Here is a 57,671-nt window from a genome sequence, read left to right on the forward strand (position 1 = left end):
ATTATTGTTTGTAATTCTTTGTAATTCAGCACTATAAAGTTACAACAATTTTCGCTAATCACCAAATTTACAAACACTTACAATTCGTCGAACTCACGTTATTTAGGCATCACACAGGCAAGTTTGAGTAGGATTCGGGCACAAATAAAATGACGTTTCAACCAACTGAGGATAGCAAGCGGTTTTGGTCTGCCCCAAACACAAACTTGCTATTTTTCCGTTGGTATTGTTTATAATCCCATGCCCTTACCTCTCCTAAGCGGTTCAACCGTCCTTTTAACGGATGAGAACAGCCTGCCAAACTGCTCCTTGAACCACTCTCCAATCACTTGCCCGTTGATGGCAAGTGCAAGCTTGGACTTGTCTTTCGGGTCTTTTACCACTTGGAAGCCTGCTTCCTCGGTCGTGAACTTCCGCCTGTGCTCTTCCGAATAGAGCTCGCCCTCGTAGAACAGCGGTTTGCCGCTGATGAGCGTGGCAGTCTGCCTTTCGTTGAAGCCGACTTTAAGGCAGAACTTCTCCATATACACCAGCTCTTGAAACAGCGGAAACCATTTCTTGGCTTTTTGGATAATGGATTTTAGGAATGACACTTCCTCTTGGTGTGCCGCTTTCTTGTCCGCCATTTCCCTGCGGTACTTGGCTTGCAGTTCCACCAATTGGCGGCTGTGTTCCTCCTGCTGCCGCTCCATCTGCTTTTGCAATAATTCGATACTCTCGTCACGGGCGGCAACCTCGCCTTGCAAGGTTCGGTTGTCGGCTTCCAACTCTTTCAGTCTGCCGCTACCCAAAAGAGAACCTACTTTTGCCACGAGTGCCGCTTTCGCCTCGGTCTTGGCGGCTTCCAGCTTCTCCGACTTGATTTCTTTTTTGACTTCGTCAAGTTCCTGCTTTGCCTGTTGGCGTTCGGTCTGCAACTGCTGCACGTTGGCTTCAAGCTCTCCCGTCTGCCGTTTCAGGTCACGGTAGTATTGGGCGGTGGTTGTGTGCCGTGCTTCCGAACCTCGTATGCCACGCTGCAATCCGTACTTCGCCATCGCTGCGGCGTAGCTGTCGTGGTAAGCGACAAGCCTTTCACGGGTCAGGAGGTCATCGGCACACAAACGCACGGCGTTGGCTTTCTTGCGGTAGGTGCGTTTGCTGTCCGCTTGTTTCTTCTTGGCTTTCCTGCGCTCTCCCGTCACTATCGGTACGACCGTTGCATGGATGTGCGGCGTGTGTTCGTCCATGTGCAGCACTGCCGAAACGGTGTTCTCCCTGCCGAATGTGCGGTGCAGCCATTGCAGGTTGTCATCGCACCATTCACCCAGCCTGCCTTCGTCCTGCACTCTCACCATATCTTCATGCGAACCCGAAAGCACGATGCGGATTGCCCGTACTTGGTCGGGAGTAATTTTTCGTCTGATGCCTGCCGTGTGGATGCGGTGGCTTATCGCTTCGGTGCGGTCTGCCACACCGTCGGGGAACTCCACCAGTTCACGGTTGAGATGGGTGCGTGTGGGGTCGGCGTTCTTGGGCATTGTTTTGCGTTCTATGTGGTCGGATGCGCCCGTGTCAGCCGACCCTTTCGCCTTGTTGATTTGGATGCTTATGTATCCCATGTTTGTTTCTTGTTTTTTTGGTTCTACAAATTGTTTGTCGGTATCCGTCCGCCTGCGGTCGTGCCGCACGGGGCAAACGGGGGTGTCCAGAGGGGTGTAACCCCGTTGGCTCATTGGGGTGTTTTTAGCATTAGCGTCAGCGGTGCGTGAAGAAAACGCCCTAATGAGCTATGGCTTTTCGTTCCCAAAAGCCTGCGGCGGTGTCGGCGATGATGTCGGCGGATGTTGGTCGCCCTTTTCTTTTTGCCAGCCTTGTATGATATTCTGTGCCGTTGTGCCGGCATGATTGCCTGTCGGCACAACAGCATACAGACAGGGATGGTGTTGCCGTTTCCCCTGCGGACTTGATAAGGGCTGAAATTCCGATGATTTGATGATTGGATAGTCTAATATACAGACAGCTAATGCAATAACCTTTCATCAGCGTTTCATCAAACCGCTCGCCAAAAGAAAAGCGATGAGCGGCGTTGTGTTGCCTTTCTCTTTTCATCAGCCCAATCCTTTTGTTGAGCGTTTGATGAGAATGTAAGTCGCTGTCATTCTTTATGTTTATATATGCTTTCATCATTTCATCAAAATATCAGAGTGTTTCCAACTGTTCCTTGCTTACCAGATAGTAGCGTCCAATCCTCCTGACGGGCGAGTAACGGCATTCACGGTTGTAGTCGTATTGGTAGGTGGTGTAGGAAAGCGAATTGGATGCAGGGGTAAGCTTCCAGCATTCCTGCACCACTTTCCGAACCTGCGACTTCTCCACCTTTACTTGCGAGCAGACGAGCAACGGGATAATATCATTGAGGCAAAAAGAAACAGAACTGACGCCCACGCTTGCCATGATGTCGAGCAGGAGTTCCGTCATTTCTATCTCCAAACGGTTGCGGTTGCTTCGGATAATCTTCCGCAGGGCTTCCGTCTCCAGCAGCTTCGGGTTGAACCACATTCGGCTTTCTTTTTCGGTGGATAGCTGCCGGTGTTGCAGGAAATGAAGAAAAGCGGGTATCTCCGCTTTCAGTTTTTGCAGGAAGTCGGTATCATCATTCCGTAGCGGCACAATCTTCCGCACCCAATAGCGTGTTTCACCTGCGTCAATGATAACGGGCAGATGCTCGTTGTTTGAGCACAACACGAACTTGGCGAAGAAGCCTATCTCGTCACGGTCTTTGCCTTTCGCCTCCACCTTGTAGGATAGTGTGGTGCTGAGGTTCTTCAACCGTTCGCTGTCCTCACGGCGGTTGAGCAGCACCTCGTCCACCATGATGAGCAGCTTGCCCGCCCAATCGGAATTGAACTGGCTGCGGAAGTCCTCGTTGGTGTTGAACGTCACGTTGTTCTGGAATACGGCTTTCAGGAAGTTCAGGAACGTGCTTTTGCCCGTATTCCTCTCTTCGGACACGAGCAACAGGATGGGCAGCTTCTGAACGGGATACAGATACAGCAGTTGCAGGTAGTCCATGCCCAACCCGTACTGTTCGCCGAAGATGTGTTCCACCAACGAGCGAATGCAGGGGAAATCGCCCGGCACGGGAACATGGCTTATCGGCTCGTAGAGGTTGAGGAACTTGCCGACTACGGGCTGGTAGCCTACATGGTCGGGTACGGTGCAGAAGCCGTCATACTTCGGGATGCCCGCCATGTAGTCCTTGCCGTAGTCCTGTCGCAGGGTCTCGGCGTTCCATGCGATGCGTCTCCTCACATAGCCGCCGTCAATGCGGGCTGGTTCACAATCTTGTAGAGCGTGGTGCCTACACGGATAAATTCTTCTTTCTTTTCCATGTTTCAAATATAGGTTTTAGTGCCGCCGACACCTTGTCGGCAGGTGGATTAAACATGGTTGCAAAGCTACGGCAGGACGGCTAAAACCTTGATATGTAAAACTATGCAGAACGGCGCAAAAGAAACCGACGGATAAGAAAATGCAGTAAGATGGACAATATCAGTCATCAAAAGGCGAAAAGAAAAAGCCCGAAGAAGCGGAAAATGGTACTTCTTCGGGCAGACTTGGATTGTGTGAGTGCATGGGCGTAGTGACACGCAACCGCACTCGCTAACACTTACACGATATGCTGTTACCTAACGAAAGCCAAAGCATTTGTCTGTCTTTTCGCAAGCACAGCCTTTCCAGCAAGACATTACGCACTCTTGCGGCATTGGATGTGTTGATACGGAAAGCCAGTGCCATTACCATTGGCAGCGCATACACTTCCAAATAATAACCGTTTGGCAGCCTGATGCGCCTTTCCACTTCGCAAGATTGCAACACTCCGCTCCTATACACGGCTCGGACAGCGGCACGGAGTGTCGGGGCGATTACATCAAACAGCGTTACCAACTCCATTTCGCTCATCCACACATTGGCTATATCGGACGGTACGGCAACCCTGCCGCTTCCGTCCATCGTGATTGTTGCCCGTTTCATATCCCTGCCACCTTGATGTTACCGAATGACTTGCTCAACTTGTCGCCCAGCATCGTGAGGTCGTTATCCAGCTTCTCCACGGTTATCTTCGCATAGATTTGGGTCGTTTCGATGTTCGTATGTCCCAAAATGCGGCTTACGCTCTCTATCGGCATACCCTTGCAGAGAGCCAGGGTTGCGAATCCATGACGTGAGCAATGGAAGCTGATGTCCTTATTCACGCCGCATTCCCGTATCATCTTCTTCAACGGTTTGCAGATTGACCAATAGTTCAGATTAGGGAATACCAAGTCGTTTTCTTGGAACGGTCGGTAACGCTCGATTATCTGCAAGGGGATGTCCAGCAGCTTTACTTGGAAAGGTACGCCCGTCTTGTGACGCTTGGAGATAATCCATTTCTCGCCGTTCACCTCCACGATTCGGTCGTTGGTCAGTTCCTTGATGTCCACGAAAGAAAGGGCGGTGAAGCTCGCAAACACGAACAGGTCACGGATGTATGCCAGCTTCGGGTCTGCGAACTCGTGCGTCATTACCGCCTTCAACTCATCCTCCGTCAAAAACTCACGCTCCTTGACATTCGGGCTGATATGGAACTGCGCAAACGGGTTTCTCGGTATCAGACCGTTGAAGTGCGCACACATCACCACACCTTTCAGCCACATGCACTTTTCCCATATCGTGCCGTTGCGCAATCCCGCTTCCGTGGAGAGATAGACCGCAAACTCCTTGATGAAGTCGGGCGTAAGCTCCAGCATCGACATGTCGCTGCGCTTGTAGAACGACTTGATGAACGCCGCCACATAGTTCCTTGCCACTACCCTTGACTGGTAAGTCGCCAGTTTCCTGTCCTTGCCGACACGCTTCTTGAACACCTCGTTCTCACGGTCGAAGGCTTTGAGCAGCGTTTCATACTCGCCGCCTATGCCCTGATAGGCGTTGCGTACCATCTCTGCCGTCACAAACGCCTCACGGTCGGATATGCGCTGGTAGTGCTTGATGATTTGCGCCTTGATGTTGTCAAGCGCAAGGTTCGTTTCCCTTGCCTCCAAACTCTTGCCTTTGGCACGGTTGCCCTTTGCATCCCAAAGTTCTTTTGAGATGCTCCGCTTGCAACTGAACTGCGCCACCGTTCCGTTGATTGTAACCCGTCCCATGATGGGGACAGTTCCATTCTTCTCCTTGCTGCCGTTCGCATAGAACAGCACGCGAAATGTGCTCCTTGTCATACTCGTTCTTTTTTGGTTGCAAAACTATAAATCAACGAGTTAAACCTTGACAAGCAAACCTACGCAGAGCGGCGCAAACGGAACGGTGACTGTTAAATCTGCATTTCTGACGGGTAACGATTAGGAAACCGTTCTCTTTCTCCAATCCGCTTTGAAACGCTATTCAGCCCTTTATCCAACTTCCGCGATTTTCTCCTAACTACTTAATTCACAGATTACATTGCGTTAATCTGCCGAATTTTGGAGGTTTTTCCATAGATTTTCCGTAACTTTATCCTTGGTAATCATTGTTGTTAATTTGTAATTAATTGTTTGTCAGACTTAAATATACAAAATAATTCGGTGATTACCAACTTTTAAAGATACTTTCTTATCCCGAACTCACGTATAAAATGAACGAATGTATAAATCTACTATCAAAAAATGAAAAGCATGAAAGTAAAAAACAAAATTTACCTGCTGGCAAGTTGTACTTTACTTGCCGGAAACATGTGGGCACAGAACATCTGCATTTCTACTCCCCAAACATCACTCGTGCTGAACGCACCGACCGGCGGAGAACTGAAATATCTTTACTATGGAAGCAAACTGAGCGAAACTGATTTGCAAAACATCAACGAAGCAAAGAATTGCGATCATACAGCTTATCCGGTATATGGAATGAACTGCCCAAGTGAAACAGCATTGTCCGTCAGGCATGCAGACGGAAACATGTCAACCCAAATGGAAATTGTCGGTGTCGATACGGATAAAGATGCTCAGAGTACCCTCACCACTGTCCGCCTGAAAGACAAAGTCTATCCTTTTTATATAAATGTATGCTACAAAGCTTACACAAATGTCGACATGATAGAAACCTGGACGGAAATAAGCCACTCCGAAAAAAAGCCGGTTTGCCTGACTCAGTTTGCATCGGCTTACCTGCCTATCCGCCGAGGAAACGTATGGCTTTCGCACCTTTCCGGATCATGGGCCAACGAAGGACAACTTACACAAGAACCTCTTCAACCGGGCATGACAATCATCAAGAACAAAGATGGAGCGCGTAACTCGCATACCTCACATGCCGAAGTGATGTTCTCACTCGATGGAACGCCACAGGAAAATAGAGGTAGGGTTATCGGAGCAGCACTTTGCTACACAGGCAATTATAAATTGAGAATCGATACTGACGACAGCGACTATCATCAGTTCTATGCGGGCATCAACGAAGAGAACTCGTCGTACACACTTTCCAAGAAAGAAATATTCCGTACACCTGCCGTTGCCTTAACCTACACCGACGAAGGTCTGAGCGGAGCGAGCCGCAATTTCCATAAATGGGGAAGAATGTACAAACTGGCTCATGGGAACAAGGTACGCGATATTCTGCTGAATAGCTGGGAAGGAGTATATTTCGACATCAACCAGCAGGGCATGGACCAGATGATGGGCGACATTGCTTCGATGGGTGGTGAACTTTTTGTGATGGACGACGGCTGGTTTGGCGACAAATATCCGCGCAAGAACGACAGTTCTTCACTGGGCGACTGGGTGGTAGACAAGGACAAACTTCCCGAAGGTATCGAGGGGTTGATAAGAGATGCCAAGAAGCACGGCATCAAATTCGGTATCTGGATTGAACCGGAAATGGCGAACACTACCAGCGAACTGTATGAAAAGCATCCGGAATGGATACTGAAAGCTCCGCAGCGTGATCCGGTTCTGGGACGTGGAGGTACGCAGGTGGTACTCGATCTTGCCAATCCGGAGGTACAGGATTTCGTATTCAAGGTAGTAGACGACCTGATGACACAGCATCCCGGCCTCGCTTATATTAAGTGGGATGCCAATATGCCTATCATGAATCACGGCTCCAACTATCTGACAGCCGATAATCAGAGTCACATGTATATTGAATATCACCGGGGATTCGAGAAAGTGTGCCAGCGTATCCGCGCCAAATATCCGGACTTAACCATTCAGGCTTGTGCCAGTGGCGGCGGTCGCGCCAACTACGGTTACCTGCCTTATTTCGATGAATTCTGGGTAAGCGACAATACAGATGCCCTGCAACGTGTATACATGCAGTGGGGAACCTCTTATTTCTTCCCTGCTATCGCCATGGCTTCGCACATCAGTGCGGCACCCAATCACCAGACTTTCCGTACCATTCCACTGAAGTACCGCATCGATGTGGCGATGAGCGGACGACTGGGCATGGAAATCCAGCCTAAAAACATGACCGACGAGGAAAAGGATTTGTGCCGCAAGGCTATCGCCGACTACAAAAAGATTCGTCCTATCGTACAACTGGGAGATATCTATCGCCTGGTTTCTCCTTACGACCATCAAGGAGTAGCTTCATTGATGTACACCAGTCCTGAAAAGGACAAGGCAGTGTTCTACTGGTGGAAGACCGAACATTTCGTCAACCAGCACTTGCCTCGTGTTACAATGGCGGGACTCGATCCTGAAAAGACCTACCGCATTACGGAATTGAACCGGATAGACAGCCAACCACTTGCCTTCGAAGGGAAGACATATAGTGGAGCTTACCTGATGAAAAACGGTCTGGAAATACCTTATAACCATATTGTAGACTATCACAAACAGAACGATTACTCCAGCCGCGTATTATATCTGGAGGAAGTGAAGTAAGTTTCTCCAAAGGTTCCTTGATTATCAATGACAAAGAAACAATATTCCAACAATTATCATGACACTTATAAAGTCTGAAGTTAACAAATAATATTATGACACCTTCTATCTATTCGCCTGCTTCAGAGCGGTATAACTGCAACATGCAATACCGCCGCTGTGGAAAAAGTGGTATTCTTCTACCCGAAATATCCTTGGGACTCTGGCATAATTTTGGCGACGTGAATACTTTTTCAAATTCACAGGCCATGGCACACTATGCTTTCGATCACGGTATCACACATTTCGATTTAGCCAACAATTACGGCCCTTCCTATGGTTCTGCCGAAGAAACCTTCGGGCTCCTTATGAAAAAATCGTTCATGCCTTACCGCGACGAACTTTTCATATCTACCAAAGCCGGACACGATATGTGGCCCGGTCCTTATGGAGAATGGAATTCTCGCAAGAATCTGATGGCCAGCCTCAACCAAAGTCTCAAGCGAATGAATCTGGATTACGTAGATATTTTCTACAGCCATCGTTACGACCCCAATACACCACTTGAAGAAACAATGCAGACTCTCGTAGATATTGTACGCCAAGGAAAAGCACTTTATGTGGGAATATCCAAATATCCCAAGGAAGCTGCTGATAAAGCTTACCGTTATCTCGAAGAGCGCGATGTACATTGTCTGCTTTATCAGGGACGTTACAACCTTTTCAACCGCGAACCTGAGCAAGAAGGTATTTTACAACAGGCTTATCAAAACGGAACAGGCTTCATAGCTTTCTCTCCATTGGCGCAAGGACTACTTACCGACCGGTATCTGAACGGAATTCCCGAAGGATCACGTATGTCGCACAACGGCTCCCTGAAAAAAGAATCATTGACCGAACAGATGCTGCAACGCATCAGATTGCTGAACGAAATAGCCTGTCGCCGCGGACAGACTCTGGCAGAAATGGCCCTGGCATGGTTACTAAAAGACGAATCTGTAACTTCAGTCATCATCGGTTCCAGTTCGGTAGAGCAACTGTCCAACAATCTGAAAGCACTGAACAACACCAGATTCACTACAGAAGAGCTGGAAGAAATAAACCATATCTGCCTGAGGTAAACAACAATTGAACGACATATATACATAGATAAACTTTAAAAGATAAAAAAATGAAAAACTTATCATTCAAAAGATATCTGCCCGGCATTCTGTTATTTACAGGAATCTTTACTGCTTCGGGCCAACAATATCAACTTAATTCACCCAATGGCAAATTGCTTCTCACGGTAAATGCGGAACAAAACCTCAACTGGCAAATAGAGCACGATGGCACTACCGTACTGCAACCTTCGGCTATTGCTCTCGAAGGAAAGGATGAAAAAGGAAAGACTCTTATTCACATGGGGAATGACATTAAAGTAATAAACGAAAGCCGAAAATCAGTCAATACCTCTTTTCAGACTCCATTTTATAAAAAAGCTGAAGTAAAAGACATATACAATCAGTTTATTCTGAAATGTCGCGGAGGTTACAGTATTGAATTCCGCGCTTATGACAATGGAGCTGCCTATCGCCTTATATCAGAGATACGAAAACCTTACCGGGTTACCAGCGAAACAGCCGAATTCAACTTTGATAAAGACTATAAAGCGCTGGTACCTTACGTCAATGACCAGAGAAGCGGAGAACGTTACTGTTTTTCATTCGAATCATTTTATACTCCAGTCCGACTCTCGGAAATGCCAGACGATTCTCTGTCCATTAATCCACTGATGGTGGAACTGGAAAACGGAAAGAAAGCGGTTATCATGGATGCTGGAGTAGAGAATTATCCAGGAATGTTTCTGAGTGTAAATACACAAAATCGACAAGGCGTACAAGCGAAGTTTGCCCCTTACCCTCTAAAAGAAACAATTGGAGGATATAATTGTTTGAATCTTATTCCTACTCGACGTGCTGATTATATCGCCCGAATCGAAAATCACTTCAGTCTGCCTTGGCGCGTGGTACTGGTAACCGACAAAGATACTCAACTCCTTGATAACGATATAGCACAATGTCTGGCACCAGAATGCCGAATCACTGATACTTCATGGATAAAACCGGGAAAATCAGCCTGGGAATGGTGGAACGCATGCAACCTGACTGGAGTAAGTTTTAAATCGGGAATAAATACAGCAACCTACAAGGCTTATATCGACTTTGCTGCAGCCAATCGTCTGGAATACATCATTATCGATGAAGGCTGGAGTGGAAATGAATCGCTTACGCAAGATTTGAATCCCGACATCGACCTGAAAGAGCTGATAGCCTATTCCAATGCCAATAATATAGGTATTATTCTGTGGTCCAGCTGGAGAAATGCTATGAAAGACACTGAGAAGAACTTTGCCTACTACGAAGCAATGGGTATAAAAGGCTTCAAGATTGATTTCTTCGACCGTGACGACCAACCACTTATGAAATCAGTTTATGACATAGCCGCATGTGCCGCTCGCCACAAGTTAGTGCTCGACTTGCACGGATTACGTCCTACCGGAGTACAGCGCGCTTACCCCAATATTCTAAACTTTGAAGGAGTAAAGGGACTGGAAAATGCAAAATGGGAACCAATCATAAACGGCGCACCACTCAACGACTTTCCACGCTACGCAGTGACAGCTCCGTATCTGCGTATGCTTGTGGGGCCAATGGACTATACACCAGGAGCTATGATGAATGCCAGCCGCAGTGAATTCCGTACCAGCAATGACCGCCCCATGAGTATGGGAACGCGCGTACATCAAATGGCTATGTACACTATATTCGAAGCACCACTCCAAATGCTGGCCGACAGCCCAAGCCGCTACATGAAAGAAAAGGAATGTACCGACTTCATAGCACAGGTCCCCACCACATTCGATGAAACCATAGCACTGACAGGAACGATAGGAGAATACATCGTACTGGCTCGACGCAAAGGCAATGTATGGTATGTAGCCGCCATGACTAACTGGACACCGCGAAATTATACACTCGACTTTTCTTTTTTGGGAAAAGGTTCTTATCAGGCCGAGATATTTGCCGATGGCATAAATGCAGACCGTGAGGCTACCGACTACAAGAAAACAGTCCGGACCATCTCAGCATCCGACAAACTGGAAATCCAGATGGCTCCCGGAGGAGGATGGACTGCACGAATCACTGCGAGATAAAAAGCGAAAAAGCCCTAATAAATGGAATGTACCGAAAACAAATAAGGAATTACAGATTCAGAACAAAGCCTGTCCAAATCACTCTAAAGTGTACTTACGCAATAGAAAATTTGGACAGGCTTTATTTTTAAGAAACAATAAATTGTTCTGCCCAATAAAAAAATGGTTCATAAATAAAGAAGTCAGACTCCCTTTCATGAACCATTTTGTCCTTAATTATTAAATAAGATATAACTCAAAATACTCCTTTATTCCCAGTCGTCTGTACGGAACGGATACAAAGGCAATTCACGCAGATTGGCTACATTTCCCGACTGGAAGTCGCGGAAACAATAGCGTACGGCAACCGGCTGTGCTACCTTATCACAGGTAACTTTAATCTGCAAGTTATTGAAAACTTCGGCCTTTGCCGGATAAAAGACCTTATCACTTCCGGCTACTTCGAAACCTTCCATGCCCGACAAGCGGTTAAAGCCTTCTTCTGCATGGTCGAACGACAAGATAACGGCACCGTCTTTTACTTCCATCGACTTATAAACCGGTCCGTAAGCTTCTATGCCCGGCACATGATACGTCTTGCTCAACGCCATATAAGCCAGACGTTTTCCTACATCTGACTTGTTCTTGGGATGAACATTCTTTATTTCATAAGGCTGTACCAGATCGTTTGTCGAAATCATTCCACTGTTCGAAATAATAGACTGTGCTTTGAACTGTGCCTCACGCAAATATGCACATCCGGTAGTTTCCGTAGAATTGAAAGGAGCAATCTCTACATAATAGAACGGCAGTTCACCCAGTCCCCATTCTTTACGCCAAAGTTCCACCATGGTCTTCAAGCGTTCGGCATACGTCTTGTGCTTGCCCACGTTCGATTCTCCCTGATACCACAAGAACCCTTTGATGGTATAATTCTGCAAAGGCTTCAGCATGCCGTTGTACATCAGCGTCGGGCTCAGGTAATGCCACCAGTCGTGTCCGTCTTCCTTACGGATATCACGCTTGAGGTCAATATCGGGATACTGCGAAACAATCTCACGGGGCAACCATCCTTCTACCATCGAACCACCCCAGCTACAATTGATGATACCGATTGGAATATCCAGTACCTGATTCATCATCATGGCAAAATTGAAGGCTGTTGCACTAAAGGCAGGAGCATTTTCCGGATTGCTCACCTTCCAACTTCCCTTACATTCGTCGACAGGCTGCAACTGTCCGTTCTTTTCGACTGTAGCCACACGGATTCCTTTCCACTTCGATGCTGTAGCTATCGTTTCATTGGCTCCGGCTATCGGACAATTCCAGAAACCACGTAGAGGCATTTCCATATTCGATTGTCCGGAACAGAACCAAACCTCCCCTACCAGCACGTTGTTCAGTTTCACTTCCTCCCCATCGGAGATAGAAATCGTATAGGTCTGATAGCTTGCAGTAGGTGTCTGAATCTTAGCTATCCACTTGCCATCGGCCCCGGCTTTCACCTTATAGGCTTCATTATTCCACGACGGACGGATAGTTACTTCGGCATTTGCATCAGCTTTTCCCCACAGACAAGCTTCCGTCTGCTGCTGCAATACCATATTGTCACTCATAATATCGGGTAAAGTGACCTTTGCCCATGCTCCGGCTTGCATCGTCATCAACAAGCAAGCACTTACAATCCATTTCTTCATTTTCATAATATTTTAAAGTCCACTATTCATTACCACTTCATGAGTTTCTTAAGATAAGCAGTCAGCTCGGATGCCATCTTCTGCTGCTGCCGCATAGATGGATGATAACTGGCCCCCATTCCCAATGAGCCCGTCTGCGGTGACATATCAAAACGATATACTTCTTTATCTCCGTCTTTGTTCATTTCGCCGGCAACCGTATCCATTGCTTTCTTTAAATCACTCAGTGCCTGACTGTCCGTCATAGATCCGCTCAACAAAACCAACTTGGCTTTTGGATAAATAGAACGGAGTTTTTTCATAAAACGACGATACCCATCGGTCAGCAAATCCATGTCATAATCATTCAAACTGATATCGTTTGTTCCCAAGTTGATACACACTACATCGGGAGTATACAGAGCATGGTTCCATAGTTCGGTAGAATCTGTAAAAAGTACCTGTTCGTACATGGCAGGCATACAGTCTTTGCTACCCGAACGAGGTCCGGCATAATTACGATATATCCCTATTCCTGAACGAGCCACTACAAGATGTTGTGCTTTCAGTGCCCGTGCTGTACGAGCCGCATAGGTATAAAAATGATTTTCGGTGTCATAAGTAAACGGATCCTTCGGGTTCTCCGATTCTACTCCATACCCGCAAGTGATGGAGTTTCCGATAAATTCAATCCGACGTTCAGGCAACACCGGAGCCTCTCCAAGCTGACATCCGTTGTCCAAATAAAAACCTTTAAATGCAGGTTTCAATTCATATCCCTCTATAGCATACATAATCCGTACGCTATGAAGCCCTTCGGGAAGTCCTTCTGCCAAGGTCTGTATCGAATCGTTCTCTGAAAAATTGATTCGGTACGGCAAATTATCATCAATCTCCACCATGAAAGCTCCACTTCCGGGCTTCACTTTCATCTGCAGAGAAGTCCCTTCAAAATTGGCAAAAATGCTGACTCCCGGATAAGTAAAACGGACTGTATGGGGAATGGTTTTACTGATTCTCCCCATATAAACAATATGTGAATCATCGGAAGAAATAAATTCTTTATCTCCCTGACGAGTTTCTGCAGAAACAGGAAAAGATAATCCGGCTATTATACCAAATACAAATAAACCGGACAGACAGTTCTTATTTTTCATATATCATAGTATTTTTTGCAAATATAGTATATCTACACGAAGAAGGGTTGATACTTTTTTATCAAAAATCAGCGTTTTTACATAAGTTTTTTCCAAAAAAGGTTCTCTTTACTTTAACAAATCATGTAGATAGCCCCCAAATCCACACAATTCGTTCACAAGAAATCTTCCAAAATATTTGATTACGCCAATGATTAATCCTACCTTTGCACGCACATAACGAAAAAGCGTTTTGTAATCCTCATCGGAGGGCAAGAAAAAGCCGGATAAGATGACTGGGTAAAACCAATCAACTTATCCGGCTTTTTTAATTTATCAAATCAGAGTGTTTATCAGAAAAATATGAAAGAGCTTGATCTGACACAAGGAAATGTTTCAAAAGTACTGTTCCAGTTTGCCATACCTTATCTATTGGCCAATGTATTGCAAGCCTTATACGGTGGTGCCGATTTATTTGTCGTAGGACAATTTGACGACGCGGCAAGCGTAGCCGGAGTAGCAATAGGCAGTCAGGTGATGCAAACCATTACAGGTATCATCCTTGGACTGACTACCGGAGTGACTGTTCTCATCGGCATAGCTACCGGAGCACGCAATTACAAAGAATCAGCTTCCATTATAGGTTCGTCGGTATGGTTGTTTGCCATCACAGGAATCCTGCTCACACTATTGATGACTATCCTGCATAATCCCATAGCCCGCATCATGCATACCCCGGCCGAAGCCATGCACGATACAGAAATGTATCTACTAATCTGCTCACTGGGCATCCCTTTTATTATAGGTTATAACGTTGTCTGCGGAATTCTACGCGGACTCGGCGATTCTCGCACACCACTTTATTTCGTAGCATTGGCCTGTATGGTCAATGTTATACTCGACTTTGCTCTGGTAGGAGGTCTGCACATGCGTGCGGCAGGAGCGGCAATTGCCACCATCTCCTCACAAGGAATCAGTTTCCTGACTGCCCTATGGTTCCTGCATCGCCGAGGTTTCAGCTTTCCATTTACCCGACGTGACATCCGCCTGAACGGAAATCTGTCACAACGAGTCGTATTGCTGGGAGCTCCCATCGCCCTGCAAGATGCACTAATCAACATTTCCTTCCTGATTATTACAATCATCGTCAATCAAATGGGTGTCATCGCATCGGCAGCATTAGGAGTAGTCGAAAAAATCATCGTGTTTGCCATGTTGCCTCCCGTAGCCATTTCATCGGCCGTTGCCGCCATGACTGCACAAAATTATGGTGCCGGCCTTATCCATCGTATGAACCAATGCCTGCGTTCAGGTATCGCAATGGCATTAGTCTTCGGTATTTCAGTATGTGCCTACTCACAATTTCTGCCGGAAACTCTTGTAAGAATCTTTACAGACGATGAATCCGTAGTCGCCATGGGAGCAACCTATTTGCGGGGATACAGCATCGACTGTATCATCGTCAGTTTCGTGTTTTGCATAAATTCTTATTTCAGCGGACAAGGCAACTCATGGTTCCCGATGATTCACAGTCTTATAGCTACATTTCTCTTCCGTATACCTCTATCGTGGGCCTTCAGTCATATCGATCCGACAAGCCTTTTCTGGATGGGATATGCCCCGCCACTCTCCACAACGGTATCGTTACTGATATGTTTAGGATATCTCTTGTGGTGGAGGAAAAAATTAAAACAAAAACAATCACCGCTCAAACAATAATACTATTTTTCAATGTTTTAAATGAACAATTAATGCTATCTTGCGTATATATAAATAAGGACCAAAAGAAAAACATTTTATAGTTATGAAAAAATTCAACGCAACTGCTATCATACTTTTCAGTTCTCTGTTCTTCCTGAACTCGTGTAACCAGACAGAGGATGTTTTAATCAGTCAAGACAACTGTTTTTCGTTAACCTGTTTTCAGACGGGATGGACAGAAGATAGCTCCAGAGAACAAACACGTGTCGTGACAGACAGTGAAGGAAAAGGTTCCTTTGTAGAAAATGACTGCATTGAAATTCAAATCAAGTCTGAAGCAAAAACCACCACAACTCAGCTAACTTATGCTGGCGGACAATGGACTCCCAATCTGCAACGCAGTGACTATGGACAAGGAGAACTTTACCTTACGGGCATTTTCCCCATACTTCCACAGTATGAAGGCGATGCATCAGTAAGAAAAATCAGCTTGCCTGTCCAACAGCATGATAAACAGAATTATGCGGCAGCAGATATTTTATTCGGAAGCACCACCGTCGATGCCAGCAGCACTTCTGCCGTCATGCAGTTTCGCCATGCACTGCACCGGATTTTTATAAACTTGAAAGGGTCTGTACCTGATGATCTGAAAATAGAAATACGAAGTCGTACTGAAGGAAAAATTTCTATCGCAAGCGGAAATGTAACTTTAACAGAAGAGGCAGAACCGACTTATACATGGATCACTCCTCAACAAGAAACGTCGAATATCTACACAGCAATTATTCTTCCTCAAGAAGCAGAGGCATATCGTAACGGCGACGGACTTATCCGCCTGACAAGTGAGGGGAAAAGTGTAACATATCCACTCAATTCTGATATCGAAAGTTTCTCTCCCGGCATGCAGACAACTTTCAACCTGACACTAAAGTCTGATGAAACAGGAGGAAGTGCCGACATGGATTTCTGCAACCAAACTTATTGGGTATACGGAATTACATCCCCAGACTTCCACGGCAAGGAAAATATTCAATCGTATACCGTAGACGTAAGCTCTTTTCCTGAAGGAGAATGGATGCGCTACGCTTACGAAAAGCTGGGACTTCCAAATGAAGAAAACTACCTGACCTGGAAGGAGGGCTGTGGATGGTACGATTGCAACAAGACATTCCAGTATATCGGCGACAGAAATATGTGCTGGGCTGCAACAGCTTCCAACCTTATTCACTGGTGGCTGGAGCACAACCGAAAATACATCGAAGCATACGAAGCTAAATATGGAGGGGATCCTTGCCCTATGGGATATCGTAAAATGACAGAAAAAGACCAGAATCATAGCGAAGTCTTTAATTTTTTCAAAGCTTCTTTTCCTAATCAAGGAAGCTGGGATACAGGAGGCGTAAACTGGTTTATCAACGGAAACAAGCAGAACCTGACATATTGCTACAATGAAAATTTTGAAGGATTCTTCTCTAAAGTATTTTCCAAAAATGATGCAGTTGCAACCGAAACCCGTAACTTATCGAAGGAAAATTTTAATTTATGGATGAAAAATGCTTTTCGTACCAACAAGGCTATTGGATTCTCGGCTAACGGTTTTGTCGGTCCTAATGGCAGCCGACATTCAATGACTATCTGGGGAGCCGAATTCGATGCTGAAGGCAACGTAGCATTTTTATATTTCTGTGACAATAACTATGGAGAAGAAGAACCTAATCATGCTTCCATGAGAAGATTTAAGGTAAAATACAAAGAAAATACAACTCAGGGAACGTATCTTACTCCGCTGGATTATAATGACGGTACTCAACCCAAGGCACAAGCCGTGATTGGGTCGCTTACCCTCGTCGATCTACGACTCGATATCTGGAAGGCAGCCTTCCCTGACGTAAAATAGAGGAGAATTGACCGCTATAACAACATATCCGCCATTGATGGTTTCTATTGACCTCAATGGCGGATACTGTTTTTATATAGAACTTCATCGATGAAGTTCATACTTTATAAATTACGATCAAGCAAAAGAGCCAGCGGATAAATATACTTATTATAAATCTTTAGTTTTTCCAAATCTACCCTATTGCCAGCATAAGGATTATTAGCCTCATTATAAAAAAAGATGTCGGTCACATCTCCATTCCGAACAATACGGTCGCCCAACTGAGGTATATCCTCTACATCAAAGTTTTCCAAAGGGAGCATATCTACCCGGCAGGGTATGTCATTACCCAGCAAATTCATGTTATGATTGAAAAGGACAAAACCTCTTCGTTTGAAGTCCAGACGTATACCGTAAGGACGTCCCGTCAAAAAAGCGTCGGCCGCTTTTACCATATAATTTTCCATATTTGCTTTGCTATTCAAAAGGCAGTGCAAAATTAGGACTTTTTCGAATAAACCAAAAACAAGCTAACATATTTTTACGAACAAAGAGACGTTAAAATCTCACACCGCACAAACATTAGATTGTTCATATGCAGTAATGCAGCATCACCTTAAAAATGAGAATAAAAGCTATCGAATATATCTTGACACGAACGTGATATGGCCTCATCACAAACGTGACGATACCAAAGCACGAAGGTGTCAATATCTCATCACGAACGTGTCAAGCTAAAAACAAAACCTACTTCTACTTAAAATCATTTCTATATTTTTCACTACATACCGTTACAATAATCAGACGTCAATTTTTCTGTAACGATTTGGTAACGGAACTTTGTCCGAAGTGGGCTGTTTGATGTCCTTGGATTGGCACTTACAGGACATAAAAAAAGCCCACAATTCATTGAAATTGTGGACTTTGTCGCTTTCAGGCTCTCAGTTGTCCTTGAGCCTCAGCGGTGCGTACGGGACTCGAACCCGTGACCCCATGCGTGACAGGCATGTATTCTAACCAACTGAACTAACGCACCATTAAATTTTTGTTTTTATTGCTTTCTCTCTCGATTGCGGATGCAAAGGTACAACTTTTTTCTTAACTTGCAATAGCCCGCATTCAAATTCTTCATTTTCCATTATTATATTTTTTACATAAAGGTTAAATATCACACACCTTTTTAGAAAGACTTGTTACACACAAAGCTTATTAACGAACTTTCTGTTATAAATAATAGGAAGTTCACAATAATTCGTTACTTTTGCAAAAACTACAAATTAAACAAAAAAGGATGAATGTAGCTATTATAAAATACAATGCCGGCAATATCTTCTCTGTCGACTATGCATTGCGTCGCTTGGGGATAGAGCCCATTATTACTGCAGATAAAGAAATTCTACAAAAAGCAGATAAGATAATCTTCCCAGGCGTAGGAGAAGCCCGAAACACTATGCATTATCTAAAGGAGAACCAACTCGATATTCTCATTAAAGACTTGAAGCAACCCGTATTAGGTATTTGCCTGGGCATGCAGCTTATGTGTAGCCACTCTGAAGAGGGAGATGTAGACTGTTTGGGCATATTCGATGCAGAAGTAAAACGCTTCCATTCTTGGCAGCATGAAGACAAGGTCCCTCACATGGGATGGAATACCATTACTCACCTCCAGAGTAAATTATTCGAAGGCTTAGGCAATGAGGAATTTGTCTACTTTGTGCATAGTTATTACGTTCCTTTAAACGAATGTACCGCAGCCCAGACCGACTATATTCTGCCTTACAGTTCGGCATTGCACAAAGATAATTTTTATGCCACACAATTTCATCCTGAAAAAAGCGGGAAAAACGGAGAAAAAATCCTTTCTAATTTTCTCGATTTATAAACATACCTCAACCGATATTTAGCATATTATGATAGAATTCATTCCAGCCATTGATATTATAGATGGGAAATGTGTACGCCTTTCACAAGGCAAATACGATTCTCAAAAGGTATACAATGAGAATCCTGTGGAAGTTGCCAAGGAATTTGAAGCATACGGAATCAGCCGTTTGCATGTAGTCGATTTGGATGGAGCAGCTTCACATCATGTTGTAAATTATCGTGTACTCGATAGAATAGCCAGTCAGACCTCATTGATAATCGACTTTGGGGGAGGCGTAAAAAGTGATGAAGATTTAGCGATTGCTTTCGAGAACGGAGCCCAGATGGTCACATTGGGAAGCATTGCCGTAAAACAGCCGGAAACACTCTGCCAATGGCTGGACAAATACGGTAATGAAAAAATCATTCTCGGAGCCGACGTAAAAGACAAAAAAATAGCAATCAGCGGATGGAAAGAAGAAAGCTCGCAAGAGTTAATGCCATTTTTGGACTACTATATTAAGAGAGGAATAACTAAAGTTCTCTGTACCGATATCAGTCGGGACGGAATGCTGGAAGGGCCTTCCACCCCACTCTATAAAGACATTATGGCAACTTATCCTGAGTTGCACCTGATAGCAAGTGGAGGCGTAAGCAGTCTTGATGATATTTTGAAGCTTCACGAAGCGGGTATTCCTGCTGTCGTCGTGGGAAAAGCTTTGTACGAAGGTAAAATATCACTCGGAGAACTAAGCCGTTATATTTAAATAAAAGACAATAATATCATGTTAGCAAAACGTATCATTCCATGCCTGGACATTAAAGACGGCCAGACTGTAAAAGGAACGAACTTTGTCAACCTCCGCCAAGCGGGCGATCCGGTGGAGTTAGGCAAAGCATACAGTGAGCAAGGCGCAGACGAACTGGTATATCTGGATATAACCGCCAGCTACGAAGGCCGTAAAACGTTTACGGAATTGGTGAAACGCATCGCTGCTCATATAAACATTCCTTTCACCGTAGGAGGAGGTATCCATGAACTGAATGATGTAGACCGCCTGCTCAATGCCGGAGCTGACAAGGTTTCCATTAACTCTTCGGCCATCCGCAACCCACAACTGATAGACGATATTGCGGCTCACTTCGGTTCGCAAGTATGTGTCGTCGCCATTGATGCCCGACAGACTGCAAACGGATGGAAATGCTATCTGAATGGTGGCAGAAAAGAAACCGACAAAGATCTCTTTGACTGGGCGCACGAAGCAAATGAACGCGGAGCCGGTGAGATATTGTTTACAAGCATGGATCACGATGGCGTGAAAAACGGCTATGCCAATGAAGCTTTGTCACGGCTCAGTGATATGCTGACAATTCCCGTCATCGCCTCGGGAGGTGCAGGATGTAAGGAGCATTTTAAAGATGCTTTCATAAAAGGGAAAGCCGATGCAGCACTGGCAGCCAGTGTTTTTCACTTTGGAGAAATTTCCATTCCCGAATTAAAATCATACCTTTGCAAAGAAGGAATTAATGTCAGACTTTAAAACAACAAATTAAATAATATAATATGGAATTAGATTTTGGTAAGATGAACGGACTTATCCCCGCCATCATTCAAGATAACTACACTCAAAAAGTATTGATGCTGGGCTTCATGAACGAAGAAGCTTACAACAAAACAGTAGAAACAGGTAAAGTAACTTTCTTCAGCCGTACCAAAAATCGTCTGTGGACTAAGGGAGAAGAAAGCGGTAACTTCTTGTATGTTGTTTCCATTGCCTCCGACTGTGACAACGACACGTTACTGATAAAGGCTAATCCAGCTGGTCCGGTATGTCACACCGGAGCTGATACCTGTTGGGGAGAAAAGAACGAACAAGATATCATGTTCCTGAAAGAATTACAAGATTTCATCGACAAGCGTCACGAAGAAATGCCCGAGAAATCATACACTACCAGCTTGTTCAAATCCGGCGTCAATAAAATGGCACAGAAAGTAGGTGAAGAAGCTGTAGAAACCGTAATAGAAGCATGTAACGGTACCGATGAACGCTTGATTTATGAAGGAGCAGATTTACTGTATCACCTTATCGTGCTACTTACATCAAAAGGCTACCGCATTGAAGATCTGGCACGTGAATTAAAAGAGCGTCATAGCGAAAACTGGAAGAAGCATTAATCTATATGGAAGAACAACCACTTATCCTTTATAAAGGAGTAGATATCAATCAGCAAGAATTGGGTGTCCTGAACGATGTAAATTTCGAGCTGAAAAAGGGAGAGTTCGTCTACTTGATAGGTAAAGTAGGAAGTGGAAAATCAACCTTTCTGAAAACCATCTATGGCGAACTTGAGATATGCGGAGGAGAAGCTTACGTCTTAGGATACGACATGCGTACCATCAAACAAAAGGATGTTGCCGGATTACGAAGGAAATTAGGCATTGTCTTTCAGGATTTCCAGCTCCTGACCGACCGTACCGTACACGACAACCTTGATTTTGTACTGAGGGCAACCGGCTGGAAACAAAGACAGGAAAGAGAAAACCGTATCGACGAAGTATTGCACCTGGTAGGTATGGAAAACAAAGGATACAAAATGCCCAACGAACTTTCAGGCGGAGAACAACAACGTATTGTCATCGCACGTGCCATCCTAAACAAGCCGGAAATCATCCTTGCTGATGAGCCGACTGGAAATCTTGACGTAGAAACGGGACGGAATATTGTCAGTCTGCTTCAAGAAATCTGTTCGCAGGGTTCGGCCATCATTATGACGACCCACAACCTGAACCTTCTTACAGAGTTTCCAGGCAAAGTGTATCGCTGCGAACAACACCATCTGCATGAAGCAAATGAATACTAAAAAAGACAAATTGTTACACATTTTATCAACATTACTTGAAAATAACTATAAAATATTCGTATATTTGCGCACAAAAGAAAGAGTATTTTATAGAACAATTAAAATTCGAAACTAGAAAATGAAAGTCTTAAAGTTTGGAGGAACATCAGTAGGCTCTGCACAGAGAATGAAAGATGTTGCCAAATTAATTACTGATGGCGAGCAGAAAATAGTAGTATTGTCTGCAATGTCGGGTACAACCAACACACTGGTTGAAATTTCGGATTATCTATACAAGAAAAATCCCGAAGGAGCAAACGAAGTTATCAATAAGCTGGAAGCTAAGTATAAACAGCATATTGATGAGCTTTTCTCTACTGAAGAGTACAAACAAAAGACTCTGGAGTTCGTAAAATCGGTATTCGACTATATCCGATCTTTCACAAAGGATATATTTACACTGTTCGAAGAAAAAGTAATTTTAGCTCAGGGTGAAATTATTTCGACTAATATGGTGACAAATTACCTTTGCGAACAAGGTGTAAAGGCTGTTCTTATTCCAGCTTTGGAATTTATGCGCACAGACAAAAATAGTGAACCCGATTTGAACTATATCCGCGAAAAGCTGTCAGCACAGCTCGAAGCACATCCAGGACAGGAAATATATATTACACAAGGTTTTATTTGCCGTAACGCTTACGGAGAAATAGACAATTTACAGCGAGGTGGAAGCGATTATACTGCTTCTTTGATCGGTGCAGCCATCAATGCTTCTGAAATTCAGATCTGGACTGACATTGACGGTATGCATGACAATGACCCGCGTGTAGTAGACAAAACTTCTCCTGTTCGTCAACTGCATTTCGAAGAAGCAGCTGAATTAGCATATTTCGGTGCAAAGATTCTGCACCCTACATGTGTACAACCAGCTAAATATGCCAATATTCCTGTACGTCTGCTCAACACCATGGAACCCAGCGCTCCAGGTACACTCATTTCTAATGAGACAGAAAAGGGTAAGATAAAAGCAGTTGCAGCCAAAGATAATATTACTGCTATTAAAATTAAATCGAGCCGCATGCTGCTGGCACACGGTTTCTTGCGCAAAGTATTCGAAATATTCGAAAGCTACCAGACCCCTATCGATATGGTCTGTACTTCGGAAGTAGGCGTTTCCATGTCCATCGACAATACTAAGCACCTGAACGAAATCGTAAACGATCTGAAAAAATACGGTACAGTTACTGTAGACCATGACATGTGTATCGTTTGTGTAGTGGGCGATTTAGAATGGGAAAACATCGGCTTCGAGGCAAGAGCCATTCAGGCAATGAAAGATATACCTGTACGTATGATTTCGTACGGTGGAAGTAATTACAACATCTCTTTCCTGATCAGAGAGTCTGACAAGAAGAGAGCCTTACAAGCTTTAAGCGACGTATTATTCAACAACAATAAATAAATCCTCATAAGAGAAACGGACGATACAATTTACCTTTAAATTATGTCGCCCGTTTTTTTAACTTTATATATATGAAAGGAACATTTCCAATTAATAAATTCCGTGAATTAGAAACTCCATTTTACTACTATGATGCAAACTTACTGCGAGATACGCTGAATGTTATACGCACAGAAGCTGCTAAGTATAATAAATTTTGCGTACACTATGCAATAAAAGCCAATGCAAACCCCAAAGTACTAAGCATTATTCGCGAACATGGCTTGGGAGCTGACTGCGTAAGTGGAGGTGAAATCTCTGCCGCTATCAAAGCTGGATTTCCTGCAAGTAAAATAGTATATGCTGGAGTCGGAAAAACCGATCGTGAAATCAATTTAGGATTAGATTATGATATTTTCTGTTTTAATGTCGAATCTGTCCCTGAATTGGAAGTAATTAATGAACTGGCAGCTGCAAAAGGAAAAATCGCACGTGTAGCTTTCCGTATCAATCCCGATGTAGGCGCACATACACATGCAAATATAACTACAGGATTGGCCGAAAATAAATTTGGTATCAGCATGCAGGACATGGATAAAGTTATTGACCGTGCGCTCGAAATGAATAATGTGAAATTTGTCGGCCTACATTTTCATATTGGTTCCCAAATTTTGGATATGGGCGACTTCGTTGCTTTATGCAACCGCGTCAATGAGCTGCAAGAAAAACTTTATGCCCGTCAGATTATTGTTGAACATATAAACGTAGGCGGTGGATTGGGAATCGATTATGCGCACCCTAACCGTAAACCTATCCCCGATTTTGCAGATTACTTCGCTACATATCACAAACATCTGAAATTGCGTCCTCAACAGACATTACACTTTGAACTGGGACGAGCTGTAGTAGGACAATGCGGAAGCCTCATCACGAAAGTAATTTATGTAAAACAAGGTACCAATAAACAGTTTGCCATTGTCGATGCAGGTATGACCGACTTGATTCGCCCGGCTCTTTATCAGGCATACCATAAAATTGAAAATATCACGTCTGACGAAACGCCAGAAACATATGATGTAGTAGGACCTATTTGTGAATCTTCGGATGTATTTGGAAAAGCTATCGACTTAAACCGCGTAAAGCGTGGTGATATTATAGCGTTGCGTTCTGCCGGAGCATACGGCGAAATTATGGCTTCAGGTTATAATTGCCGTCCTTTACCTAAAGGATATACATCGGACGAATTGATCTAAGGAACAAATATTTCTTTATTAATAAAGAAATCACATTTCTCATAAAATAGCTGCATTAGGTTTTAAACATGCACACTTTTTCCGCTTCTTTATACCTACAAGTATGAAGGAGCGGAATTATTTTCTCACTAAGAGTTATTCCGTAATCCCTCCACTTTGTCAATGCAGTTCCAATAATATAGCTTAAATATATCAACAAAAAAGGATTACTATTGGAGGTATAATTTTTTAATATTATCTTTGGAATGGATAACTTGATTCCCTAAATAAAATTAGGGAAAGGGGCAAGTCTTGGCTGATAGAAGTTAGGGCTTGCCATTTTTTTTATTGATTACAAGGCTTCCAACCTAATAAAAATAAAACCAGCCCAAGAATACGCATTCTGCGTACACTCGGGCTGGCCAGAAAATTAATATTTCGTGAAAGCTCTAAACAGCTCCACAATCAATCATTAAAAATTAGGACCTGCACCAAATTCAGGAGCTCCATTATCGTACCATACACGTTCTTTATTCAAAATTTCAGCATTACTTCCAATTGTGAATCCTTCATCTTTCAAAGCCTGCTGATAGTTATTATAGTTCTGATCGGTAGGATCACCACTAAACATCGGACAACGTCTTGGCAAGATATAATCAGCTCCATCTTTTCTGAAGTTTTCAAATTTCAAATACTTAGAAGTCTTGGTAGGTACACCACTTCTACGCATAGAAACATACATATCGTTTGGCATAAATATGAAGTTCAAACGCTGCTGAATGTAGACCTTTTCCAAATCATCTGTACCATTCAGTTTATATGCATCTTTAGTTAACAATGCGTCAAGTTCACCATTTTTCAAACCGATAGTTGCCTCATTTGCATCAAAAGCATTATCATAATATGGAATATGATTTGCACCAGCAATGTAGTCCCATGCTTCTACAGAGTTTTTGATACCATCGTTAAAATAGGTCTGAGCAGACTGAGGCAAGGTTGCACCCACCAATTTCAATTCTGCCAAATACAAATTAACTTCACCTGCAGAGAAATACATTGCATAGAATGGACGGTCTGTCCTATCCTGCACAATTTCAGCTCCCGGTGCATCAGGGAATGTATAATCTCTATTTCCTTCATACATTTCCATCTGCATTGCTGAAGCAACTTCATAAGTTAATTCTGTATCATTCAGTATAACTTTGTGCAGTTTACCAGTCGGGTCATAATAATCTGTATAAGCTTCATCCGAAGAAGCATTGATGGTCAAAGGCATACCATAATAACGAACCCATGGTTCTCCTGGAGCCTTCCAGCCCCTAAAGACCTTCTTTCCGTTAACTACTTCGTAGTCAATCTTATCCATGATAAAATCAGGAATCTTAGACTCACATTTATCACCTAATTCTGCTTCAGAATCAAAGAATGCCTGAATTACTTTTGAGTTCAAATCATTCTTTGCAAAGAAGAAGCGCACACGTGGATCTTGATTCTGCACCATGAAATCAATCAAGACTTTCGTACCATAACCAGGTGTCGGATCTTCCTGACTGTGATACCACTCTGAACCCTGATTGTAAATAAAATTGTTAGAGCAGTCTGTACCGTTAGCTGTCAGCACATAATCTGAGTTATTAGTAACCTCTTGAGCTATTTCTAAAGCTCTCTTTTTATTCACGTGAAGCAAGCGAACTGCAACTTTAAGTCTTAACGAATTACAGAATGTAGCCCACTTCTTAGCATCACCCTGATATACATAATCCTGATATCCTAAAGAAATCTGAGAAACAGATTCACCGTTTACAACCACAGGATTAGACAATGTTTTAAAAGCCTGTACAAGGTCTTCATCAAATGAAGTAAACATCTCCTCCTGTGTATCATATTTAGGAGTCAGCAATGCCGGATCTGTATATCGAGCCAATGCAGCCTCACTATATGGCATAGAACCATACATGTCGGTATCCTGAATTCCCATATAGACAACTAATGTTTTCATCATAGCCTGCACATATTTATATTGAGCAGCCTTTACGGGATCTTCTTCTGACATCGTTTGAATCTGGTAATCAATCTCACGCATAATTTTAAGCACGCGCAATACATTACCTGTACCTGATGAGTTTGCAGGTTGATTCAACAAGTTGGTGTTACTGGTAACTGTTACTTGTCCCCAGTGTAGCATGTTGGTAAAGTCATAATACCATGACCAATAATCAGAAGGAATGAATTCATTCAAACCTTGAGTGAACAAATACCGAATATCCGGGGTTGTCACAATAGACGGATCAGTATTTATTTCTGCAAATTTGTCCATACAGCTTGAAAAGCTTAATGAGCCAATCAATGCAGTACCTAATAAATATTTTAATTTCATCATTGCAAGTCTTAAATAGTTAATTAAAAATCGACATTAATTGTAAACATGAAGTTTGCAGTGTAAGGATTGTAAGAACGTATACGGAATTCGCCTGAGCTGTTACCACGTACAGATTCCGGATTTACGTTATTAGGCAATGAATTATAGAGATAACATAAGTTACGTCCTGTAAGAGAGCAGCCTAATCCTTTCGCTCCTATTTTCTTTGCTATAGACTGTGGGAAATTGTAACCAATTGTGATTTCACGCAAAGCAATATAACTTAATTCATGTACCCAGTCGTCATTAATTACACCTGTACTCCAATCGTTACGATAATAATGATAAGCTCCTGCATGCATCGGCTCCAACCATCCATTATCTACACAAGCCTGATAACTCATGCCTGATACATCATGAGAATTTCCATCCGCACCTTTGATTGTTGTACCCTGAGCAAATACACCTTCTGGAATTACACCATCTGTATAAGTAAAGCCATAGCTATCGGATTTAACACCTGGAGCATCCATCCACTGAGAAGTCCATGTAATACCACCATGCTCGGCATCACGATATCTCAAAGAGTTGCCGGTATAACCAGTTGTTGTACCGTAACGGTTTGCATAGATTGCAACAAGACCTCCTACACGAGCATCCAAAGCTACACGTAAATTCCAATTTTTGTAACGCAAAGATGTGCTTAATGAAGCCAAGAAATCAGGGTTCATATCACCTACAACTTCTACTTCACCAGAACGTAATGCATAAGCTGCTCTATCATATTCTTCCCATGTCAACAGAATATTACCGTTTTCATCTCGTTTTGGCATGATATCAGACATCAACAAACCGTAAGCTCCACCTACACGGGCTACAGATCCGATACGATAATCATACAAATTAACCTGACCTCTCAATGCATAATAGTCACCTACACTTTCGTGAAGTTCTACAATCTTACTTACATTCTTTGTGAAAGTCAAATCAAGACCCCATTCCCAGTCTTTATTACGGAAAGGAACTGTATTTAAAGCGAGTTCAACACCTTGGTTCTGAATATTACCGGCATTGATCATTTGATTGTCGATACCAGATTCACTAGGAACCGGCAATGACAAAATCTGGTCCTTAGTATTCTCTTTATAGTAAGTAGCATCCAAACAGATACGGTCGTTCAATACACGGAAATCAAGACCTACTTCCCAAGAGTTTTTACGTTCAGGCTTCAGATCGAGTGCATACAATGTACTAGAAGAGAACTGGTTGGTATAAATATTACCATTTGCAGTTTTGATTGTACCCAAGTTATATCCCTGATTGATTGCATAAGGATCGGTATCATTACCAACCTGAGCCCATGACGCACGCAGTTTAGCCAATGAAATCCAGCTCGGCATCTTTATTGTATTGTTAACCAGCCAAGATCCTGATACTGATGGATAGAAATATGAGTGATTACCTGTCTTATTTGCATAAACAAGAGCTGAAGACCAGTCATTACGACCTGTAATATCCAAGTAAACTTGATCTTTCCATGAAGTGTTTATAGCAAAGACAGCAGACATCATACGTTTTGTACCCTGTATTTTTCCTGAATAACTAGGAGTATCCTTACTGTTATTGATAAAATACTGACCCGGTACAATCAATCCATTGGTAGTTGACAAAGACATATACTGTTCTGTCTTATTGTAATATTCACCACGCAAGAATCCACCAAGAGTAAAATCTTTAATAGTCTTGTTGAATGTAAATGTTCCAGCAGTAGTAAACTGTTCTTTCATAAAGCTGCTCAAGCCATACGAACCACCTTCATTAGCATATCCGCTACCTAAAGACTTACCTTCGTAATTTTGAGTATATACGTTCATATTAGCCTCTGCCTTAAAGCTAACCCAATCTGTAATTTTATAGTTAACTTCAAAAGTAGGACGTATAACGTATTCCTTATATACATTATCAACTTCATTCAAATTCCACCACAAGGTTTTAACGTTACTTGGAACATATCCATAAAGGTCACCGTAGTCGGTACTTGCAAGACCACCATGTTCACCTTTGTATTTATCTGACCAGTATTCTGGGTTTACAAAGTTAGGTATTCCAGAGTATACAAAATAAAGACCGATTTCCGATGCAGCATTTCTTGGCTTAGAGTGAGAAAAGCTAACAGAACCCGCAACATCTAATTTGTCACTAATCTTATAAGATCCTTTTAACAAGAATGCATATCTCTCAAATGTATTGTTAGGCGTAGTAGCCTGTACATTTTTATATGACAAAGAAGAATAATAATTGACTTTTTCATTTCCACCACGAATAGAAACATTGGTGTTGGTATTAAAACCAGTCTGGAAATATTCCTTCATACCGTTTTCGTAAGGGCTGAATGTAGTCATAGTTCCATCGTAGTTTTCCATTTCCCGACCATCAAATTTAGGTCCCCATCCATAAGATGTATTAGGTGCACCCTTCAAAGTATATACACCTTCTGCATTTTGGTAAAGTCCGTTGGCATCCCATCTGTTACCATATGCAGATCTTTCACCAGGCCAAAGACCATAACCATATTCAGTCTGTACATCAGGCGTAGCTGTAGTAACATCCCATCCAAAAGTCTGAGACAAAGAAACGCCAAAACCTTGCACGCCCTTTCCACTCTTAGTTGTGATAACCACAGCACCATTAAGACCTCTTGAACCATACAAAGCTGTTGCTGCCGCACCCTTCAATACAGAAACACTGGCAAAGTCATCGGCATTCAAGTTCTTTAATTCATTACCATAGTCACCAGGGTTTGCCGTCCAGTTCAGGTCATCATTACCAGATGTATTGTTATCCAAGATAACACCATCCACAACATAAATAGGCTGGTTGTTTCCACTCAATGTAGAGGCACCACGTATCTGGATTTTGGTTGCACCGAAAATACCACCATCTGATTGTGCGATTTCTACACCGGCTACTTTACCTTGCAGTGCTGCAACAGGAGAAATAGTGTTGGCAGCTTTCAGTTCTTCACCTTTTACTTCCGTCACCGCATATCCCAATGCTTTTTCTGCACGCTTCATACCTAAAGCCGTAACTACGACTTCATCCAAAGTCTGTGTGTCATCCTTCAGTGTAACATCAATAGTCTGACCATTCCATACGATTTCTTTAGTCTGATAGCCGACAAAAGAAATCTGGATAACATCTCCCTTTTTAACTCCTTGCAAAGAGAAATCTCCATCCATACCGGTAATAGTACCATTGGTAGTACCTTTTACGACAACTGAAGCTCCAATAACAGTTTCTCCGGTTGCATCTTTTACGACACCTTTACAAGTAGATGTCTGCTGCAATGAACTTTGAGTTGCATCAACTTCAGGCACAGCGACTGCGTATGCAACTCCTGTAGAAGAAACTCCTGCCAGAGCTAACAACATACTGACTGACTTGATTCGTTTTAACATAATCTGATATTTTAAGTTAAAGATTCTCAAATTAGAATAGGGCTATTTATTTTTTTAATGTAATTTTTGTATATTCTTACCATAACATTGAACAAAGATAATAATTTTTTTTATCATTCATTGTTTTTATATATATTTTTTTATAAAAAGCGAATAGAGAAAAAGAACTTTTACAAAAAGCAGACAATACCATTCCTCAACATCCCATTTTCAATTAAAACATACTATAATTCATGAGAAATAAGAACAATCGAACAAAGGTCTTGGCAAACCTATTCTGCTATATCTTTTATTAATTATTCTATTAAGTTGCCCGAAACATATAAAAATTTTATTATACAACCACCAAGACAGCATGTGAAAGTTTATTCCATGACATCCTAATTTAATTTTTAATGCTTATATATAAAATAAGGAGTATACACACAACCTGACACACAGGAATACCTCCATAAAATCCCCCTGCATATTCATCCGGCTCACCCAACAATACCCAATCAACAAATTTGCATAAAACCAATAACTTTGTCACAGATTTCCATTTTATCACTTTTTATTAGTACATTTGCAACTTGAAATTGCATAAAAACAAACATTAAAACGATATAGAAAATGGAATTAGCAAGTAAGTACAATCCCGCCGATGTGGAAGGGAAATGGTACCAGTATTGGCTGGACAATAAGCTTTTCAGTTCTAAACCCGACGGCCGTAAGCCATATACCGTCGTAATTCCCCCGCCAAACGTAACCGGAGTACTACACATGGGACACATGCTTAACAATACCATTCAGGATATTCTGGTACGCCGTGCTCGTATGACAGGTAAAAATGCCTGCTGGGTTCCGGGAACAGACCACGCTTCCATTGCAACAGAAGCTAAAGTTGTAAACAAACTGGCTCAACAGGGAATAAAGAAAACAGACCTTACCCGTGAAGAGTTCCTGAAACATGCATGGGCATGGACAGAAGAACACGGAGGTATCATTCTGAAACAGCTCCGCAAGCTGGGTGCATCATGCGACTGGGACCGTACTGCATTCACCATGGACGAGAAACGAAGTGAAAGCGTTATCAAAGTTTTCGTCGACCTATATAATAAAGGATTGATTTATCGTGGCGTACGTATGGTCAACTGGGACCCGAAAGCACTGACAGCCCTCAGCGATGAAGAAGTAATCTATAAAGAGGAACATAGCAAACTTTACTATTTGCGCTATAAAGTAGAAGGTGACCCAGAAGGAAGATATGCCGTTGTCGCAACGACACGTCCGGAAACCATCATGGGAGATACCGCAATGTGTATCAATCCTAACGACCCGAAAAATCAGTGGCTGAAAGGCAAGAAGGTTATCGTTCCGCTGGTAGGACGTGTCATCCCGGTTATCGAAGACGACTATGTAGACATCGAATTTGGTACTGGTTGCTTGAAAGTTACTCCTGCACATGACGTAAACGACTACATGCTGGGAGAAAAATACAACTTGCCCTCTATCGATATTTTCAATGACAATGGAACTATCAGCGAAGCTGCCGGAATGTATGTAGGCATGGATCGCTTTGATGTCCGCGAACAGATTGAAAAAGATCTGGCTGCTGCCGACTTGCTGGAAAAGGTCGAGGCATATACTAATAAGGTGGGCTTCTCTGAACGTACCAATGTTGCTATTGAGCCTAAGCTGTCTATGCAATGGTTCCTGCGCATGCAGCACTTTGCAGATATGGCTTTGCCTCCAGTTATGAATGACGAACTGAAATTCTACCCTGCCAAATATAAAAACACTTACCGTAACTGGCTGGAAAACATCAAAGACTGGTGTATCAGCCGTCAGTTGTGGTGGGGACACCGTATTCCAGCCTATTATTTGCCAGAAGGTGGCTTCGTAGTAGCAGAAACCCCTGAAAAAGCATTGGAACTGGCTAAGGAAAAGACCGGCAATCAGAACTTGAAAGTAGAAGACTTACGTCAGGACGATGACTGTCTGGACACTTGGTTCTCTTCATGGTTGTGGCCGATTTCTTTGTTCGACGGCATCAACAACCCGGGTAACGAAGAGATAAAATATTACTATCCGACTTCCGACTTGGTAACAGGTCCGGATATCATTTTCTTCTGGGTAGCACGTATGATTATGGCCGGCTACGAATATATGGGCGATATGCCGTTCAGAAACGTATACTTCACCGGTATCGTACGCGATAAGATCGGACGTAAGATGTCGAAATCGCTGGGAAACTCTCCTGATCCGCTGGATTTGATTGACAAATACGGAGCCGACGGTGTACGTATAGGTATGATGCTTGCCGCACCAGCCGGAAACGACATCTTGTTCGACGATGCACTGTGCGAACAGGGACGTAACTTCAACAATAAGATATGGAATGCTTTCCGTCTGGTAAAAGGCTGGCAGGTAGCCGACATCGAACAACCGGAATACGCTAAGCTGGCAACCGAATGGTTCGATAACCTGCTGGTTAAAGTATCTGCCGAAATGGACGATCTGTTCAGCAAATATCGTCTGAGCGAAGCCCTCATGCTGGTTTACAAATTATTCTGGGACGAGTTCTCAAGCTGGTATCTGGAAATGATCAAACCTGCATACGGTCAGCCTATCGATAAAAAGACATACGAAACAACTTTGCATTTCTTCGATGTACTGTTACGTCAGCTTCACCCGTTCATGCCATTTATCACCGAAGAATTGTGGCAGCACATTTACGACCGCAAGCCGGGAGAAAGTATTATGACAGCACAGTTGGAAACATTTGCCGGACGTGACCTGCAGGCTGCCAACGAACTCTGCAATACTTTCGACCAATTGAAGGAAATCATTTCGGGTGTCCGCAATATCCGCCTGCAGAAGAATATCGCACAAAAAGAAGCATTGGAAATGCTTGTACTTGGCGAAAATACTCAGCTGATGGCATATGCTGACGTTGTAAAGAAGATGGCGAACCTCTCTGCCGTAACGGTAGTAGAAAGCAAACCTGAAGGCGCAGCTTCATTCATGGTAGGTACCACCGAATACTTTATCCCGCTGGGTAATCTGATCGACGTAGAAGAAGAATTGAAGAAACTGGAAGCTGATTTGAAATACCAGGAAGGCTTCCTGCAGAGCGTCTTGAAAAAGCTGAGCAACGAAAAGTTTGTCAGCAAGGCACCGGCTAATGTCATCGAGATGGAACGCAAGAAACAATCTGATGCTGAAACCAAAATCGCAGCCCTGAAAGAAAGCATTGCTGCACTGAAAAAGTAATCAAGACATATCTCTATCATATAAAACTTGAGGCAGAAGTACATCAAACTCTGCCTCAAGTTTTTTTATTCTCCATCATTTCCTCAGATAAGCCCCTTTCAGCATACTGCCATAAAAATAAATTCCAGCCATAAACTTCGGTATAATCAGTATTTTGAATATATTTGTGAAAGCCAATAACCCCAAACATTTAAGTATGAAAATCAGTTTATTCTATATCAGCCTGTTATTTCTGTGCACAATGATACTTCCCTCTTGCGGCATAACAGGAATACCCATCCAGAATAAAGCACCTCAAAACAACGATACCTACACCGTAAGTTATCTGTTCGAACAGGATGGAGTAAAAGTTTATCGTTTTTATGACAGGGGGAATTATGTCTACTTCACCACAAAAGGCGAAGTGACAAGTATAAAGAACGACTCAACAGCCCAGCGGACCATCGTAATCCCCAAAGAAACTCTGCCCGAAACTTCCGGAAAGACAGTAAAATAAAAAATATCAGGAAATCAATGCTGATGACTGAGTTTGACAACTTCTCCTAATTCCGGGAGCAGAACAGGCATATTGCGTTTCCGCGCTTCTGCCGCAAACACGTGAGGAGGATCAAACAAAGGCTCATCCGACAAGTCGAAAGTCCCGTAATGCATAGGAATCGTTATACGGGCACCCATATCAGCCGAAGCCGTAAGCGCATCATAAGGAGAAATATGATTAGGCTTCATAAACCAGCGGGGCTTGTAGGCTCCTATCCCTATCATGCAATAATCTATATGTGGAAACAACTCCGGAAGTTCGCTAAAATGACGTGCATATCCCGTATCACCACTATTATAAATGGTAATGCCATCGGCTTCTATCATGAAGGCGCCCCACAAACGTTCTCCCCCATCGTTCACCCCACGCTTACTCCAGTGCTGGGCAGGTAGAAAAGTCAGGCGCAAATTTCCGTCACTATGCTGCTGATACCAAGCTGCCTCTATGACTTCCATCGTAGGAAACCAGCTCTTTATCAGTTCTCCCGTACCAATTCCGCAAAACAATTTCATCTGCGGATTATCGGCAAATAAACGGGTCACACTCGGTTTGTCGAGGTGATCGAAATGATCGTGACTAATCAGTAAATAATCGATATGCGTAAAAATAGAAGGATTGGCCGGAAACTGGCTTCTGCGCTTTACAAAAGGGATATTACCATATACCGGATCTATCATGAAACGCTTGCCACCCAGTTGCAGAAAAAAAGAATTATGCCCCAGCCATATCAATGAATTTCCAACGACACCGTCCAGCGAACGAAGAAAATGTACCTTAGGATCCCATTTTATCATTTTCTTTTCCTTCCGCTGAGGATTAGGGGAAAAACGCCATTTCAGCACACTACCCATTCCCGGACGCCAGCGATGCTGACGATTGAAGAACTTCCCTCTTGCTATCGGATTCCCTCTCCACCGAGGATTAATCGTCTGCAGGCGTTCATTCTTACGAAAGGTAATGCGTTCCCCCATGTCAATCAGATTTTGACAGTAAACAAATAGAACAAGCGGAATGCTATTTTTCCAATAAGTCTTTCAGAAAAGCATCCAGCTCTTCATCCAGTCCTTTCAGCAGTTCATCGTTCAGCAATAAGGTTTCCTCGTCATCTACCAGCAAAAGTTCGGCAATGGTTTCCTTTTCATCGTCAACCAGCACAAACGAATAAGGCTTCATCAGACATAATTTATCGAGCTCTCCCTCATCCTTCAGTACAGTGACTTCAGCACGAAGTATCGGCTCCACTTCTGCATAAAAATCTTCGCCGTCATAATCTACCCATTCATCGATGATGGTACGCGACAGTTCTTCATCATCATCGTTGAAGATGATAAGCTCTCCACTGTCCTGTTTAGGCTGCAAATGAATATCTGTTACAACCGAATTGTCATCTGTCGCGATATATCTGCCGATAGCTTCTTTCAATGTAGAAGCAATAGAAGCATGCGACTGTTCACTAATGTTCATCATGTCTATCGAATTTTATTACCTCAAATGTACAAAAAAAATCATTCGTGCAACAGATAATCTCAGAAATTGTTTCCAAAACGGCTCATTTGAGTGTTCAAATGAGGAAATTGCTTCATGCGTTCTGCCAGTTGTTCAGCATAAAATTTCCGTATAACGTCTTCATCCGAGCCGGCTGTAACCCGTTTTTCTACTTCTTTCAGCCACTTTTCAGCCTGAAGCAGGTCGCCCTGCATTTCGGAGGCCAGAGCCAGATTGAAAGCCGATTTTATTTTCAGTTTTTTCGATTTCGTCTGTTCGAACAATGACTGCCATAAATCGTGTGCACCCTGCCAGTCATTTTCATTTACACAGACAGCCGCATCGCGCATTTCCACACATCCTCCCGCATAATAAATACGTTCGGCATGTTTCCAGTAAGGAACCAGCATGTGCGTAAGCATATATGCCGAAAATGAAGCAGCCTCTTCCTGCATCTGACGGTCTGAAGGAGCCATACTGGCATCCCACTGCAAGCTGTCGGTCTTTGCAATAATGTTCATGGGGCGCTCACGCTCCGGTAGATAAAGGCTTAACACAGGAGTAACTTTAGCTTTTATCACCGACCAGGAGCCCGGCAAACCCGGATAAAAAATCTCATCACGTTCCGTCTGAATCTTTACCTGGTCAAGAGAAAATATGATGTCCGCATCCAGCTCCCCTGCAAGCTGAGTCACCTCCTCCTGCGTCAGTGCCCGTCTTCCCGACAGACCGGTTGCATTCAGGGCTGAATCACAAATCATTACCTGATTGAAGTATTTTGAATCGGCCAGCGCAGAAGCCAGCATCTCTGCCGATTTTTTCCCATTCCCGTTCATTTCTCCTAAAGTAAGCAACGTACGTTTTGCCTCAGGAGTCGACGGCATATTATTTACTACGGCAATGTTTTTTACCTGTTCAGGAAAACTTACTGTTGCCGGACATAACTGATCGAATGTCAATGTCTGTACGGAGCTGCAAGAGGCAAGGCAACACACCAGTGCAACCGCACATAAAGCATATATTTTCATCATGGTTTAGTTTTTAACTCTGTTAATCTTTAACTACAGTAAAGGCTACTGTAATTGTATAAATGCAAAGATAAAAAGATTTCGGGAATCGGACCTCGGTTCATTTTTTATTTTATTTATTTATCAATCTTTCAAAGTTTGTCATAGATATGCAGACAATTTGTCAGTTCCGGTATCACAAACATTTCATAAATCCCGTTCAATAAGTCAAGTCCAGAAGAGAAGCACCGAAAGCCATGCTGGAACCGTAAAGAAAAGATGGAGACATTCTACCGAAAATTTGTACAAATTTTTATTTTTTCTGTACAAAAAAAATTGAAACGTCGGCATCTTTTATAAAAAGACTTCCTGTTACGTAAAACTTTGTCTGATGAAACGTCTGGGCATAAAAAAAGAATGTCATTCCACAAATATCTTTTGCAGAATGACATTCCTTATATGGTTCAATAAGTTAAACTTATGCGTTACGTCCGTGACAGTTCTTATACTTCAAACCACTGCCGCATGGACAAGGATCATTACGGCCAACTGTCTTATCGGCGCGATAAGGTTCCTGCTTTGCCTCACGCGTATCACGTCCGGCAGCTTCCTGCTGATCAGGATCATTCAAGTCCTGTTTTTCCTCACGATACTGCTGGCGAGGACGTTCCGGTTCGGGAGCAGCCTCACGTACTTGTTCTGGTTCTTGAACAGGTATCTGTCCACGCATCAGGATAGAGATCGTATTGTTATTGATCTTGCTAACCATATTATCGAACAAATTAACTGATTCGAGTTTGAAGATCAACAGCGGATCTTTCTGCTCGTAACTTGCGTTCTGAACAGAATGTTTCAATTCATCCAACTCACGCAGGTTTTCTTTCCAGGCATCGTCGATAGTGTGAAGCAAAATTGCCTTTTCAAATGCCTTCACAATTGCTTTCGACTCTGTTTCATATGCTTCCTTCAGGTTGACAGATATGTTGTACATACGTTTACCGTCAGTAATAGGAATCATGATATTTTCATACATATGACCCTGAGCTTCGTATACTTGTTTGATTACCGGGTTGGCAATGGCAGCCATACGTTCTGTCTTACGTTTGAACAAAGCCATAGCTTCCTGGAATGTCTGCTCAGCCAGATCATCTTTCTTCTTGTTGCGGAAGTCTTCTTCGCTGAACGGTATTTCCATAGCCAAAGTCTGAAGGATTTCCATCTTGGCATCTTCATAATCCGGCTGTTCAACAGCATTTACGCAACGATCCCAAATCATATCGACAATATCCATACCGATACGTTCTCCCATCAGGGCATGACGACGTTTCGTATATACTACAGTACGCTGTTTGTTCATTACATCATCGTATTCAAGCAGACGCTTACGAATACCGAAGTTGTTTTCTTCAACTTTCTTCTGTGCACGTTCGATAGACTTGGATATCATGCTGTGCTCAATCATCTCGCCTTCCTTGAATCCCATCTTATCCATCCAGTTGGCCAGACGGTCGGAAGCGAACAGACGCATCAGGTCGTCTTCCAACGAAACGAAGAATACAGAAGAACCCGGGTCGCCCTGACGTCCTGCACGACCACGTAACTGACGGTCTACACGACGTGATTCATGGCGTTCTGTACCGATAATAGCCAAACCTCCGGCAGCTTTTACCTCCGGACTCAGCTTAATATCTGTACCACGACCTGCCATGTTGGTAGCAATAGTTACTGTAGAGCTCTGACCTGCCTTAGCTACAATTTCAGCTTCTTTCTGGTGCAGTTTCGCATTCAACACGTTATGTTGAATCTTACGCAAGGTAAGCATCTTACTCAACATTTCAGAGATTTCGACAGAAGTAGTACCAACCAGTACCGGACGTCCGGCTTTTACCATCTTTTCAATTTCTTCGATTACCGCTTTATACTTTTCACGTTTTGTTTTGTATACACGATCGTTCATATCGATGCGGGCAATCGGACGGTTTGTAGGAATAACTACTACATCCAGCTTATAAATATCCCAGAATTCTCCGGCTTCTGTTTCTGCTGTACCGGTCATACCCGAAAGCTTATGATACATACGGAAGTAATTCTGCAAAGTAATAGTTGCAAAAGTTTGAGTTGCAGCTTCAATCTTAACACCTTCCTTAGCTTCTACAGCCTGGTGCAATCCGTCGCTCCAACGACGACCGTCCATGATACGTCCTGTCTGTTCGTCGACAATCTTAACCTGTCCGTCCATAACGACATAATCAGTATCTTTTTCGAACATTGTATATGCTTTAAGCAACTGATTGATTGTATGAACGCGTTCTGACTTGATAGCAAAGTTTGTAAGTAGCTCGTCTTTCTTTGCAAGCTTTTCTTCATCACTCAATCCCTTTTCATTTTCCAAAGCAGAAAGCTGGGCCGCAATATCCGGCAAAACAAAAAGAGTCGGATCTTGTGAATTACCTGTAATCAGGTCGACACCCTTATCTGTCAAATCCACACTCTTCAGTTTTTCATCGATAACGAAGTACAAGGGTTCTACTGCCTCTGGCATACGTTTGTTGTTCTGCTCCATGTAGATTTCCTCAGTCTTCAGCATACCCGCCTTGATACCCGGTTCACTCAAGAATTTGATAAGCGGTTTATTCTTCGGCAAAGCCTTGTGACTGCGGAACAAAGCCAGGAATCCGGCTTCCACATCTTCTTTCTTATCGGATGCAATCAGACGCTTCGCATCAGCAAGATATTGTGTTGCCAATTTGCGCTGTGCTTCAACCAGACGTTCTACCAACGGACGAAGTACTTCAAACAATTGTTCGTCACCTTTAGGAACAGGACCAGAAATAATCAACGGAGTACGTGCATCATCAATCAATACGGAGTCGACCTCATCGACGATAGCATAATTATGCTTGCGCTGTACAAGATCTTTCGGGCTGACAGCCATATTATCACGCAAGTAGTCGAAACCAAATTCGTTATTGGTACCGAATGTGATATCTGCCATGTAGGCACGACGACGTGCTTCCGAATTAGGCTGATGCTTATCGATACAGTCTACACTCAAGCCATGGAACATATAGAGCGGGCCCATCCATTCAGAGTCACGCTTAGCCAGATAGTCATTGACTGTAACCACGTGTACACCATTACCAGTCAAGGCATTCAAGAATACCGGCAATGTAGCAACCAAGGTTTTACCTTCACCGGTAGCCATTTCCGCAATCTTACCCTGATGCAGTACAACACCACCAAATAACTGAACATCGTAATGAACCATGTTCCATGTCATTTCATTACCTCCGGCTACCCAATGGTTTTTCCAGATGGCCTTGTCGCCTTCTATACGGACGAAGTCCTTACCCTGAGCAGCCAAATTGCGGTCCATTTCAGTAGCAGTAACTTCAATTTCTTCGTTTTCACTTAAACGGCGAGCAGTATCTTTTACAATCGCAAAAGCAGTAGGGAGAACATCGTTCAAGGCTTTTTCATATTTTTCAAGAACTTCCTTCTCCAACTTATCTATTTGTGAGAAAATCGGCTCACGCTTTTCAATGTCTGTTTCCTCGATAGTAGCTTTCAGTTCTTCTATCTTCTTGTTTTCTTCAGCAGCCGATTCTCTGATATATTTCTTCAGCTCTTCGGTTTTGGCACGCAACTCATCGTGACTCAATTTAGCAATCTCCGGATAGACTTCTTTCACTTTATTTACCCACGGTTGAATTTCTTTCATATCGCGAGTTGCCTTATTTCCAAAAAGTTTGCTTATAAATTCGTTAAATCCCATTGTATATTGTTGTTTTTATTATTTCTAATTTGATTTATTCATTCAGTTTTCTGACGCACAAAGATAACTAATTTGCTGATTTTCTTAATTATCTAAGTTGATAATTATTTACGAATGCCCGTCAGAGGAGCAGCAGTAGCTGCATTGGGCGCCCGAATACGCATGAAATGGGCTACAGTGGGAGCGATTGTCGCCATTTTCACCGGAGTATATAAGATTTCCGGCTTTATATTATTACCTATGAAAATCAACGGAGCAGATGAGTAAGTATCACGTACCACCTTCGATACCTGAGAATACTCGTCAACAACCGACCATCCTGGCATTACTTCCACATAAATATCACCGGAAGCATTCGAGTTGAATGTATTTCTGATTTTATCAATACGAGGAGTCCATGCTCCAAGCAACAGGCGCTGAGAAGAATATGCCGAACGGACACCACTCATCTGAACAATAAAATCAGACGAACGGTTCAGTATTTCTGTAAGATTTAACTTCTTATCCTCAATAAGTTTATGATTCAGATAAATCTGACGATCGTAATAAGTTTCTACATATTGCCCCGGACCATAAATAGCCATCAGGTACATATTCAGAAGTGCTCCACAACGCTTTATATGAAACTCTCCGCCCGGTATCTTATATTGTTCCGGATCTTTCGGGTCCGCATCTGCATAACCGGTAGAAGTGATAAAGAACAATGTATTATTTAGCCCTACCTTACGATCGATCAAGTCAAGCAAGTCGCCTATGCTATTATCCAGACGGACATACATATCTTGTATCTCCATAGCATACTCCGTATTGGGGGGGTGAGCATAGTTTCCCGCATAATAAGATAACGTAAGCAAATCAGGAACATTGTCTTTCCCCACATTGGTATTCGCCAAGCATGCATTGACCAGCTTGTTTACCTCATCATTCGCATAAGGACTGGTTTTAAACTTTTTGAACTTATCAGTACGCTCGTCGGAGAAATCATGTTTAAAAGTAAGCTGTTTGACATCAGAAGTAACATACTTGTAAGATGTGACAGGCAAATAGGGTCCCCATACCAGATTACCTATACGAAAATCCAGTCCTTCACGGTCATTATATGCAGCTACCCATTCTGGAAAAGCCCCGTAATAAGTGGAACCGCTCCATTTTCCTGTTTCATCGTTCAACCAGAAAGCTCCTTTAGCAGCATGGCCTGCAGCGAGTACAGCCATTTCACGAGAAGGAGCAATCGAATAAACTTCTGCATTACCGTTGGTCGCAACCATCAGTTCATCCGAAAGCGTAGAAACTAACAAATGTTGAGGAGATGTACATTCTGAAGTATATACTCCCATATACGCCGGGTCATCGACGCTCTTCACAATACGTAAAGAAGTACGATCCATCCATCGGTTTCCTACTATTCCATTATAATAAGGAGTAGTACCGGTATATATAGAAGCTACAGCCGAAGAACGATCCATATTTATGAAATCGTATTCTGCATTGCAATAAACGCGTCCTTCTTTCATCAGACGTTTAAAGCCCCTCTCACCATATAAAGCCGAAAAAGCTTCAATATAGTCTGAGCGAAGTTGGTCGATGGTCAATCCAACCACCAATTTCGGCACAGTCGGGGTTGTCTGAGCCTGTAAGCTTGTTATTACAAATGCTGCAATCAGCGAAGTCAGTATACGTTCTTTCATTACTTTTTATTCCAAACTAAGATATGGCCTGCTGAATTCACCAGCAAACCGAGTGCCAAAGGTAATATTGTTAAATTAAATTCTTGCCCACAAAAGGGAAGAATGACTATAAAAAGTGTTAAATATATAAGATTTACTACATGATAAGCATCTTTTTTGTGCTTTATGGCCTTATATACCATGACGGGAAGGTATAATAAAGGTATCGGATTAAACAAAATAAGCAACCAGTTTGAACCTACCGTAGGATGAACAGAAAAGAAAAACAAAAATGCAATAATGCATCCCGCTATTCCCTGAGAAGCATAAAGCAGTATATCCCACCCCCACCAAATTCGTCGGAATTTCCATTGCATCCATGCCATCAGTACACATAATGCAAGGAATAAAGAAGCACACGCCATTGGCGAAAGCACAAAACCTGGCTCAGCCAGTTCCGGCTCCACATCCACAATCTTTGTTTCCTCCAGTACCAATGGGCGGCGCATCCCTCTCTTATCAAGAATATAGGCATTGGAAGCATAGTACTTCAAATAAAAAGGTGAAAACATCTGCAAACGTTTGCTTATTGTTTTATCGGCTTCAGCTCCCAGACAAAGATCGATGCCAAGTTCATCCCATGAAGACCCGACTGTAAACTCGTGTACAATACTACGAAAGCTTTTGCCAGACAAAGAATCCGGATAGACAACCTGTCCATCAGTTATGCATTCTTCTATTCTGTCGCGGGCTCGTGTCGTACAGTTATCGTAAAAGTAATTATATCGATAGATACGATTTTCGGGTAAATAGTTTTTTCCCAACAATGCCAACAAGTTTTCTTTTTCCTCTTGTGTAAGATTCAATACCTGTTGATACACAGAAGAACCGCGCATCGCATATTCTGCCTCAAAATAAGTATAAGGTGTAATCCCCAACTGATAATCGGTTTCTCCCTTAACAAAACGGAATATAAAATTAGGAGTATTGAAGCTGAACATCCCATAATTGAAAACCACATCGACATGACGGGTATAATTTTCATAACGTATAGCTGTATGCCCAAATAAAGAATAAATCTCACTACCCGGAGCACAAGTCAACAAGCTGAAACGGATACTGTCCGACTGCTGTCCGTGAGCAGAGAGCGACAGCCCTGCCAGCAAACATATAATGAAATATCTAAGTCTTACCATAAACCTGAGTAAAGTTTATCCTCTTTTTTTACAACGTTCACACTATTTCAGGCACAAAAATACGGCTAAATATTGATAAGTTCTGAATAAATTCATCGTTTTATTACTATTCCTATTCATTTTTTACTTTACTTTGCAGCATAAAACAAGAAAAGAAGTGAATTTAGTAATCGATATAGGCAATACAGTAGCCAAACTCGCTGTATTCGATAACGAAGAAGTGGTGGAAGTTCTTCGAGGCTCAAACCATTCTTTAGACTGCTTGACAATGTTATGCAACAAATATCCTATAGAAAAAGGAATTATTGCATCCGTCATCACACTCAGCAATACAATTCGCAAGCAATTGGCGAAACAGCCTGTTCCCTTTCTGGAGTTAACATATCGCACCCCAGTGCCCATAGAAAATCTTTACAAGACTCCTGAGACATTGGGCATGGACCGATTAGCTGCTGTAGTAGGTGCCAATTATCTTTGCCCAGGCAAAAACTTATTAGTCATTGATGCAGGAACAGCTTTAACATACGAGTTCATCGATGCCCAAGGACGATACTGGGGAGGGAATATATCCCCCGGTATATATACTCGCTTCAAAGCGCTGAATGCCTGCTGTGACAAACTTCCGCTTATAGAAAAAGGAGGTGACCTGCCCGAGTTCGGATATAGCACAGAAACAGCTATACGCGCCGGCGTAATAAAGGGCATGGAGTTTGAAATAAGTGGTTATATCGCCCTAATGCAAAAGAAATATCCTGACCTTTTGGTTTTTTTAACTGGTGGAGATAAATTTTCTTTTGATACAAACTTAAAAAGTATCATCTTTGCAGATAGATTTTTAGTATTGAAAGGTTTAAACAGAATTTTAAATTACAATGTTAAATAAGAAAGCACTAATCAGCGCTCTGATATTTGCCGGCTCTTTATCGGCTTTTGCTCAGTCCAGCACTAATTCCCCTTATACCCGTTATGGGCTGGGAGATTTGTCAGACCGAGGCTTTGCCAATAATGCTGCGATGGGAGGAGTCGGATATGCACTCCGAAACAGCGGTCATATAAACATGTTGAATCCGGCATCATTTACAGCGGTAGATTCTCTCTCGTTTATGTTCGATGTAGGAATGAGTTTAAAAAGTTCCAATTTTCAGGAAAATGGAATAAAAAACAATGCACGAAATTCCAGCTTCGACTATATAGCAATGCAGTTTCGTCTACATCCCCGTTTAGGTATGGCTATTGCATTCACCCCCTATTCTACTTTAGGATATAATTTTACGACAACTCAGCCAGTAGAAGGGGTTGAAAATGTTACGGCAACAAACCTTTTTTATGGAGATGGCGGCTTGCAGCAAATAACAGGAGGATTAGGCTTCAAAATACTTGATAACCTTTCTATCGGAGTAAACGCCGGATATATCTACGGAACATTGCAATATCAGGCAACTAAAGCTTTCAGCGTAAGTAGTGACCAGACCAATGTATACAACAATATTGAAGTAAACAGTTATGTAGCAGACTTCGGATTGCAATATACTCAGCAAATAAATAAATCCGATAAATTAACTCTCGGATTAGTATATGGCTTGGGACATACGCTTAACTCGACAGATACGAGAGGAATACAGGTAACAGACAATTCCAGTTATTCTTCGGTTAATGAGCATGTGGTAAATGATTCATATGGTATACCACATACCTTCGGTATAGGTTTAGCGTATAATCATGCAAGAAGCCTTACTGTTGGCGTTGATTATTCTCTTGAAAAATGGTCAAAAGTAAAATATGATAATTCAACAAATGCATATAACGACCGTTCCAAAATAGCAGCAGGTATAGAATATCTGCCAGATCCTATAGGAAGAAGTTACCTGAAACGTATACGGTATCGCGCGGGAGGTTATTACAAAAGCTCATATTTAAAGCTTCCTCAATGTGATGGTCCTTCAGAATATGGAATCAGTGCAGGATTTGGTCTTCCACTTCAATTATTCCAGCGGAATACCATTCTAAACTTAACTGGACAATATGTTCATGTTACACCATCTGTTCCTAACATGCTATCAGAAAATCGTTTCGTCATTAAAATCGGCCTGACGTTTAATGAACACTGGTTCATGAAATGGAAAGTTAACTAACAAAACAACTAAATTTATATACGATGAAAATGAAGATGTTTACAATGCTGGCTGTGCTTTCATTGGGTACAACAGCAGTTTTCGCTCAAAAAGGAGTGGAAGATGGTTCTCGTTTTGGACATGGAGAAGACAGTCTCCGTTGCCTCCAGAACATCAGTATTTATACTGAATACGTAAAGACTAACAACTTCAAGGATGCATACACTCCTTGGAAAGCCGTATTTACAGAAGCTCCGTTGGCACAAGTAGGAACTTATACTAACGGTGCTAAGATTCTTCGTGCCTTGATCGCTGAATCTAAAGATGCTGCACAGCAAAAGACTTACTTAAACGAGTTGATGTCTGTACACGACCAGCGTATCAAATACTTGGATCAACTGAATGGTTTGGTTAGAAATCCGACAACAAAAGGTTCCATCTTGGGTATGAAAGCTCATGACCTTATCGTTTTCTCTGGTCCTAATCTGGATGTTAACACTGCTTATGGTATAGAAAAAGAGGCTATCGATCTGGAAAAAGAAAACGCAGATTACTTCATGTTCCAGGATATGATGGACTTGTCACTGCGTAAACTGAAAGCAGACAATACCCATAAAGAACAATTCATTCAGGACTACCTGACAGTTTCTGGTTATGCTGATGCTGCTTACAAAGCTACAACAGCAGAAAAGACTAAGAAATTACTGAAAACGGCAAAAGACAATGTAGATGCTTACTTCATCAATAGCGGTACAGCTACTTGTGAAGACATGCAGTCTATCTATGGTCCTAAAGTTGCACAGAACAAATCAAATCTTGATTATCTGAAACAGGTTATCTCTGTTATGGAAATCTTGAAATGTACAAACGAAGAAGCTTATTTCCAGGCCTCAGAAGCAGCTCACGCTATCGAACCGACTGCAGCAACAGCTCTTGGATGTGGTTACATGTACTACAAGAAAGGTGACATCAACAAGAGTGTCAGCTACTTCGACGAAGCAATCGAACTCGAACAAGATCCTATGGAAAAAGCAGAAAACTGCTACAAAGCTGCAATTGCTATTATGAGCCAGAAAATGTATGGCAAAGCAAGACAATATGCAAACAAAGCTCTTTCTTACAATCCGAACATGGGTAAAGCATATATCCTGATTGCACAGATGTATGCAGCTAGTCCAAACTGGGGTGATGAAGCAGCTTTGAACAAATGTACTTACTTCGCAGCTATCGATAAATTGCAGCGCGCCAAGAGTGTAGATCCAAGTGTAGCAGAAGAAGCTAACAAGCTGATCGGAAGCTATTCTGCATATACTCCGAAAGATGAAGACTTGTTCTTCCTGGGCTTGAAGAAGGGTGATTCAGTAACTATCGGTGGATGGATTGGTGAAACTACAACAATCAGATAAATACTTTATATGTCATATAGAGTGACCAACAAAAAACATATAATGATTTTAAACATAACAGTTGCCATCTGGGCAGCTGTTATGTTTATTTTATTGCCTGCATGTAGCAAAAAGAAAGAACTGGCAGCAGCTGTCAATGAAAAAGATTCACTGCCAGACATGCGTACTACCGGCGTCACGACTTTTATATCCGACTCTGGTATGATCCGTTATAAAATAATCACGGCCGAATGGCTAATCTACAGTGAAGTTGATACTCCTTTCTGGGCATTCGAAAAAGGCATCTATCTCGAAAAGTTCGACACGCTTTTTCATATTGATGCAAGTATAAAAGCAGATACCGCCTATTATTACGAGCCCAAGAAGCTATGGGAGCTCCGAAGCAATGTACATATCCGCAGTCAACGTGGAGATAAATTCGATACCCAGCTTATGTACTGGGATCAAGGAAAAGAAAAAATCTATTCCGATCAATTCATACGTATCGAACAGCCAGACAAAATACTGACGGGATACGGATTCGAATCGAATCAGCAGATGACAGAATATCAAATATTCAACAATACAGGTATATTTACGGTAGAAGATACGGCACCAGCTGATACGACCCAAAAATAGAAAACTCTGTACCAATTCAATATGGGACTAATTATAGAACTACTTATATCAATGGCATTTTCCGCATTCTTTTCAGGAATGGAAATTGCCTTTGTTTCTTCCAACAAGTTGCGTTTTGAAATGGAAAAGGACAATGGCATACAAGCCCGTATTTTATCCATTTTTTATCGCAATCCCAATAATTTCATTTCAACCATGCTGGTGGGAAACAATATAGCTTTGGTTGTGTATGGTATTTGGATGGCTCAACTGATAGAAGAGTATATCCTGATAGGCATCATCAACAATCAGGTAGCTTTGGTTACAATAGAAACACTTATATCTACAGCAATCATTCTCGTAACAGGAGAATTCCTACCCAAGACTTTATTTAAGATAAGTCCTAACAGCACATTACGCGCATTTGCCATACCGACATTTATCTGTTACCTGATACTGTATCCGATCAGCCGCTTTGCCTCTTCCCTGTCAACCTGTATCCTTTATCTTACAGGAACCAAAATAAACAAGGAAACCCAAGATAAAGCATTTACTAAAGTAGATCTGGACTATTTCATACAGAGCAGTATCGAAAAGGTACAAGACCAGAATGCTATTGACACCGAAATAGAAATATTCCGGAATGCACTCGACTTTTCCAGTATCAAAGTACGCGACTGCATGGTTCCGCGTACCGAAATCATTGCTGTAGATGTCAATGCCACGCTGGACGAGCTGAAAGCAGAATTCATTGAGCATGGAATAAGCAAAGTCATCGTTTACCAAGAAGATATAGACAACGTTATCGGCTATATACATTCATCCGAGATGTTTAAATCACTGACCGACTGGCGCCAGCATATACGCACAATCCCCATCATACCAGAAACGATGAGCGCCCACAAACTTATGCAGCAGCTTATGCAACAAAAGCGCTCACTGGCAATCGTTGTAGACGAATTTGGAGGAACATCAGGACTGGTTTCCATGGAAGACTTGGTAGAACAAATCTTCGGTGACATTGAAGACGAACATGATACCAACTCCAGCATAGCCAAAAATATTGGAGAAAACGAATACATATTTTCCGGACGTGTAGAAATTGAAAAAGCGAATGAGGAATTCGGATTAAAACTACCAGAAAGTGATGAATATCAAACGATAGGTGGGCTTATCCTACACGAATATCAAAGTTTCCCTAAAATGCACGAAACAATAACGATAGGAAACTTCCAGTTTAAAATCATCAAAGTTACAGCAACAAAAATAGAGCTGGTTAAGCTAAAAGTTAACAAATAAGCTATTTAAAAGCTCTTAAAATAAAAATTTTTCTATAAAAAAGAGCCTACTAAGTACATTTTTTGTATCTTCGTGCGCTAAAGAAAAAAAACAATAAACAAAAAATAATAACTTTAAATGGCAACTTTACAAACAATCAGAAGCAAAGGACCTCTTTTGGTCATTGTAATCGGTCTTGCCCTTTTTGCCTTCATTGCAGGTGATGCGTGGAAAATTCTTCAGCCGCATCAAGGGAAACAAGACGCTGGAGAAATAAATGGAAACACACTCTCCGTTCAGGACTATCAAAAAATGGTAGACGAATTCAGCGAAGTAATCAAACTGACCAACGGACTGAATTCATTAAACGACGATCAGCTGACTAATATCAAAGATCAGGTTTGGAACACATACGTAACAAACGAACTGATAGCTGCTGAAGCGAAGAAACTTGGACTGAAAGTTACAGACAAAGAACTTCAGGCTATTATCGATGAAGGAACCAATCCGCTGCTGATGCAGACTCCGTTCCGTAACCCGCAAACAGGCGCCTTCGATAAAGATATGTTGAAGAAGTTCTTGGTAGACTATGCAAATCTGGACACAAGCAAAATGCCTGCACAGTATGTTGAATACTATCAGAAGATGGGTAACTTCTGGAAGTTCATCGAAAAGACTTTAAAACAGTCTGTACTTGCAGAAAAATACCAGAACCTGATTGCAAAATCACTAATTTCAAATCCGGTTGCAGCAGAAGATGCATTCAACGGACGTACAGCTCAGTCTGACTTATTGCTGGCAGGTGTTCCTTATTCAAGCATCAGCGATTCTACAATCACAGTTTCGAACGAAGACATCAAGAAACTATATGAAGAAAGAAAAGAATCGTTCAAACAGCCTGTTGAGACACGCGACATCAAATTTATCGATGTACGTATCGTTCCTTCTGACGCCGACCGTCAGGAAGTTCAAAAAGAGGTTACAGAATACAGCAGCCAGCTGACAAATACAACAAGCGACTATGCCGCATTTGTCCGCTCTACAGGTTCTGTTATTCCGTTTGCAGATGTACCGGTAAGCAAAACAGTATTACCTTCTGACATTGCAAGCCGTTTGGATTCTACTTCTGTCAACGAAGTATATGGTCCTTACTACAACCAGGCCGACGATTCTTACAATGCGTTCAAGATTATTGCCAAGACTACAGCTCCAGACTCTATCCAGTTCCGTCAGATTCAGGTATATGCTGATACAGAAGCTAAGACAGCAACATTGGCAGACAGTATTTACAACGCACTGAAGGGTGGAGCAGATTTTGCTGAACTTGCAAAGAAATATGGTCAGACCGGCGAAGCAAACTGGGTTAACTCTCAGAGCTGGGAAGGTGCCTCACTGGATGCAGACAACGCTACTTTCATCAACAAACTGATTTCTCAGCCTGTTGACGAACTGGCAAACATCAAAGTAGGTCAGGCAAATCTTATCCTGCAGGTAATAAACAAGAAGGCGATGAAAGACAAATATACAGTAGCTGTCATCAAACGTCCTGTTGAATTCAGCAAGGAAACTTACAACAAGGCTTACAATAAGTTCAGCCAGTTTGTAGCTCAGAATACAACAATCAAGAATCTTGAAAAGAATGCAGAAGAAGCTGGATACAGTGTTACTCCACGTGCTAACTTCCGCAGCGACGAACATTATGTAGGTGGCGTAAAATCTACTCGCGAAGCTTTGAAATGGGTATTCAGCGCAAAACCGGGCGACGTTTCTCCATTGTATGAATGTGGTGAAAACGATCACCTGATGGTAGTAGCTCTGGAAGCCGTAAATCCGGAAGGTTACGTAAACATCAATAAGGTTTCTGACATGCTGAAGAGTGAAATTCTTCGCGACAAGAAAGCTGAAAAGATTATGGACCAGATGAAAGGCTTCAACTCTTTAGCACAGGTTAAGGGAATGAAAGACGCTATCAGCGATACTGTTAAACATGTTACATTCAATGCTCCTGCATTTATTGCTGTAACTCGTGCCAGCGAACCTGCAATCAGTGCATATGCATCAAAGACTGATCTGAACAAAGTTTCTGCTCCTATCAAAGGTAATGCCGGAGTTTACATGATTCAGGTATACAACAAGGAAAAAGGTACAGAGAAATTTGATGCAAAGAAAGAAGAAGCAGCTCTCTCTGGTATGGCTGTACGCTATGCCGGACAGTGCATCTACGAACTGCGCGACAAAGCTGAAATCGTAGACAAGCGTTACTTGTTCTTCTAAAATTCATTAAGATAATTTTTTGCTGAAAGAGTATAGAGGCGGGCAGACTGAGTTTTCAGTTTGTCCGCTTCGCTTTTATAACAGCTTATGCTTGCCTGTCCTCCCCTATAATCCCCCCGACAATATAGAATTTACGCCGACAGGCTATTTCAAACTTCACGGGAAACGAAACTACATCTCACCTTATTCAGAACAAAATTTGTACAAAAACAAAAATAATTTGTACAAAAATCGTCCAAGACGTGCCGACGTTTTTCCACGCATACGCAGGCCCATCCATAATCATTCCACCAGCCGGCAAGTACACAGCTGACGCCGTTTATAGACACGCCCAGACAAATTTTCTTATCCAGGTCTTCATCCACATACCAAAGTCGGACAAATGACGGGAAACAGCAAAAAGAAAGCGGAAAAACAGACGCTGACATCCATTTTCCCGCTTTCTGAAATCTATAAATAATCCGGTGTTTATTTTATCTTAATAGTTTTCCGGTTAAGCCTATTTAGCGTTTGCTTCGGCTAAGCCAGAGCTGATTCATTTCCTCCAAGGTTCTACCCTTTGTTTCAGGTACCCACTTCCATACAAAGATAGCAGCTATCACACAGATTACGCCGTACAGCGAATAGGCAAAGAACGGACTGACTTCGTACATAGCCGGGAAAGTAGACGATACGAGATAATTAAATATCCACTGGAAAGCTACTGCAATGGCAACAGCCTTACTACGGATTGTGTTAGGGAATATTTCGGCGATCAACACCCACGTAATCGGTCCCCACGACATCATAAATGCAGCAGAGTAAACAATGATACACAAAACAGCCACCATTCCGCTCACATGGAACTCATCGCAAGCCGCAGTACCCAGTGCACCGATAGCCATACCTATAGATCCGATAATAAGCAATGGCTTTCTTCCCACCTTCTCTACCGTAAAGATAGCAACCAGCGTAAAGGTAATATTTACTATACCCATAATAACCGTCTGCATCATACCGTCGCCTCCGCCGCCAATCTTTTCGAAAATACGAGGAGCATAATAAAGCACGGCATTAATACCGATAGCCTGCTGGAAGACAGAAAGTAAAATTCCGATGACAATCACAGACACACCATAAGTAAACAGCTTCTCGGTCTTCTCGGCTGTAACCGACTTAATGTCCGAGAAAATTTTCTTTGCCTTTTCCGGACCGTTGATGCGCTCCAGCACATAGAGAGCCTTTGAGTCATTTCCTTCCATAACCAGATAACGTGGAGTTTTCGGGACAAAGAAAAGAAGAATTGCAAATACGGCTGCCGGATAAGCTTCCGACAAGAACATCTGACGCCATCCGTCGGATACCAGGGTTTCTTCAGTCATTCCATCCTTAATCATGTAATTCACAAAATAAACCACCAGCATACCAAAGATTACGGCAAACTGATTACATGAAACAAGTTTACCACGAATTTCGGAAGGAGCAACTTCGGCAATGTACATCGGACTGATAGCAGAGGCCAAACCTACACCTACGCCACCCAATATACGGTAGAAATTGAATGCCAAAATCAGGGCAAACGACGTATCTCCCTTATCGAAAAAGATAAATTCCGGATAATACGAACCCAATGCCGACAGGAAAAGCAGCACAGCCGACAGACGTAGAGAATTACGCCGCCCCATGCGTGAAGCACATACTCCGGAGATGGCTCCACCTATTACACACCCGATCAATGCACTGGAAGCTGTAATGCCATGCCAAAATGCGTTTAATCCCAAATGTTTCTGAAGAGCTTGTTCTGCTCCTGAAATAACAGCGGTGTCATATCCGAAAAGAAGACCGCCCAAAATGGCCACTAAGACCAAACTAACCAAATACAAATTACTGTTTTTCACGATATTAAATTTATAGTTTTCGTACTGGTTACGAAAATACAAAATCTATTCTTTCATCGTACTTCCCGTTAAGTCTTTTTCACATTGTAATACATATTTCATCATATTAAAAATTAGTTTCTTAACGAATCTAAGCACAAATGTGTAACATTTGGAACTCTCAGGCAAAAAAATTATATTTGCTACAGATTATATAAAGAAGAATTAAATGAAACGAATAAACTCATTAGAGTCTATACCAGAAAATATTGATATGCTGACAGGCATTGACCTCATAGGCAACATCAAGAATCTCTTTAAGAATCCGGTTCAAATGCCTGGATGTCTTTTCTTGCTGTGTATCCGGGGGAACTGTACAATCACTATACACCTGAACAAATACGAACTAAAGAAGAATACGATTGCCATTATTTTTCCACATCAGTTTGTACAAATAATGGATGAAAGCAAGGATTGCCGGTTTATTTTTGTAGGATTTTCTCAAAAACTGGTCCAGAGTCCTCCCATGTTTTCACGCATGATTGAATATACCCCATCGATATTTGAAGAACCGGTTATCGAACTGAGCCCCGAGGCCGCAGGGATATTCTATGAATATTTTAAGGTACTGATTAAGGCAATGCGTCTGCAAGACACCTTCATCAGGAACGAACAAGCCTATTTAATATGCAGCCAGCTGATATTAGGCTTAGGAAATATATATAAACAAAGAGAAGGAAGCGAACGCCCCCGATACAACCGCAATCAGGAAATAGTAAAGGAACTGATTCGAATTGTCATACAAAACTACAAGCAGGAACGCAACATTTCGTTCTATGCCGAGAAAATGCACTTATCGCCTCAGCATCTCAGTACGACAATCAAGAAAACAACAGGGAAAACCCTGACAGATATCATATCGACTTTTGTAATACGCGATGCCCAGGCGAAACTCCGCTCCACCGAGCTGACCATTCAGGAAATCGCATATTCATTAAACTTCCCCGATATTTCTTTCTTCGGGAAGTACTTTAAACGATATACAGGCATGTCGCCCAAGCAATACCGTAACATGGAATAGTTGGAAAAAATCCAACTATTCCTCTATAATTTTTACATCCGTCACATTCTTGTTCCGTTTGCCGTAATAAAACAAAAGGCGAATAAGATCATTCAAAGCATATACGATGGATGCTATTCCGAGAACAATAAACGGAATGGTGGCTGCCGTAAACGGATTGAAAAGGATAACAATGCCCGCAGCTAAAATCAAGACCGAAATCACATATAGAAAAACGGGAACTTTTATGATTTTGCGAACTGATATGAAGTTTATCAGCTGCGACAAACTACCCAATACGAGAAGTACTCCCAGCAGATACATCAGAATATTCACAAAAAAGTCCGGCATAATCATCAGCCAGAATCCCAGCAAAGTACTGCCCAGTGCTATAATAGGAAATGTTCTCTCCACTTCGGTATTCCTGCGCCGATAAAAAACATAGGATAACAATCCCATCAGGCCCGGCAACAAGAAAAGCACTCCTACCGTGATGACAAGATAAATAATGGCAGCTTCAGGCCATATCACCAGCAATATTCCGATTACCAGTGCACACACGCTGCCCAGGGCAGCATAACTTAATGATTTCATATGTCAGCTAAAATTTATTATAATACGAATATACCTTATTATTCGTACATAAACAAATTTCAGAACCGATTTGCCCAATGTCCTGATGATTTTTTCTTACTCACAAGAAATATTCGGCTTCTTCCGATAAAAACTTCACTTCAGAGAGGTACACTAAACAGGTCGTCTTCCTGTCCGAAACCCGACAGCCTGCAGCAAAGGCAAACAGCTTTGTGCATTATAGACAGTTTTTTTGCAAAAAAGTTTTTCTTTTATTTGGATATTCCATTTTTATCTCTACATTTGCAACCGATAATCAATTTATAATTTACACATCATGAAACAAACAATGGTAAATACATTCTTCTGGTGGCGCCTCTTGCAACTTCATAAGTCGTAAGGGAACATCAGTCGTGTGTATATATACCATTTAACTTATAGTAATAAGATATAGCAAAAGGCTGTCGTAACTTACGACAGCCTTTTTTGTTTTTCCCCCAATAATATCACTTTTATGAAAACGTATCAAGTAGACAAGAACGGTTTTTATGGAAACTTCGGTGGAGCATATATCCCCGAAATTCTGTACCAATGCGTAGAAGATCTGAAAAACGCATATCTGGAAGTCATGGAATCGGAAAGCTTCAAGCAAGAGTTCGCCCAGCTCCTGCGCGATTATGTGGGACGCCCCTCTCCACTGTACCTCGCCAAGCGGCTTTCTGAAAAATACGGATGTAAAATCTATCTGAAAAGAGAAGACCTGAATCACACAGGAGCACACAAGATAAACAATGCTATCGGACAAGTCCTTCTGGCTCACCGTATGGGCAAAAAACGTATCATCGCCGAAACCGGAGCCGGACAGCACGGAGTGGCTACAGCTACCGTATGTGCACTGATGAACATGGAGTGCATCGTATATATGGGCAAGACAGATGTGGAACGCCAGCACATTAATGTGGAGAAAATGAAAATGCTGGGAGCAACCGTACGAGCCGTAACTTCCGGAAACATGACACTGAAAGATGCTACAAACGAGGCTATCCGCGACTGGTGCTGTCATCCTGAAGATACTTATTACCTGATCGGCTCTACCGTAGGCCCGCACCCCTATCCCGACATGGTGGCCCGTCTGCAATCTGTCATCAGTGAGGAAATCAAAAAGCAGCTTCAAGAACACGAGGGACGCAATTACCCCGACTACCTGATAGCCTGTGTAGGCGGAGGAAGCAATGCCGCCGGTACGATTTATCATTACATCGACGACGAACGTGTCAAGATTGTACTGGCTGAAGCTGGAGGAAAAGGTATAGACAGCGGAATGTCGGCTGCCACAATCCACCTGGGCCGGTTGGGAATCATTCATGGTTCGAAAACATTGCTGATGCAGGATGAGGACGGACAAATTATCGAACCGTATTCTATCTCTGCCGGACTGGACTATCCGGGCATCGGACCCATGCATGCGAATCTGGCCGAACAGCACCGTGCAACCGTTCTTGCCATCAACGATGATGAAGCTATCCGTGCAGCTTACGAACTGACCCGACTGGAAGGTATTATTCCGGCACTGGAGTCGGCACACGCACTGGGAGCACTCGACAAGCTGTCATTCAAGCCCGAAGATATCGTTGTTCTGACTGTTTCGGGAAGAGGCGACAAGGATATAGAAACTTATTTAAACAATGAACCGGCCAACAACTGATTTTCACCCTTAAAGTTACAATACGATGACAACATATACTTATCATACCGCACATAAAGTAATGCTGGGCGACCTGCATACTCCGGTCAGTACCTACCTGAAAGTACGCGACCTCTTTCCACAAAGCGCACTGATGGAGAGCTCCGACTATCACGGAACCGAAAACAACCGTTCGTTCATCGCTTTCAACCCGATAGCAAGTATCAGCATCAACCATGGAATGGCCACAGCAGTCTTTCCCGATGATACACGTATTGAAACAGCACTGAGTGACACTTTTACGGCAGAAAATGCCATCAATGAATTTCTTTCCCGCTTCAAGGTAGAAGGAGAATATGCCGGCTACTGCGGGTTGTACGGGTATACAACATTCAATGCCGTACGTTATTTCGAACGGATTCCGGTAAAAGACAGCCGTGACCCAAAGAACGACGCACCCGAAATCCTCTACATTTTATACAAATACCTGATTGTCTTCAACGATTTCAAGAGCGAAATGGTACTGATTGAAATGCAAGATGGGGAAGGCAGCAGTCACATCCATGAAATAGAAAAAGCCATCAACAACCGGAACTATACGACTTATGATTTCTATCCCATAGGGGAAACGACCAGCACACTGACCGATGAGGAACATAAAGCCAATATCCGCAAAGGCATAGCCCACTGCCTGCGGGGAGATGTTTTTCAAGTAGTTCTCTCGCGCCGTTTCATCCAGAAGTTTCAAGGCGACGACTTCAAACTGTACCGGGCACTAAGAAGCATCAATCCGTCACCCTATCTGTTTTACTTCGATTTCGGAGGTTTCCGTATTTTCGGTTCTTCTCCCGAAACCCACTGCAAGATAGAAAACGGACAAGCTACTATCGATCCGATAGCCGGTACTACCCGGCGCAGCGGAGACAAGGAAACCGACAGGCAACTGACAGCTTCCCTCCTTGCCGACCCGAAAGAGAATGCCGAACATGTCATGCTGGTCGATTTGGCACGAAATGACTTGAGCCGCAATTGCCACAATACCCACATCGAATTTTTTAAGGAACCTCAATATTACAGTCATGTCATTCATCTGGTAAGCCGGGTAAGCGGAACACTGGAAAAGACCACCAATCCGGTACGTACGTTCATCGATACGTTCCCCGCCGGGACACTGAGTGGTGCTCCAAAAGTCCGTGCCATGCAACTCATCAGCGAAATAGAGCCACACAACCGTGGGGTGTATGGAGGATGTATCGGTTTCATCGGACTAAACGGTTCACTGAACC

At 42.6% G+C, this 57,671-nt stretch carries 40 protein-coding genes, 1 tRNA gene and 1 pseudogene (1 of these 42 running past the window's edge); 23 read left to right on the forward strand and 19 right to left on the reverse strand.

Features of this window, described 5'->3' with window-relative positions; all coding sequences use genetic code 11:
* Positions 1-230 precede the first annotated feature (230 nt).
* The 5 genes and pseudogenes from mobV to ACZM60_RS01700 form a co-directional block, all read right to left on the reverse strand.
* Complete coding sequence (gene mobV, locus ACZM60_RS01680; protein WP_489520632.1) at positions 231-1,601, reverse strand: MobV family relaxase; 1,371 nt, start codon at positions 1,599-1,601, stop codon at positions 231-233.
* A 160-nt stretch (positions 1,602-1,761) separates the two neighbouring features.
* The gene (locus tag ACZM60_RS01685) at positions 1,762-2,169 is read right to left on the reverse strand and encodes a hypothetical protein (protein WP_239464711.1); all 408 of its coding nucleotides are present in this window, start codon (positions 2,167-2,169) and stop codon (positions 1,762-1,764) included.
* Positions 2,170-2,181: 12 nt separating this feature from the next.
* Positions 2,182-3,374 (reverse strand): annotated as a pseudogene (locus tag ACZM60_RS01690) (primase-helicase family protein).
* A 271-nt stretch (positions 3,375-3,645) separates the two neighbouring features.
* Positions 3,646-4,017 (reverse strand): virulence RhuM family protein, encoded by a 372-nt coding sequence (locus ACZM60_RS01695; protein WP_072546079.1) that lies wholly within the window; start codon positions 4,015-4,017, stop codon positions 3,646-3,648.
* The gene (locus ACZM60_RS01700; RefSeq protein ID WP_489520633.1) at positions 4,014-5,243 is read right to left on the reverse strand and encodes a site-specific integrase; all 1,230 of its coding nucleotides are present in this window, start codon (positions 5,241-5,243) and stop codon (positions 4,014-4,016) included. The genes ACZM60_RS01695 and ACZM60_RS01700 overlap by 4 nt, the downstream gene beginning before the upstream one ends.
* A gap of 432 nt (positions 5,244-5,675) precedes the next feature.
* On the opposite strand from ACZM60_RS01700, the gene ACZM60_RS01705 reads away from it, so the two are divergent.
* The 3 genes from ACZM60_RS01705 (at position 5,676) to ACZM60_RS01715 (ending at position 11,058) form a co-directional block, all read left to right on the forward strand.
* Positions 5,676-7,883: an alpha-galactosidase gene (locus tag ACZM60_RS01705; protein ID WP_489520634.1), complete on the forward strand. Its 2,208-nt coding sequence runs from the start codon at positions 5,676-5,678 to the stop codon at positions 7,881-7,883.
* A gap of 95 nt (positions 7,884-7,978) precedes the next feature.
* Positions 7,979-8,983, forward strand: coding sequence for an aldo/keto reductase (locus ACZM60_RS01710; protein WP_489520635.1), 1,005 nt, complete (start codon positions 7,979-7,981; stop codon positions 8,981-8,983).
* Positions 8,984-9,033: 50 nt separating this feature from the next.
* Positions 9,034-11,058: a retaining alpha-galactosidase gene (locus tag ACZM60_RS01715; RefSeq protein ID WP_489520636.1), complete on the forward strand. Its 2,025-nt coding sequence runs from the start codon at positions 9,034-9,036 to the stop codon at positions 11,056-11,058.
* A 248-nt stretch (positions 11,059-11,306) separates the two neighbouring features.
* Here ACZM60_RS01715 and ACZM60_RS01720 read toward each other — a convergent pair whose 3' ends face one another.
* A complete protein-coding gene (locus ACZM60_RS01720; RefSeq protein WP_489520656.1) occupies positions 11,307-12,734 on the reverse strand; it encodes a sialate O-acetylesterase in 1,428 nt (475 codons plus the stop codon).
* Between the two features lie 29 nt (positions 12,735-12,763).
* On the reverse strand, positions 12,764-13,870 hold the full coding sequence (locus tag ACZM60_RS01725) for an SGNH/GDSL hydrolase family protein (protein WP_489520637.1): 1,107 nt from the start codon (positions 13,868-13,870) through the stop codon (positions 12,764-12,766).
* Positions 13,871-14,212: 342 nt separating this feature from the next.
* On the opposite strand from ACZM60_RS01725, the gene ACZM60_RS01730 reads away from it, so the two are divergent.
* Complete coding sequence (locus ACZM60_RS01730) at positions 14,213-15,568, forward strand: MATE family efflux transporter (protein ID WP_489520638.1); 1,356 nt, start codon at positions 14,213-14,215, stop codon at positions 15,566-15,568.
* 85 nt (positions 15,569-15,653) lie between these two features.
* Positions 15,654-17,447, forward strand: coding sequence for a fimbrillin family protein (locus ACZM60_RS01735; protein WP_489520639.1), 1,794 nt, complete (start codon positions 15,654-15,656; stop codon positions 17,445-17,447).
* A 104-nt stretch (positions 17,448-17,551) separates the two neighbouring features.
* Here the strand turns inward: ACZM60_RS01735 and ACZM60_RS01740 are convergent, their stop codons facing one another.
* Both ACZM60_RS01740 and ACZM60_RS01745 read right to left on the reverse strand, forming a co-directional pair.
* Positions 17,552-17,896, reverse strand: coding sequence for a hypothetical protein (locus tag ACZM60_RS01740; protein WP_340320016.1), 345 nt, complete (start codon positions 17,894-17,896; stop codon positions 17,552-17,554).
* A 495-nt stretch (positions 17,897-18,391) separates the two neighbouring features.
* Positions 18,392-18,465 (reverse strand) — tRNA-Asp (locus ACZM60_RS01745).
* A 255-nt stretch (positions 18,466-18,720) separates the two neighbouring features.
* On the opposite strand from ACZM60_RS01745, the gene hisH reads away from it, so the two are divergent.
* From hisH to lysA, 7 genes are all read left to right on the forward strand, one after another.
* Positions 18,721-19,311, forward strand: a complete 591-nt coding sequence (gene hisH / locus ACZM60_RS01750; protein ID WP_489520640.1) for an imidazole glycerol phosphate synthase subunit HisH — start codon at positions 18,721-18,723, stop codon at positions 19,309-19,311.
* Positions 19,312-19,339: 28 nt separating this feature from the next.
* Positions 19,340-20,059 (forward strand): 1-(5-phosphoribosyl)-5-[(5-phosphoribosylamino)methylideneamino]imidazole-4-carboxamide isomerase, encoded by a 720-nt coding sequence (gene hisA / locus ACZM60_RS01755; protein WP_489520641.1) that lies wholly within the window; start codon positions 19,340-19,342, stop codon positions 20,057-20,059.
* Between the two features lie 18 nt (positions 20,060-20,077).
* Positions 20,078-20,833 carry an imidazole glycerol phosphate synthase subunit HisF gene (hisF, locus tag ACZM60_RS01760; protein WP_021971996.1) on the forward strand — a complete coding sequence of 252 codons (756 nt, stop codon included), beginning with the start codon at positions 20,078-20,080 and terminating at the stop codon, positions 20,831-20,833.
* A 23-nt stretch (positions 20,834-20,856) separates the two neighbouring features.
* Positions 20,857-21,468 carry a bifunctional phosphoribosyl-AMP cyclohydrolase/phosphoribosyl-ATP diphosphatase HisIE gene (gene hisIE, locus ACZM60_RS01765; protein ID WP_021971995.1) on the forward strand — a complete coding sequence of 204 codons (612 nt, stop codon included), beginning with the start codon at positions 20,857-20,859 and terminating at the stop codon, positions 21,466-21,468.
* Positions 21,469-21,473: 5 nt separating this feature from the next.
* Complete coding sequence (locus tag ACZM60_RS01770; protein WP_489520642.1) at positions 21,474-22,154, forward strand: cell division ATP-binding protein FtsE; 681 nt, start codon at positions 21,474-21,476, stop codon at positions 22,152-22,154.
* Positions 22,155-22,272: 118 nt separating this feature from the next.
* A complete protein-coding gene (locus ACZM60_RS01775) occupies positions 22,273-23,595 on the forward strand; it encodes an aspartate kinase (RefSeq protein WP_021971993.1) in 1,323 nt (440 codons plus the stop codon).
* A 71-nt stretch (positions 23,596-23,666) separates the two neighbouring features.
* Positions 23,667-24,827 carry a diaminopimelate decarboxylase gene (gene lysA, locus ACZM60_RS01780; RefSeq protein ID WP_021971992.1) on the forward strand — a complete coding sequence of 387 codons (1,161 nt, stop codon included), beginning with the start codon at positions 23,667-23,669 and terminating at the stop codon, positions 24,825-24,827.
* A 451-nt stretch (positions 24,828-25,278) separates the two neighbouring features.
* Here lysA and ACZM60_RS01785 read toward each other — a convergent pair whose 3' ends face one another.
* Positions 25,279-27,186 (reverse strand): SusD/RagB family nutrient-binding outer membrane lipoprotein, encoded by a 1,908-nt coding sequence (locus ACZM60_RS01785; RefSeq protein WP_489520643.1) that lies wholly within the window; start codon positions 27,184-27,186, stop codon positions 25,279-25,281.
* 20 nt (positions 27,187-27,206) lie between these two features.
* Positions 27,207-30,623 (reverse strand): SusC/RagA family TonB-linked outer membrane protein, encoded by a 3,417-nt coding sequence (locus ACZM60_RS01790; protein ID WP_489520644.1) that lies wholly within the window; start codon positions 30,621-30,623, stop codon positions 27,207-27,209.
* 612 nt (positions 30,624-31,235) lie between these two features.
* On the opposite strand from ACZM60_RS01790, the gene ACZM60_RS01795 reads away from it, so the two are divergent.
* Positions 31,236-33,878 (forward strand): valine--tRNA ligase, encoded by a 2,643-nt coding sequence (locus ACZM60_RS01795; RefSeq protein WP_489520645.1) that lies wholly within the window; start codon positions 31,236-31,238, stop codon positions 33,876-33,878.
* A gap of 241 nt (positions 33,879-34,119) precedes the next feature.
* Positions 34,120-34,374: a DUF4884 domain-containing protein gene (locus tag ACZM60_RS01800; RefSeq protein ID WP_340319113.1), complete on the forward strand. Its 255-nt coding sequence runs from the start codon at positions 34,120-34,122 to the stop codon at positions 34,372-34,374.
* Between the two features lie 14 nt (positions 34,375-34,388).
* On the opposite strand, the gene ACZM60_RS01805 is transcribed toward ACZM60_RS01800, so the two are convergent.
* From ACZM60_RS01805 to lnb, 6 genes are all read right to left on the reverse strand, one after another.
* Positions 34,389-35,387, reverse strand: a complete 999-nt coding sequence (locus ACZM60_RS01805; protein WP_021971987.1) for an MBL fold metallo-hydrolase — start codon at positions 35,385-35,387, stop codon at positions 34,389-34,391.
* A gap of 43 nt (positions 35,388-35,430) precedes the next feature.
* Positions 35,431-35,880, reverse strand: coding sequence for a hypothetical protein (locus ACZM60_RS01810; protein ID WP_340319114.1), 450 nt, complete (start codon positions 35,878-35,880; stop codon positions 35,431-35,433).
* A gap of 62 nt (positions 35,881-35,942) precedes the next feature.
* Positions 35,943-36,932 (reverse strand): DUF6340 family protein, encoded by a 990-nt coding sequence (locus tag ACZM60_RS01815; RefSeq protein WP_418585925.1) that lies wholly within the window; start codon positions 36,930-36,932, stop codon positions 35,943-35,945.
* A 454-nt stretch (positions 36,933-37,386) separates the two neighbouring features.
* Entirely contained in the window at positions 37,387-40,683 is a 3,297-nt protein-coding gene (gene secA, locus ACZM60_RS01820) for a preprotein translocase subunit SecA (RefSeq protein WP_340319019.1), read from the reverse strand.
* 104 nt (positions 40,684-40,787) lie between these two features.
* Complete coding sequence (locus tag ACZM60_RS01825) at positions 40,788-42,371, reverse strand: alkaline phosphatase family protein (protein ID WP_489520646.1); 1,584 nt, start codon at positions 42,369-42,371, stop codon at positions 40,788-40,790.
* Positions 42,371-43,546 (reverse strand): lipoprotein N-acyltransferase Lnb, encoded by a 1,176-nt coding sequence (lnb, locus tag ACZM60_RS01830; RefSeq protein WP_489520647.1) that lies wholly within the window; start codon positions 43,544-43,546, stop codon positions 42,371-42,373. The genes ACZM60_RS01825 and lnb overlap by 1 nt, the downstream gene beginning before the upstream one ends.
* 157 nt (positions 43,547-43,703) lie before the next feature.
* Here lnb and ACZM60_RS01835 point away from each other — a divergent pair, with 157 nt between their 5' ends.
* From ACZM60_RS01835 to ACZM60_RS01860, 6 genes are all read left to right on the forward strand, one after another.
* Entirely contained in the window at positions 43,704-44,429 is a 726-nt protein-coding gene (locus ACZM60_RS01835) for a type III pantothenate kinase (RefSeq protein ID WP_021971980.1), read from the forward strand.
* Complete coding sequence (gene bamG / locus ACZM60_RS01840; protein ID WP_340319023.1) at positions 44,419-45,678, forward strand: BamG family beta-barrel-assembly machinery protein; 1,260 nt, start codon at positions 44,419-44,421, stop codon at positions 45,676-45,678. Before ACZM60_RS01835 ends, bamG begins: the two co-directional genes overlap by 11 nt.
* A gap of 23 nt (positions 45,679-45,701) precedes the next feature.
* Positions 45,702-47,063 (forward strand): tetratricopeptide repeat protein, encoded by a 1,362-nt coding sequence (locus tag ACZM60_RS01845; RefSeq protein WP_021971978.1) that lies wholly within the window; start codon positions 45,702-45,704, stop codon positions 47,061-47,063.
* 9 nt (positions 47,064-47,072) lie between these two features.
* A complete protein-coding gene (gene lptC, locus ACZM60_RS01850) occupies positions 47,073-47,681 on the forward strand; it encodes an LPS export ABC transporter periplasmic protein LptC (protein ID WP_021971977.1) in 609 nt (202 codons plus the stop codon).
* 21 nt (positions 47,682-47,702) lie between these two features.
* The gene (locus ACZM60_RS01855) at positions 47,703-48,959 is read left to right on the forward strand and encodes a hemolysin family protein (protein ID WP_340319026.1); all 1,257 of its coding nucleotides are present in this window, start codon (positions 47,703-47,705) and stop codon (positions 48,957-48,959) included.
* Between the two features lie 117 nt (positions 48,960-49,076).
* Positions 49,077-51,212, forward strand: coding sequence for a peptidylprolyl isomerase (locus ACZM60_RS01860; protein ID WP_489520648.1), 2,136 nt, complete (start codon positions 49,077-49,079; stop codon positions 51,210-51,212).
* Between the two features lie 503 nt (positions 51,213-51,715).
* On the opposite strand, the gene xylE is transcribed toward ACZM60_RS01860, so the two are convergent.
* Positions 51,716-53,092, reverse strand: coding sequence for a D-xylose transporter XylE (gene xylE / locus ACZM60_RS01865; protein ID WP_418586962.1), 1,377 nt, complete (start codon positions 53,090-53,092; stop codon positions 51,716-51,718).
* Between the two features lie 205 nt (positions 53,093-53,297).
* On the opposite strand from xylE, the gene ACZM60_RS01870 reads away from it, so the two are divergent.
* Positions 53,298-54,149 carry a helix-turn-helix domain-containing protein gene (locus tag ACZM60_RS01870; protein ID WP_021971973.1) on the forward strand — a complete coding sequence of 284 codons (852 nt, stop codon included), beginning with the start codon at positions 53,298-53,300 and terminating at the stop codon, positions 54,147-54,149.
* 15 nt (positions 54,150-54,164) lie between these two features.
* On the opposite strand, the gene ACZM60_RS01875 is transcribed toward ACZM60_RS01870, so the two are convergent.
* The gene (locus ACZM60_RS01875; RefSeq protein ID WP_340319029.1) at positions 54,165-54,722 is read right to left on the reverse strand and encodes an HdeD family acid-resistance protein; all 558 of its coding nucleotides are present in this window, start codon (positions 54,720-54,722) and stop codon (positions 54,165-54,167) included.
* A 493-nt stretch (positions 54,723-55,215) separates the two neighbouring features.
* On the opposite strand from ACZM60_RS01875, the gene trpB reads away from it, so the two are divergent.
* Together trpB and ACZM60_RS01885 are read left to right on the forward strand one after the other, a co-directional pair.
* On the forward strand, positions 55,216-56,406 hold the full coding sequence (gene trpB / locus ACZM60_RS01880; RefSeq protein ID WP_489520649.1) for a tryptophan synthase subunit beta: 1,191 nt from the start codon (positions 55,216-55,218) through the stop codon (positions 56,404-56,406).
* Positions 56,407-56,431: 25 nt separating this feature from the next.
* On the forward strand, positions 56,432-57,671 hold the 5' portion of the coding sequence (locus ACZM60_RS01885) for an anthranilate synthase component I family protein (RefSeq protein ID WP_340319031.1). Its footprint extends 161 nt past the window's final position; 1,240 of the gene's 1,401 nt are visible here — the first part of the coding sequence; the start codon lies at positions 56,432-56,434; its stop codon lies beyond the right edge, outside the window.

The organism is Phocaeicola sp. (assembly GCF_057861905.1).

Bases quoted from the DNA above. Each gene is read 5' to 3' on its own strand.
- mobV (WP_489520632.1), bottom strand. From the start codon at position 1,601: ATGGGATACATAAGCATCCAAATCAACAAGGCGAAAGGGTCGGCTGAC.
- ACZM60_RS01685 (WP_239464711.1), bottom strand. From the start codon at position 2,169: ATGATGAAAGCATATATAAACATAAAGAATGACAGCGACTTACATTCT.
- ACZM60_RS01695 (WP_072546079.1), bottom strand. From the start codon at position 4,017: ATGAAACGGGCAACAATCACGATGGACGGAAGCGGCAGGGTTGCCGTA.
- ACZM60_RS01700 (WP_489520633.1), bottom strand. From the start codon at position 5,243: ATGACAAGGAGCACATTTCGCGTGCTGTTCTATGCGAACGGCAGCAAG.
- ACZM60_RS01705 (WP_489520634.1), top strand. From the start codon at position 5,676: ATGAAAGTAAAAAACAAAATTTACCTGCTGGCAAGTTGTACTTTACTT.
- ACZM60_RS01710 (WP_489520635.1), top strand. From the start codon at position 7,979: ATGACACCTTCTATCTATTCGCCTGCTTCAGAGCGGTATAACTGCAAC.
- ACZM60_RS01715 (WP_489520636.1), top strand. From the start codon at position 9,034: ATGAAAAACTTATCATTCAAAAGATATCTGCCCGGCATTCTGTTATTT.
- ACZM60_RS01720 (WP_489520656.1), bottom strand. From the start codon at position 12,734: ATGAAGAAATGGATTGTAAGTGCTTGCTTGTTGATGACGATGCAAGCC.
- ACZM60_RS01725 (WP_489520637.1), bottom strand. From the start codon at position 13,870: ATGAAAAATAAGAACTGTCTGTCCGGTTTATTTGTATTTGGTATAATA.
- ACZM60_RS01730 (WP_489520638.1), top strand. From the start codon at position 14,213: ATGAAAGAGCTTGATCTGACACAAGGAAATGTTTCAAAAGTACTGTTC.
- ACZM60_RS01735 (WP_489520639.1), top strand. From the start codon at position 15,654: ATGAAAAAATTCAACGCAACTGCTATCATACTTTTCAGTTCTCTGTTC.
- ACZM60_RS01740 (WP_340320016.1), bottom strand. From the start codon at position 17,896: ATGGAAAATTATATGGTAAAAGCGGCCGACGCTTTTTTGACGGGACGT.
- hisH (WP_489520640.1), top strand. From the start codon at position 18,721: ATGAATGTAGCTATTATAAAATACAATGCCGGCAATATCTTCTCTGTC.
- hisA (WP_489520641.1), top strand. From the start codon at position 19,340: ATGATAGAATTCATTCCAGCCATTGATATTATAGATGGGAAATGTGTA.
- hisF (WP_021971996.1), top strand. From the start codon at position 20,078: ATGTTAGCAAAACGTATCATTCCATGCCTGGACATTAAAGACGGCCAG.
- hisIE (WP_021971995.1), top strand. From the start codon at position 20,857: ATGGAATTAGATTTTGGTAAGATGAACGGACTTATCCCCGCCATCATT.
- ACZM60_RS01770 (WP_489520642.1), top strand. From the start codon at position 21,474: ATGGAAGAACAACCACTTATCCTTTATAAAGGAGTAGATATCAATCAG.
- ACZM60_RS01775 (WP_021971993.1), top strand. From the start codon at position 22,273: ATGAAAGTCTTAAAGTTTGGAGGAACATCAGTAGGCTCTGCACAGAGA.
- lysA (WP_021971992.1), top strand. From the start codon at position 23,667: ATGAAAGGAACATTTCCAATTAATAAATTCCGTGAATTAGAAACTCCA.
- ACZM60_RS01785 (WP_489520643.1), bottom strand. From the start codon at position 27,186: ATGATGAAATTAAAATATTTATTAGGTACTGCATTGATTGGCTCATTA.
- ACZM60_RS01790 (WP_489520644.1), bottom strand. From the start codon at position 30,623: ATGTTAAAACGAATCAAGTCAGTCAGTATGTTGTTAGCTCTGGCAGGA.
- ACZM60_RS01795 (WP_489520645.1), top strand. From the start codon at position 31,236: ATGGAATTAGCAAGTAAGTACAATCCCGCCGATGTGGAAGGGAAATGG.
- ACZM60_RS01800 (WP_340319113.1), top strand. From the start codon at position 34,120: ATGATACTTCCCTCTTGCGGCATAACAGGAATACCCATCCAGAATAAA.
- ACZM60_RS01805 (WP_021971987.1), bottom strand. From the start codon at position 35,387: ATGGGGGAACGCATTACCTTTCGTAAGAATGAACGCCTGCAGACGATT.
- ACZM60_RS01810 (WP_340319114.1), bottom strand. From the start codon at position 35,880: ATGAACATTAGTGAACAGTCGCATGCTTCTATTGCTTCTACATTGAAA.
- ACZM60_RS01815 (WP_418585925.1), bottom strand. From the start codon at position 36,932: ATGATGAAAATATATGCTTTATGTGCGGTTGCACTGGTGTGTTGCCTT.
- secA (WP_340319019.1), bottom strand. From the start codon at position 40,683: ATGGGATTTAACGAATTTATAAGCAAACTTTTTGGAAATAAGGCAACT.
- ACZM60_RS01825 (WP_489520646.1), bottom strand. From the start codon at position 42,371: ATGAAAGAACGTATACTGACTTCGCTGATTGCAGCATTTGTAATAACA.
- lnb (WP_489520647.1), bottom strand. From the start codon at position 43,546: ATGGTAAGACTTAGATATTTCATTATATGTTTGCTGGCAGGGCTGTCG.
- bamG (WP_340319023.1), top strand. From the start codon at position 44,419: ATGTTAAATAAGAAAGCACTAATCAGCGCTCTGATATTTGCCGGCTCT.
- ACZM60_RS01845 (WP_021971978.1), top strand. From the start codon at position 45,702: ATGAAAATGAAGATGTTTACAATGCTGGCTGTGCTTTCATTGGGTACA.
- lptC (WP_021971977.1), top strand. From the start codon at position 47,073: ATGTCATATAGAGTGACCAACAAAAAACATATAATGATTTTAAACATA.
- ACZM60_RS01855 (WP_340319026.1), top strand. From the start codon at position 47,703: ATGGGACTAATTATAGAACTACTTATATCAATGGCATTTTCCGCATTC.
- ACZM60_RS01860 (WP_489520648.1), top strand. From the start codon at position 49,077: ATGGCAACTTTACAAACAATCAGAAGCAAAGGACCTCTTTTGGTCATT.
- ACZM60_RS01870 (WP_021971973.1), top strand. From the start codon at position 53,298: ATGAAACGAATAAACTCATTAGAGTCTATACCAGAAAATATTGATATG.
- ACZM60_RS01875 (WP_340319029.1), bottom strand. From the start codon at position 54,722: ATGAAATCATTAAGTTATGCTGCCCTGGGCAGCGTGTGTGCACTGGTA.
- trpB (WP_489520649.1), top strand. From the start codon at position 55,216: ATGAAAACGTATCAAGTAGACAAGAACGGTTTTTATGGAAACTTCGGT.